Source organism: Streptomyces monomycini (assembly GCF_022271435.1).
GTDB lineage: Bacteria > Actinomycetota > Actinomycetes > Streptomycetales > Streptomycetaceae > Streptomyces > Streptomyces monomycini.
The window spans coordinates 56,158-112,153 of sequence record NZ_JAFIQY010000006.1 but is presented as its reverse complement, the minus strand read 5'-3'; the positions used below and the strand labels follow the sequence as shown (position 1 = coordinate 112,153).

Genomic DNA, 55,996 nt, shown 5'->3' with positions numbered 1-55,996 from the left:
CCGTCTTGGGGCCAACTGCGTGCTCAGGCAGCGCGCTTGGTGAGCGACTGTAGGGGCAATCAGCCCTAGGACCCACATCCCCGGGAATATATTCCCCGTACGGGTGAAGGTCGTCGACGGGACCGTCCGGCGCGCGCCAGACTGACCTGGTGAACCGTTCAGAGCAGGGAAACCGGGTCTCGACCGTGCTGGGGCGGCGGCTCGGAGGGCAGCTCTTGCAGCTCCGCGACGCGGCGGGCAAGACGCAGCAGGAAGCCGCCCAAGTCCTCAGCGCGACAGCCACGAAGGTCGTCAAGATGGAACGCGGCTGGGTCCCTGTCAGAGACCCTGACATCCAAGCGCTGTGCACGTTTTACGGGCTGGAGGACACGGAAGCGGTGAGTGCGCTTCTGAGCCTTGCTCGGCTGGATCGGGAGCGGCGTAAGGCGAAGGGGTGGTGGAACGACTACCCCGCCCTCCGGGACATGATGGAGTGCGTGGCGTTGGAGGACGTTGCCAGTAGCGTGCGCACTTGGCAGCAGGCCGTTGTGCCGGGCGTCTTGCAGACGGCTGATTACGCGCGGGCCGTCGCCATGGGCAATGGGGCGTGGGAGGACCCGGCGGAGGTGGAACCGTTCGTAGAGTCTCGAATGGCACGACAGGGCCGGCTCGTCGGCGAATCGCCGCTGCAATTGCGGGCAGTACTCCACGAAAGCGTACTGCGACAACTCGTCGGTGACCGGACGGTGATGCGGGCCCAGCTCGGGCACTTGCTGGAGCAGGCGGAGCGGCCGAACATCAGGTTGCAGGTACTCCCCAGCTCGGCTGGTGCCCACCCGGGCATGAACTGCTCTTTCTCGATCGTCTCGTTCGACGGTCCGGGGGCCGTGGACGTGGTGCACATGGATACGAGCTCGGCTAATGTCTGGCTGGAAAGCGAGTCCGACGCCATGCATCACCGAGTCATCTTCGACCGCATCACGCGCTGCGGCCTCGCCCAGCACAGTTCGGCAGCGCTGATCGCCAGCATCCGCAAGGAGATGTAGCTCTCGTGTCCGACTTCGCCTTCGTAAAGTCCAGTCACAGCGGCGGCAACCCGGGACAGGATTGTGTCGAGGTCGCGACCAACGTGCCCGCCGTCGTAGCCGTCCGCGACTCGAAGAACCCGTCGGGACGCACCTTGCTCTTCGCCGACCGCGAATGGCTCGCCTTCCGTTCCGCCGTGGTCGACGGGCAGATACGCGCGGCCTCGCTCACCGCGTAACCCCTTCCTCCCCGCCGCGCAGCGTCACCGCTGCCGCGCCGAGCAGGGCCAGGAGCAGGATGACGGCCATGGAGAGCTGGCCGTGCATGCCGAGGACGAAGACGGTGCGGTCGGTGAACTCCGGGTCGTACGTGGCGGTGCCGCTTCGCCTCGATGACGGTCGCCCACTTGAGCTGGAAGCCCTTGATGGGCTCGAACGACCCTGCCTCCGTGGCCCTGGTGAACTGCACGTCGCGGTCGGCCGGCATCTCGGGCACCTGGGCGGGGGCGACCCGGGAAAGCGCAGTGCGCAGGCTGGGGAAGGACAGGTCCGGGCGGGGAACCAGTTCCTCGGGCTGTTCTCCGGGTCGGGCACTCATGCCGCTGCCCTCTCCTTCGTACCGGGTACCGGCCGGGGGCGCCGTGCTCGCGCATCCTGGGGCGGCAGGCGGGTGCGTGCTGCTGAAGCGAGTCGACGGAGCTCACAGTCGACGGGCACGGCTCTCCGGGCAGGCGTCGGGAGAGAGCCCCACCGCGTCGGCCAGTGCCCCGATTTCGAGGGCGAGGAGCGTCGCGGAATCATGGCCCATGCCCTGGAAGCTGCCCTGGACTTCGAGGCTGACGATGCCGTGCATACGGGACCAGGCGAGCACGGAGGCCGCGAGCGCGGGGACCGGGTCGTCGGCGGCGGGGGCGTGGGTGGCGACCCACTCGGCGACCGCGGGGATGCTCTCCACCCAGGCGCGCACCTCGGCGTACAGCGGCTCGGCGGCCGGCCACGGCGTGCCCTCGACCAGAACGGCCAGGAACGGGCCCATGACGGCGCGGGCGCTGTCCGTGGTGCGGGCGGGGGCCTCGTACGTTGCCGCGGGGGTGCCCGCGAGCAGCAGGTAGCGGTGCGGCTGGGCGAGGGCCCAGTCGCGGTACGCGTGGGCGAGGGCGAGCAGCCGGTCGCGCGGTGACCGGTCGGCGGCCCGGTGCGCGGCCGTGCGGATGGCCTCGGCGGCGTCCTCGTACCCGTCACTGATCAGTGCGGTGAGCAGGTCGTCGCGGTTGCGGAAGTACTTGTAGAGGGCGGGCCCCGACATGCCGAGGGTCTTGGCGATGGCGTTGATGCTCAGCGCCTCGATGCCGCCTTCCGCGATCTGCGCCAGCGCGGCCTGCTTGATCTCCTGCTGGAGCTGGGCCCGGTAGCGCTGGCGCGGGGTTCGGGGGGTGTCGGGTGTGGTCGGCGGCATGGGGCGGCTCCAGAAGGCGGGCAGGACGGCAGGGTCTTCGGTGTGTACGGAGGCAGGGTATCGAGTCTAGTTTTGGTTAGAGGTTATAGCTATAGTGAGTAGGGAAAGCGCGTGACGCCGTGGTGCGGCGTTCCGTGTTCCTTCGCGCTTCTTCATGCTTCTTCGAGGTCAGGGGTCTCTCATGTCCGCAGCCACGCCGTCCGCCCCGCTGCACGTCGTCCTCGGCACCGGTCCGGCCGGCACCACACTGGCCGAGGAACTGCTCCGGCAGGGCTGCCGCGTACGGACCGTCGACCGCTCGGGCCGGGGCGGACTGCCAGGTGCGGAGAACGTCGCCGCCGACCTGGGGTCACCGGCCGCCGCACGGGAGGCGGTGTCCGGGGCCGCGGTGGTCTATCACTGCGTCAACGTGGGCTACGAGCTTCAGGTGGAGGTGATGCCCGCCCTCCAGAAGGTCATCGTGGACGCCACGGCGGCGGCCGGTGCCCGGCTGGTGGTGATGGACACCCTCTACCCGTACGGTCCGTCCGGCGGCGCGCCGCTGACCGAGGACTCCCCGTGGCGGGCCACCTCCCGCAAGGGACGGATGCGGGCCGAGCTGGACAGGGCGTACCTGGCGGCCCACGACGCGGGCCGGCTGCCGGTCGTCCTGGGCCGCGCCGCCGACTTCTACGGGCCGCGCGTCCTCAATTCGACGCTGGGCGCCACGGCCTTCCCGGCGGCTCTGACCGGCGGCACGGTCCTGGCCTTCGGCGACCTGGACCTGCCGCACAGCTTCACGTACATCGCGGACGTCGCCCGCGGCCTGGCCCGCCTCGGCCAGGAGCCGGACGCGTACGGGCGGGCCTGGCACCTGCCGACGGCCCCGGCCCCCACGGTGCGCGAGGTACTGGCGCTCGTCCGGGAGCGCGCCGGAGTCCCGTTCGAGACGGAGGTACTGGCGGAAGCGCGACCCTGGGGGCCGTTCGACGAGGTGTTCATGGCGGAGTACGCCGAGCTGTTCTACCAGCACACCGAGGCGCAGGCGATGGTCTCGGACGCGTTCGAGCGCCGCTTCGGCATGACACCGACCCCGCTGCCCGACGGGATCGGCGCGACGGTGGACTGGTACCGGGGCCGGCTCGCGGAGCAGCAGGGGGCGGGGGCGGAGGGCGGTACGGCCTGAGGGCCGGGCCCACGCCTTTTCGCCGGGCAGTGTGCTGCTCGGCCCCGTGAGAAATTTCAGCGGATACCTCAACTCCCGCTGTGGGACAATGATCAAGTGCCCGCGCGGAAATACGCCGGGCCGGTCGTCCGCGTGATTGGCGCGGGTGAGTTTCATTGCGTACGCCCGGCACCACCGGGCGGAAACGGGGTTCACGGGGAATGCGGGTTTCAGGAAAGCGCGGCCGGGCGGCCGGAATTGCGGCCACCGCGGTGTTCGTCGGCGGCATGCTGCTCGGTACGGCCTCGCCCGCCAGTGCCAAGTCCAACGACTACGCGTGCGGCAACTGGAAGAGCGGCAAGCACAAGTGGACCGCGAGCTGCATCGTCTGGAGCGGCAAGGCGCGCGCCGAGACCGAGTGCTGGAACAAGAAGCGGAAGACCTACGCCAAGAACGGCGCCTGGGTCGGCCGTGGCTCGTGGTCGTTCGGCGGCGACTGCGGCAAGGACAAGCTGGTGTCGGTCGGCACGAACTGGAAGCGCTGAAACGAAGCGCTGACCCGAAGCGCTGAAACGAAGCGCTGAAACGAGAGGGCGTCCGGGGCGGTTCCACCGCCGCCCCGGGCGCCCTTTCCGCTACGGAGGCGGGCTCCGACTGCGCCTTCGCACCGCACCCCGCACACTGGCAGCAATTGCCTCGTCGCGCGGCAATAATCCGCCGTTCCGGGGGCGCGGCGAATCAAATCAGCAGGACCGAAGGGGCTGATTTGTGATGCGAGTAGCGGTCGTAGGACAGGGATATGTGGGCTTGACCGGCGCGGTCGCCCTCGCCCACCAGGGTCATCACGTCACCGGGGTCGAGCAGGACCCGGACCGGCTGCGCGTCCTGGACGCCGGCCGGGCGCCGGTCTTCGAGCCCGGACTGCCGGAGCAGCTGGCGGCCGCCCAGGCCACCGGGCGGCTCCACTTCTCCGGCTCCGTCACCGAAAGCCACCGGCGGGCACCGTTCGACATCGTGCTCGTCACGGTCGGCACGCCGCCCGCCTCCGACGGGTCCGCCGACCTGACACAGGTCACCTCCGTACTGGACGAGGTCCTGCAACTGCTGCCCGCGCCCTGCGTGGTGCTGAAGTCCACCGTGCCGCCCGGCACCAGCGCCGTGCTCGCCGAGACGTACCCCGGACTGCGGGAACGCTTCGCGTACAACCCCGAGTTCCTGAACCAGGGCAGCGCGCTGGAGGACTGGTCGGTGCCCGCCCGTATCGTGGCCGGCACCTGGGGCGAGGCCGGCCTGCGGGCGCTGCGCGAGCTGTACGAGGGGATCGCGGCGCCGTGGGTCGAGACCACGCCGTCCGGCGCCGAAATGATCAAGTACGCCAGCAACGCCTTCCTCGCCACGAAGATCAGCTTCGCGAACGAGGTGGCCGGCATGTGCTGCGGCCCGGACATCGACGTCGACCACGTGATGCAGGGCGTCGGCTTCGACCCCCGGATCGGCCACGCCTTCCTCCAGCCCGGCCTCGGCTACGGCGACTCCTGCCTGCCCAAGGACACCAACGCGCTGGCCCACTGGGCGAGCACCGCGGGCCTGCCGACCCCGCTGCTGCGCGCCACCATCGCCGTCAACGACGCCCAGTTCGGGCTGGCCGTCCAGCTGCTGCGCACCGAACTCGGCGACGGACCCGCCGGCGGCCTGGCGGACGCGGAGATCGCGGTGCTCGGCGTACGGTACGAGCCCTGGAGCGACGACCTGCGCGCGGCGCCCAGCCGTACGGTGGTCCCGGCGCTGCTCGGCCAGGGCGCGCGCGTACGGGTGTGGGACCCGGGCACCGACACGGACGCCATCGGGGCGCTCTTCCCCGGCGCCCGCCCGGCGGCCGGCCTGACGGAGGCGGTCGAGGGCGCGCACGCCGTCGTGGTGCTCACCGAGTGGCCGCAGGCGATCGAGGCGGACTGGCGGGCCCTGGCCGCCCTGCTGTACGAACCGCGGCTGGTCATCGACGGGAAGAACTGCCTGAGCCCCGAGCAGATGGCCGCCCTGCCCGTCCGTTACCGCAGCATCGGCACCCGGCTGCCCGCCTCGGCCGGCAACGGCAGATCCGGCCCGGCGGCCGGTGCCCGCGGCGCGGAACCGGCACCGGGGGTCGCGGTCCGCGGCCGCCCTCCGGAGCCGCCGCCTCCTTCCCCGGAACCGCCCTCCCTTCCGTAACCACCCTTCCTCCCGGAACCGCCCCCTCTCCCAGACCGGTGAATCTCGGGACGTAAGGGACCGTTCCAGAACGTCGCGGGTACGGACACAGGGACACAGCGGTCGGTGCCCACGGCGAGGAGAGCGTTTCCGGTGAATCAGCCACCCGTGCTGGACGAGCCGCCCCCGGACGAAGCGCCGCCGGAGGCGGCCCGTCCGGAACCGTCGGCGTGGGCCCCGATGCGCCGCCGGATGTTCCGGGCGCTGTGGATCGCCCAGCTCGCCGCCAACATGGGCACCTGGATGCAGACCGTCGGCGCCCAGTGGCTGATGGGCGACCTCGGCGGCGGCCCGCTGGAGGTCGCCCTCGTCCAGACCGCCACCACCCTGCCGGTCTTCGCGCTGGTGGTGCCCGCCGGAGCGCTCGGCGACATCCTCGACCAGCGGCGGCTGCTCCTCGGCGGGCAGCTGCTGATGTTCATCGGGGCGGCCGGCCTGTCCGCCGTCACCGCCGCCGACGAGGCGACCCCGGCCTCGCTGCTCTGGCTCACCGCCCTGATGGGCGTCGGCGAGGCCTTCTGCATCTCCTCCTTCCAGTCCATCCAGCCCGAACTGGTCACCAAGGACGAGATCCCCCAGGCGGCCCTCCTCAACAGCGCCAACGGCAACGTCGCGCGCGCCGCCGGACCGGCCCTCGGCGGCCTGCTCATCTCCGCCGCGGGCCCGGCCGCCACCTTCGGGATCAACGCCCTGTCCTTCCTGGGCGTCATGGTCGTCCTGTACGCCTGGCGACGGCCCGCCACCCACCGGCCGCTGGGCTCGGAACACGTACGCGGCGCGATCCGCGCGGGCGCCCGGTACGTCCGCAGGGCTCCGGAGTTCGGTGCCGTACTCGGCCGCTCCGGGCTGTTCATGCTCTTCGCGGGCGGGCTGTGGGCGCTGCTCCCGGCCATCGCCCGCGGCCCGCTGGGCATGAGCGCGGGCGGCTACGGGCTGCTGCTCGGCTGTGTCGGGGTGGGCGCGGTGGGCGGCGCGCTGGCGCTGCCCGCGGTACGGCCCCGTACGACGACGAACGGCCTGGTCACCGTCGCGATGATCCTCTACGCGGTCACCATGGCCGTGATCGGACTGGTGACCTCGTCGCTCGTCGCCGCCGTCGCGCTGATCATCTCGGGGCTGGCCTGGGTGGCGGTGCTGTCCACCCTCTCCGCCTCCGCCCAGATCCTGCTGCCCGTCTGGGCGCGCACCCGCGCGCTCGCCTACTACCAGCTGGTCTTCATGGGCGGCCAGGCGGTGGGCGGGGTGGGCTGGGGGCTGGTGGCCGACTGGTTCGGCGTACAGAGCGCGTTCGTGATCGCGGGCGTCGGGCTGGCGCTGACCACGGTGGTCGGCATGCGGACGATGCCGATGCCCGCGGGCCACATCGACATGGAACACGTCCAGCACTGGCCCGAGACGGAGAGCATGCAGACGCCGGGCCGCAACATCGGGCCCGTCATGGTCATCGTGGAGTGGCGGGTGGACCGGCCGGACGCGGAGGCTTTTATCCGAGCCATGCGGCCGGTCGGCCAGGCCCGGCGGCGGACCGGCGCCACGATGTGGGGCCTGTACGAGGACATGGACGATCCGACGCTGTTCCTCGAAACGTTCACCGTCGTCTCCGAGCGGGAACACCTGCGCCAGCACCTGGAACGCGGGACCAAGGAGGACCAGGAGCTGGAGCTCCGGGCGCGCGGCCTGACCCGCCCTGGGAGCGCTCCCCGCGTACGGCACCTGATCTGGGCGTACGCCCTGGACCGCGACGAGGAGCTGACGGCGCACGAGCACTGAGCGCCCTCTGCGCCCCCACCCGGCCCTCTGCGCCCCAGCCCCGCTCCCTGCGCCCCGGCCCGGCCCCCTGCGCCCCCACCCCGCTCCCTCCCCGCCCCCTGCGCCCTCGCCCTGCTCCCGCTCCGCCCCCGCCCCGCTCCCGTCCGCATCCTGGACCGCCCTCCCTGACGCATACGTGTTGTATCTATGCTGTGCACATGTCCTCAGTCGCCGCTCCGGTCACTTCTGTCCCGGACCCCCCACGCGCCACGAACGCCCCCGCCCCCGCTCCGGCCAAGGCCCCGCCCGCCGCCGAACGCGTCTACGCCTACGTCAAGCAGGCCGTACTGGAGCGCCACTACGAGGGCGGCATGCTGCTCACCGAAGGGGAGCTGGCCGAGGCCGTCGGCGTGTCGCGCACGCCCGTACGGGAAGCGCTGCTGCGCCTGGAGGTCGAAGGGCTGCTGAAGCTCTACCCGAAGAAGGGCGCCATGGTCCTGCCGGTCTCCGCCCAGGAGATCGCCGACGTGGTGGAGACCCGGCTGCTCGTCGAGGAACACGCCGCGCGCAAGGCCGTACCGGCCGCCCCCGCGCTCATCGCCGAACTGGAGGAACAGCTCGCCAAGATGGTGGAGCTGGCCGCCTCCGGCGACCTGGCCGCCGTCTCCGTCGCCGACCGCTGCTTCCACGCCGCGATCGTCCGCAACGCCGGCAACCAGATCCTGGACCGGCTGTACGAGCAGCTGCGGGACCGGCAGCTGCGGATGGGCGTCGCCGTGATGCACGCCAACCCGGACCGGATCGCGAAGAACATCGCGGAGCACGGCGAGATCCTCCAGGCGCTGCGCGCCGGGGACGCGGCCGCGGCCGTGGACGCCGTGCACCGCCACGTCAGCTGGGTGCGGAACCTCGCGCAGGGGGACGTCCGATGAGCGGCGGCACCACCGCGGGCCGGGGCACCCTGCTGCCCGGAGACCCGCCCGGCGGCCGCAGAGCCGTGGCCGTCTGGGGCATCGGCGTCGCCGTCTACTTCGTGGCGATCACCTACCGTACGAGCCTCGGCGTGGCCGGTCTGGACGCGGCGGAACGTTTCCACATCAACGCCTCCGCGCTCTCCACCTTCTCCATCCTCCAGCTGCTCGTCTACGCGGGCATGCAGATACCCGTCGGCCTGATGGTCGACCGGCTCGGCACCAAGAAGGTGCTGATCCTGGGCGTCGTGCTCTACACCGTCGGCCAGTTCGGCTTCGCGCTGTCGCAGTCGTACGCCATGGCGCTGGGCTCGCGGGCCCTGCTCGGCTGCGGCGACGCGCTGACGTTCATCAGCGTGCTGCGGCTGGGCGCGCGCTGGTTCCCGGCCCGCCGGGGCCCGCTGATAGCCCAGATCGCCGCCCTCATCGGCATGGCCGGCAACCTCGTCTCCACCCTGGTCCTGGCCCGCCTCCTGCACACCTTCGGCTGGACGCCGACCTTCGTGGCCAGCGCGGCCGGCGGCTTCGTCGTCCTCGCCCTGGTGCTGGCCTTCCTCAAGGACCACCCCGAGGGCTTCGCACCGGCCCCGGCGCCCGCCCACCACACCGGCGGCGCGTACGTCCGGCGCCAGATAGCCGACGCCTGGCGCGAGCCGGGCACCCGGCTGGGCATGTGGGTGCACTTCACCACCCAGTTCCCGGCGATGGTCTTCCTGCTGCTGTGGGGCCTGCCGTTCCTCGTCGAGGCCCAGAACCTGACGCGCGGCGAGGCGGGCGAACTGCTCACCCTCGTGGTGCTGTCCAACATGGCCGTCGGCCTGGTCTACGGGCAGGTCATCGCCCGCCACCACAACGCCCGTGCGCCACTGGCGCTCGGCACCGTCGCCGCCACCGCGCTGCTGTGGGCGGCCACCCTGGCCTGGCCGGCCGACCACGCGCCCGTATGGCTGCTGATCGTCCTGTGCGTGGTGCTCGGCGCCTGCGGCCCCGCCTCGATGATCGGCTTCGACTTCGCCCGCCCGGCCAACCCGCCGGAGCGCCAGGGCACCGCCTCCGGCGTCGTCAACATGGGCGGCTTCACCGCGTCGATGACGACGCTGCTGGCGATCGGCGTCCTGCTGGACGCCACCGGCGACAACTACCGGATCGCGTTCGTCTCCGTCTTCGTCCTGGAGGCGCTGGGCGTCGCGCAGATCCTGCGGCTGCGCGGCCAGGCGCACCGGCGGGAGCGGGAGCGGCTGGTGACCAGCCGGGTGGAGGCGGTGCACGTACCGGTGTGAGGGACCGGGCGGGGGCGTTCCCGGCCGTACGCCCGTGAGCGCTCGCGCCCTACGGCGTACCCGTACCTACGACGTCCACGGCGTCCTTCTCACGGCGTGATCGCGAAATGCTCCAGCACCGCTTCCGCCAGCGGCCGGTCGCCGTCGATCTTCACCTGTCCGGCGACGGCGGCGGGCCGCACCCGGCCGCAGGCCAGCCGGAAGTACGTCTCCCAGTCCATCGAGAGCGTCACGGCCGGGCCGAGCGAGACACTCTCGTCGACCGTGCCGTTGCCCTGCGCGTCCACCCGGACCGTCCGCATGAACTCCAGCGCGCCGCCCACGTCGAAGACCACCGCCGAATCGGCGGGCGCGCCCGCGTCCTTGGCGACCACCTTCGGCAGCGCGAGCAGCAGCAGGTCCCGGGTGAGCTGCGCGCCGGGGGAGTCGAGGTTGCCGGGCAGGTTCAGCGCGTGGCGCAGATCCTGCTCATGCACCCACACGTCGAACGCCCGCTGCCGCAGGGCGTACGCGAGCGTGCGGTCCTCACCGAGCGGGGTACGCAGCACCGTCTCGGGGTCGCGGGTCTCGTTGCGCAGCGACCGCGCGCGGCGGATGACCATGTACTCCAGTTCGGCGGTCATCTCCGGCCCGGTGTGGTGCCGCCGGACGTCCACCTGGAGCTCCATCCGGCGGGCGAATTCCGTGCGTACGTGGTAGAGGTCGCGCGGCAGGGAATGGATGGGCCGGGGGTCCCCGAGCATCTCGCTCTCCAGGCCGATGATGTGCGAGACGACGTCGCGCACGGACCACCCCGGAAGGTCCGTCGCCCGGTTCCACTCGCCTTCCACAAGTGGCTTGACCAGCTCGGATATCGCCTCGATGGAGTGCGACCAGGCATCGATGGAGGGCTGCAGGCTGGGATGGACGGTCACGGGACCCCTCGGACGGTTCGTACGCGGGCTGCGGTCTGTTCAGTTAAGTTACGCTGCGCACGGGCACCCCGGCAGCGCTTTCGGGTGACCATCGTAGGCTGATTTTTGACGGCGGACCGGTTCGAATGCTTAGGCGGTGGTACTGTGCGCGCTTCACTGATCCAGATGCACGTGGACCCGGCGGAACCCGTCAATTCACGATATGAACGTGCCGGTTCACTGGTCCGCGAGCGAGCCGCCGCCGACCTGGTCGTCCTCCCCGAGCTGTGGCCGGTCGGCGCGTTCGCCTTCGAGACGTTCGCCGATGAGGCGGAACCTTTCGAAGGCCCCACCCACCAGGTGATGTCGCAGGCCGCGCGCGACGCCGGCGTCTGGCTGCACGCGGGCTCCTTCGTCGAACGGGCCCCCGACGGCACCCTCTACAACACCTCCCTCGTCTTCTCCCCGGACGGGCAGCTCGCCGCCTCCTACCGCAAGATCCACCGCTTCGGCTTCGACAAGGGCGAGGCCGTCCTGATGGGCGCCGGCGACACCCCCGTCACCGTGCCGCTCCCCGACACCACCCTGGGCCTCGCCACCTGCTACGACCTGCGCTTCCCCGAACTCTTCCGGCAGTTGACGGACGCGGGCGCGCAGACCCTCGTCATCCCCGCGGGCTGGCCCGCCCGCCGCCGCGCGCACTGGTCGCTGCTGGCCCGCGCCCGCGCGGTCGAGAACCAGAGCTACGTACTGGCCTGCGGCACCGCGGGCACCAACGGCGGCGTCGAACAGGCGGGCCACAGCGTCGTCGTCGACCCGTGGGGCGAGGTCCTCGCGGAGGCCGGACCGTACGAGGAAGTGCTGACCGTGGACCTGGACCCGGCCAAGGTCGCCAAGACCCGCGCCGACTTCCCGGCCCTGCGCGACCGAGTACTGGGCCTGCCCACCCCGTGAACCCGGCTCACCCCGCCTGCCCACCCCGTGAACTCGGCTCACCCCGCCTCCCTCACCCCTCCCTCTCCCGCTCCGCAAGCCGGATCACACACACCGACACGGCGATCAGCAGCGCCGCGTCGGCGTCCTCCCGCACCACGTGCACCGCATAGGTGTCCCGCACGGACAGCCAGCGGCGCGAGATGTCCGCCAGCAGTTCGCCGTCGTACTCGACGGCGAACTCGCGGTCCAGGATCTTGCCGCTGACGTCCAGCTCGGTGCCGTCCACCAGCTCCACCCGGTAGTGGTTGCGCAGCAGCGACAGCCGTTTGCGCCGGACGGTGGCCAGCGGCCGGTCGTCCCGCTCGATCGTCATGGTGTCCCGCAGGGCGAGCCACTTCTTGCGGATGGTCACCAGCACCCGCCGCTCGGTGTCCTTCAGCTCGAAGGTCTCCCTCAGCCGCAGCGCCTTGCCGTCGACGAGATAGGCATGCCGTCCGTGCTCGTCGTCGATCCAGTAATCGTCACCGATGCCGAAGATCCGGTCGTGCACGAGAAACTTCATGCCGCCCATGTTCCCGGCCGCCCCGCTCCCACGCGCCCGTACGCCCCGGGACACGCCGCCACCCGGTCCGCCCGCGCACCCAGGTGACCTTCCCCGCCCCCGCGCGGGTCCTTCACCCCCACAGGCCACCGCACCCGGACCATGACCCCATGGCAGACACGGCGACGACACGGCGGTTCACCCCGCAGCCGGGCTGCACCCGGTGCACCCACCTGAACACGGCACGCCACCACGCGGCAGCCACCCGCGACCACAGCGCCGAGACGGACGCCCGGGTCCTGATCAGACAGCACATGCGCGGGGCGCACGGGACGGAGCTGGAGGAGGGGTGGACGTGAGGCGCGGCCTGCCCAGGCCAGTGATCGCTCCTGCCCTGGGAAGTGACCGGCCTGCCCCGGGAAGCGATCCGCGTCGTACTCCCGTGACCTCCCCTTCACGCCCAAGTGGCACCCTTGAACCATGAACGACGCCGCCCCCGCCTCGAACACCCCGCGCCGTGCCCGTGTCCGTGCCCCCGAACTGATCGGCAAGGGCGGCTGGCTGAATACCGGCGGTAAGGACTACACCCTCACCGACCTGCGGGGACGCATCGTCATCCTCGATTTCTGGACCTTCTGCTGCGTGAACTGCCTGCACGTCCTGGACGAGCTGCGGGAGCTGGAGGAGCGGCACCGGGACACCGTGGTGATCATCGGGGTGCACTCGCCGAAGTTCGTGCACGAGGCCGAGCACCAGGCCGTCGTGGACGCCGTCGAGCGGTACGAGGTCGAGCACCCGGTGCTGGACGACCCCGAGCTGGCCACCTGGAAGCAGTACGCGGTGCGGGCCTGGCCGACGCTCGTCGTCATCGACCCCGAGGGGTACGTCGTCGCCCAGCACGCCGGCGAGGGGCACGCGCACGCCATCGAGACGCTGGTGGCGGAGCTGGAAGCCGAGCACGAGGCGAGGGGCACGCTGCGGCGCGGGGACGGGCCGTACGTGCCGCCGGAGCCGGTCGCCACCGACCTGCGCTTCCCCGGCAAGGCACTGCGCCTGCCCGGCGGCACGTTCCTGGTCTCCGACACCACCCGGCACCAGCTCGTGGAGCTGGCCGCGGACGGCGAGACCGTACTGCGCCGGGTCGGCAGCGGCGAGCGCGGCTTCGGCCCGGGCTCCTTCAGCGAACCGCAGGGCCTGGCGCTGCTCCCGGACGGCAAGGTCGCGGTCGCCGACACCGTCAACCACGCCATCCGCACGTTCGACCCGGAGACCGGCGAGATCGCGACCGTGGCCGGCACCGGCAAGCAGTGGTGGCAGGGCTCGGCGACCTCCGGGCCCGCCCGCGAGGTGGACCTGTCCTCGCCGTGGGATGTGGCCTGGTGGCAGGACCGGCTGTGGATCGCGATGGCCGGCGTGCACCAGCTGTGGACGTACGACCCGGCCACGGGGACCGTCGAAGCGGTCGCCGGTACGACGAACGAGGGCCTGGTGGACGGTCCGGCGGCCGAGGCGTGGTTCGCGCAGCCGTCCGGGCTGGCGGCGGGCGGCGACCGGCTGTGGGTCGCCGACTCCGAGACCAGCGCGGTCCGCTGGCTGGACACCGATCTGGTCGTGCACACGGCGGTCGGTACCGGCCTGTTCGACTTCGGGCACCGCGACGGCGACGCGGCCCAGGCGCTGCTCCAGCACCCGCTCGGCGTCACCGCGCTGCCCGACGGCTCGGTGGCCGTCTCCGACACGTACAACCACGCGCTGCGCCGCTACGACCCGGCGACCGGCGAGGTCACCACGCTCGCCACCGACCTGCGCGAGCCGTCGGACGCGGTGCTGGTGGGCGGCGAGGGCTCCGGCGACCCGGAGATCGTGGTGGTCGAGTCGGCGCGGCACCGCCTGACCCGGCTGCGGCTGCCCGAGGAGGCCGTACGGGTCGAGTCGGTCGCGCACCGCACCCAGCGCGCGGCGACCGAGGTCGGCCCCGGCAAGCTCAGCCTCGACGTCATCTTCCAGGCCCCGGCAGGCCAGAAGCTGGATCTCCGCTACGGCCCGTCCACCCGCCTCCTGGTCAGCTCGACCCCGCCCGAACTGCTGGCCTCCGGCGACGGCGCGGACACCGACCTCAGCCGGGACCTGGTCCTCGCGGACGGCGTGACGGAAGGCGTGCTGCACGTCTCCGCGATGGCGGCGTCCTGCGACGACGACCCGGCGATCGAGTACCCGGCCTGCCATGTGCACCAGCAGGACTGGGGCGTCCCGGTACGGGTCGTCGAGGGCGGCACGGGCCGGCTGGCGCTGGTGCTGGCGGGGATGGACGAGGCGAGTGCGGAGTGACGCAAGGCGGTCCGGGCCGCGCGCCCGGACCGCTGCCCCTCAGCCCTTCGGCTTCGTGTAGCTCTCCGCCCGGTTCAGCGTGCTCTGCCAGTACGTGACCTGAGAGGCGCCCACCGCCACCGGCGCCGTCGGGAAGGAGACCCGCTGCGGCGGCCCCTTCGGGGCACCGTTCAGGTCGCTGCCGCTGAACTCGATCGTCGCGTACGTCTTCTTGCCGCTGCCCTTCTGGGCGGCGGTCGCGGTCGGGATGCTCGCCCAGACCGCGCCCTTGGGCCGGACGGTCTCCACGTCCCCACCCATGGTGTTGCTGCCCTTGAGCAGCGGCAACGGGTCCTTGGCACCGCCGAAGCGGATCAGCGGGTGGTGGTAGACCAGGCAGGAACGGGTGCTGCTGGTGTTCACGGCCTTGATCACAACATGATCGTTCGGCGTATGCGAATACACCTCGAAGCGGAACATTCCCGGACCGCACGCCCGCGCACTCCGCGACCCGGCCGCCGCCCCGGCGCCCGCGCCCGCCGCCGCGCCACCGCCGATGATCTTTTTCTTCTTGCTCTTCGACGAGGACTTCGAGGACTTCGAGGACTTCGAAGACGACTTCTTCGCGCTCTTCTTGCTCTTCGAATTCCCGGAACAGCCGGTCAGAGCGAGCGACCCGGCCATCGCGACGGCGAGCGCCGCATATGCGGCGGAGCGGCGGGAGCGGCGTGCGGTCATGGGTCCCCCAGTGGTGTCACTGTGATCAGTGGTACGGGTGCGGCGGTGGTGCGTGTGACGGTGTCATGGCACGGACACCATAGCGAGTGGAGCGCGGGACGCCAGGGGCGTCATAGGGGCGTGCATGTGCCTTAAGGGATATTTGCGGGTCGGCGGTCGGCGGAAAATGACGAGGCGAGCGCGGTATTGGTGCGTGCATCTCTTGATCATTCCTTGTCGAACGCGCCCGCCTTCACGTCGACGAGCAACGCACGGAGGGCGCTCCGGGCGAGCGTCATGACCTGCTTCGGGGAGTTGCCTTCACGCAGGGCCAGCACTGGCCAGGTCGACCTGACCTCAACGCAGTTGTTGCCCCCGGCGTCGGAGTACGAGGACTTGGTCCAGCTCGCATCGCCCATGGCGTCTCCTCTCACAGGCCGCTCAGTCCTATCGAGTGCCGACTACGTCAGTCTTTATGCCGATGAGTAGGTCCCGGAACACGCTGGGCCCAGTCATTATGGTGCGTGTGAGGTCGTCGCTCTCACGTAGGACTACCCGAGCGCTGGTCGAGGCGATTTCGACGCAGTTGTTGCCAGAGTCTTCGGAAAACGACGACTTGTGCCACTGCAACTCGGTCAAGAAGATCCCTCCTACAGGTCTCGGACGATGCCAAGAATGAAGTCCTGTGACTTCTTCGAATTCAACGCCACCTGTTCGACCAAGTCCAGGCGCCGCCGAAAGTTGGCCAACTGCGTTGGTGAGTCAAAGAACACCGCACCGACAGGTGAGTCCATCTCCACGGTGTCCAGATGGGCGTTGACCGCTGTCGCGTACATCATCGATCCTTCGGCCATGGGGAATCCTCCGGCCGCGAAGGGGATGACCAGCAACTGGACGTTGGTCCGTTCGCTCTCTTCGAGCAGTCGCTCCAGCTGGGCTTTGGCGGCACCACGACCGCCGATCCGCATTCGGAGAGCGGCCTCGTGGACGATTCCTACGTAAGCTGTGCCCGCGCCGGAAACCAGCGCACGGTGCCTTTCCATGCGGTGGGCAACCCGCAGCTCGACCTCAAGTCGTGGCAGAGCGGGAACGACCAGGTCAAACAGGGCGCGAGCGTGTTCTTCCGTCTGAAACAAGCCAGGAATACGGACCGTTTGCAGCGTCCGCAAGCTCGTCGCGTGATGCTCCAGCTCCGCGACGTCCAGGAAGTCCGGCGGGATCTTGCCCCGGTACTCGTCCCACCAGCCCTTCGACCGGCCGCCGGTCATCGTGGCGAGGGCGTCGACCAGCTCGGGATCGTCACATTCGTAGATGCTGGCCAGGCGGCGCAGACGCTCCTCGCTGATACCGAACCGGCCCGCTTCGATGTTGGAGATCATCGTCCGGTCCGCGCCCAGCCGTTCGCCGGCCACCGGGGCGGTCATGCCGACGGCTTCGCGCAGGCGACGGAGTTCGGTGCCGAAGCGGCGCTGGCGGACGGTGGGGACTTGGCGTGGGGCCATGGGCAACTCCTTGCTCGGGTGCCACAGCGTCTCGGTCTCGGGAGCCGGCTGTCCGTCGATTACGAAGGAAACACTCGTTGGAGTGGCAGAGGTAGCACCTGTGCAAAACGCGGCGCTACGGTGTGACCCACGTCACCGCGGCGCCAGGCCGCTTGGTGCCGCCCCGTACGGCACGCACGTCCCGTACCCCTTCGCGCCCCGCATGGAGGTGCCCCGTGAACTTCGAACCGTGGCTTCCGGGCCCCGAACCACTCGCTTTCACCGATCCGTGGGAGTACGAACTTGCCTTCCCCGGAGATCCGCGCGGCCCCGGCATCGCCCGGCTGACCTTGCGCGCGGTGCTGGCCGCCCACGGCGTGCCTGAACTCATCGAGCGGGCCGAGCTGTTGACCTCGGAGCTGGCCACCAACTCCGTACAGCACGCCAAGGGTTCCGCCAGTGTCCGTCTGCGCTGGGCACATCCCGTCCTGCGGATCAGCGTCTCGGACACAGCTCCGTTCCTGCCTGCCACGCTGCGGTCGCCCGCGCCGGAAGCAGGCAGTGGGCGCGGCCTGTTCATCCTCGACCGCGTGGCAGACCGGTGGGGTGGTTGCGCGCTCGGGGACTCGTTGCTCGGGCCAGGCGGCAAGAGCATCTGGTTCGAACTGGCGGTGCGTACTGGCCCACCACCACCGGCAACGTCGTCCGCGCTGGCGGCTTGAGTCATGGCGAAAGGGCTGGGGCCCGTGAACGTTTGGCAGGAAGACATGAGCCGCCCACCCGAGCCCGCCCCGGGCTGCGAGACGTGCGCGGCACTCGCCGCGCAGCGCGCCGAGGCACGGGCCCGGTTCGACGCCAGCGCACAGACCGACGCCAATGTCCTGATGCGTCAGCATCAGCGATCGGAGCACGCCTGATGCCCCGGCGGACGTTCCGGTACGTGCCGTTCACGATTACGCAGGACATGTCGGCGGAGCCGGAGTACGAGGCGCGGTGCGTGGCCGGCGACGAAGCCGAGTGTGGTGCGGCGTCCGGGACGCACCACGACCCGGGCCCGGTCGAGGAATGGCAGCGCAAGCACACGCAGAACACCGGGCACCGGCGCTACCGCCGGACCTTCGGTGACTACGCGGAGCTACAGCCTTCGCCGTACCTCACCGAACTCAACTAGCCGACGGGTAAGTCAAAGTGAGCGCCTGCCGGGAAGAACCCTGGCGTGCTCCACCGCGAGAAGCGACCAAGGAGGAAACGTGAAGACGGAACCTGTAGGTACGGAGACCGCCGTACCCGTCCCGGCCCCGTGGGGCATGCGTCGTCTGGCACCACTGCGCAACGGTTCTCCCTCGCCGTGGCGGTACGAGGGCATCGACCCCGTCACGCAGACCGGACGATGGAGTGGGATGGACGGAACGATCACGCCGGCCGAACTCGGCAAGCACGGCACGAGCGTGAACACCTACCCTCCCACCCAGATCGGCAAGGACGGCAAGATGGACGCCGACACCGGCTACGACGCCACACAGGACCAGGCGGCGGCGCGATGGATGGACGACCGGTGCTGGTCTGTACGGAGTATGACGACGCGACCGCTGACCTGGTCATCGCGGAGTTGAACCGGCGTCGCGTGCCCGTTCTCCGCTTCGATCCGGGGCGCGACTTCCCGGCGTCCGTCTCGCTCGCCGCGCGCATCAGTGCGGGGGACGCCTCCCGCAGGCAGCTCGGTGGAGGTTGGGGCGGTTACCTGACCGTCGGAGAGCGGACAGCCGACCTTTCCGCCGTACGGGCCCTGTACCACCGGCGGCCGAGTCCCTACCCGACGGGCAGCAGCGAGCAGGCGGCCCGCTTTGCCGCCCAGGAGAATCGTCGCGGCCTGGGCGGTGTGCTGGGAGCACTACCGGAGTGCCTGTACCTGAGCCACCCGCAGGTCATTGCCCGGGCCGAGTACAAGCCCGCGCAACTGGCCGTCGCGACGCACGTAGGGCTTACGGTGCCGGCCACTCTCATCACCAACGACCCGCAAGCGGCCGAGCAGTTCTGTGCCGAACGACCCGCGATCTACAAGCCGCTGCACGCCGGGCCTTACGAAGTCGGGGGCGAGTCCGCCGGGATCTGGGCTGCTCCGGTCGAAGCGGGCGAAATCGACAGAGCGGTGAGCCGTAGCGCGCACCTGTTCCAAGCGCGGGTGCCCAAGGAAGCGGACGTGCGGGCGGTCGTCGTCGGCGAGCAGGTCTTCAGCGCGCGGATCACCGCCCCGCCCGGGGTGGTGGACTGGCGGTCCGAGTACCAGAACCTCACCTATGAACCGGTCGCCTTCCCGAAGGAGACCGGTGGTGCGCTGCTGCGGTTCCTCGCCGCCTTCGGGCTGAACTTCGGGGCCTTCGACTTCGCCGTGTCCGCGGACGGCACATGGTGGTTCCTGGAGTTTACCGACCTGCTTTCTGGGTGTTCGTGATGTTCGTGGTGCCCGTGTCCTGATACGTGGCGTACTCGTTGACCGGCCATGTACGTGATGTGCGGTATGTGGTCCAGGAGGCGTGTGTGAGCGGGCAGTTGGTGATCGGGTACCTGCGGGTGCAGGTGTTGGAGCGGGGTGACGGTACGCGGGCGTTCACGATCGTGTGGCCCGAGGGTGCGGTCCATGCCGAGGCGGATCGGTTCTTGCGGACTCGGGAGCCGGGGACGGACCGGACGTACGCGTATCTGCTGGTGGATCACTTGCGGTGGCTGGAGCGGGAGTGCTTGGCGCCGGGGCCGGTGACGCTGGCGGATCTGCAGCGGTACATGGGGGCGGTCGGGGCAAAGGCGGCCGGTCCGTTCGGGCAGCCGTGGCGGGAGGGCAAGAAGCCGTACGGGCAGGCGACGCTGACGTTGGCGGCCGCGTGTCTGAAGGGCTTCTACCTGCACCAAGCCGCGCTCGGCGTGAGCGAAGAACTCGGCAGGCAGCTGGACCGGACTCGGCTGCCGAGTCGCGCGGACCGCAACCGGGCCCTGCTGGGGCATGTGAAGACGGCGATGCCGGTCAACCCGCTGGCGCCGCGGCGGGTGCGGCGGCGGCATCCGAAGATGGCACCGGAGGGTGCGAAGGAGACGCTGCTGGCGACCATGAACTCGGCCCGGGACCGGCTGGTGGTGACCTGGCTGGCCGACGGCGGATTCCGCATTGGCGAGTTGTGCGGGCTGTACCTGGTGGACCTGCATCTACGGGAGGAGGCCGGGTGCGGGCAGTGCCGTTCGCCGCATGTGCACGTCTGCCATCGACCGGCGAACCCGAACCGGGCGGCGGCCAAGTCCAAGCCCGAGTGGTACGTCGAGGACGGCACAGTCCACGGCGGGCTGATCAGACGGGCCAGCCCGGCGATGGTCCACACCTACTTCGAGTACATGACCACCGAATACCCCCGGTCGGCTGGGCACGGCATGCTGTTGGTCCAGCTGCACGGCGAGCGGGTCGGACAGCCATGGGCGACGGACGCCGCTCGGCGCATGCTGCGGCGAGCCGGGGACCGCGCTGAGCTGGGCCGGGTCAAACCCCATGGATTCCGGCACTCCTTCGCCACCGCGGTCTTGGACGCCTCCGGCGGCGACCTGGTGGTGACCCGGGAGGCGGGCGGCTGGGCGTCGGCGACCACAGTTGATGAGATTTACGCGCACGCCGACGTTCATGACCCGGACTTCGTGCGGGCCCTCCAAAAGGCATGGGGAGAGGGCGAATGAGCCTGCTCTCACTGGCCAGCTGCACGCCCGACCCGCATCGGCGTGAAGCCCGGGACCGGCTGGAGGTGCTGGCCGCCCTGATCGCCGGCCCCAGCTTCGACCCCGCCTTCCGGGACGAGGTGATCCGTGTCCCGGCTCTGCATCCGGTCTATCCCTGGCATTGCACGGTCGTGGACTGCGAGCGCCCGCGCTGGGCGAAGAAGGACCTGTGCGCCATCCATGCCGAGCAGTGGCAGCAAGCCAAGGCCGACGGAGGCCGCAAGAGCGACTTCGTCCACGCTGCGGAGCCCTTGAAGGCCAGCCAGACACCCGACGCGGTGCGGTGCCGCATCTGTCCGGGGCGACCGGCGTTCAACCGGGAGTTGTCCCTATGCCACCGGCACCGCAACCGGTGGCGCGACCATCGCCGCAAGTGCGGCGATGACGCCGATTTCGAGGCGTGGATCACGAGTCAGACGCCGTGCAAGAGCTACGGCGAGTGCCGGACTCGGGCCTGCGATGAGTTGGCGGAGTCCCCGCTGGGGTTGTGCACACTGCATCTGGGCCGCTATCGCGCTGCGGGCAAGCCGGGCGGCGCGTCGCTGCCGGGCAAGTGGTTCAACAGCTACGAGAAGTGCGGCCTTCCCGCGCCCGTCAGCTACCAGGACGAGACGGTCTTCCAGCACTGGTGCGCAACTCAACCGCCGGTGATGCGAGTCGGCGAGATCAGCCTACGCGGTCTCCGGCCGCTGCTGAGGGCCGAGATACAGTGGGGACTCCACACCCACGGCCAAGGAGATCAGCGGCGGGCCTGGGAGCTGCCCTGGACCCAGGGACTGGTGGACATCTGCCACCAGCAGGAGCTGAACTCTCTGACCGACATCGATCTCTCGCAGGTCGACAACTGCTACTACCGGCTGATTGCGAAGGAAGTCCTTGCCGAACTGCGGCTGGTCTATCTCACCCCGGCCGACACCCGGGAGGCCGGGTTTCTTCAGACCCAGCTGTTCGGCGTCCTGCTCACAGCCCGATCCGGGTACTACCCGCTGACCGACGTGCCGCAGCTGTGGCTGCGCGACCTGCTCTGGGACCACCTCGCCGCCATCCTGCGTTCCCCGCAGTGCCCCCGGACCGCCAACTTCATGGACGTCGCACGCAAAGCATGCGTGGAGCTCGGCTCCTTCCTGGAGATCCATGCCCCCGGCGGCGGCCACGACCCCACCCAGCTCACCGCCGAACACGCCCAGCGCTACGTCGCCGAGATCCGGCGCAAGGAGCGGATGAAGCTGCCCACCCTGACGCTGTCCTCCCGTGACCGCACCAGCAAGGTCATCGTCACACCGGCCCTGCGGCAGACCCTGTTCAACGGGGCTCGCCAGGTGCTCCGGGCAGCCTTGGAGACCGGAGCCTGCGAACAGCTGGGCCTGTCAAGGGGGTTCGTCGTCACCATGCCTCCAGGCGGACGAGCCATGACTCGCCGCCGCAAACCCTTCCCCGACGAGGTGGCCCGCGCGCTCGCCGACCAGGCCAACCTGGAACTGCTCGCCACGGCCCATGACCCCGGCGACCAGGGCATGCGCGACATCTGGGAGGCGATCGTCTACACAGGACGTCGTGCCGGGGAGATCATCAAGTTGAAGCTGGAATGCCTCGGCCGCTACAACGGCCTACCCATGCTCTGGCACGACCAGACCAAGGTCGGCAACTACGACCAGGCCATCCGCATCCCCGAACCCCTCTACGACCGGCTCGCCGAGCGACAGTGCACAACCTTGGCCCGCTTCGCCGACCGACACGGCGGACGCCAGGCCACACCGCGTGAACGCACCGCGATGGCCCTGTTTCCCTCCACCCAACGCAGCCGCGACGGTCAGCGGGCACTGTCCTACAACTGGTTCCAAAGCCACTTCCGACCCTGGGTAGACGACCTCGACCTCGGTCGCATCGTTCCCCACCAGGCCCGTCACACCCTGGCCACCAAACTCCTGCGGCATGGAGCGTCCCTCTCACATATCCGCCGCTACCTCGGCCAGGTCTCGGACCGGATGGCCGAGCACTACGCCCAAGTCGCCGTCTCCGAGATCGAGGACGTGCTCCAGCATGTCTGGGTCGCCGGCCCCGGGGCCGCCCGCCCAGGCGAACTACTCTCCAGTCATCTCACCCCGCTCGACCGGCTCCAGGCCGAGGCCCTCGCCATCGACCTGTCGCGCCGCAGCACCCCGACCGAAGGCGGCTTCTGCACCTTCCAGCCCGTCGTCGAGGGCGGTGCCTGCCCCTTCAACCTCGACTGCGAGAACTGCGACAAGTTCGTCATGTCCGGCGCCGACCTGCTCTACTGGCGCCGCAAGCGTGAGCAGTGGCATTCCATCGCTGAACGCGCCCCCGCCGACGCCACCGCCGACTATCTCCACGAGGTCTTCGCCCCCACCGCCCGCGCCATCGAGGGCCTGGAGAAGGCCCTGGCCGGCCTCGGGCTACTCGAAGACGCCCTCGCACTGGATCTGCGACGCCCCCAGGACTACTTCCAACGCCTGTGGAGCATCGGCTTCCGCGCTCAAGAACTTGCCCGCGCCGCTGACGACGGCGACCTCGACAACGAGCAGGAGATCCCGGCGTGAGCGAGCAGATCCCCCCACCCCGCACGGCCGCTGCCCTCGAAGCACGCCGCCAGCGCACCCAAACGAAGTTGTCCCAAGTGCGTTCGGCCATCGCAGAGTTGAAGCGCCAGAAGGCTCCTGTCTCCGTCGCCGCCATTGTCCGACGGGCAGTTGTCTCTCGCACTTTTCTCTACGAGAATCCCGCCGCCCGCGCCCTGATCACCGAGGCCGTCGACCGCGGCTCCACCACACCGGGCCCGACAAACCAGCATCTCGGCACCCAGGGAGAAACCCCGTGGCGGGAGCGAGCGCTGAACGCCGAGGAGGCCCTGAAGGCCGCCCACGATGAGGTCCGCTCCCACAGGAGCCGGATCGCCCAGCTCATGGGACAGGTCCGTGACCTGGAAACGCAGTGGACCGACGAGTCCATCGAACGCATCACCGGCGAGAACACCAACCTCAAGCAGCGAGTACGCCAGCTCACCCAGGACAAGCGCACCCTCGAAGAACGCCTCCAGGCAGCACGTTCCAACAGCCGTTTCCAAGACCGGCGGATTGCCGATCTTGAGTCGAAGCTGCTCGACGCAGGAGGGATTCTTCCGTCATGAGCAGTGTCAGGAGGCCGGGGCAGCGTGGAGCTCGAACTCTGGGACAGCCGACCAGCTCAGCTTCTCGCCGAGGTGGCCGGCGACGACTCCCGCGAGGTGCTCGGCTGCCGTTCGATAGATGCGAGCGCACGTGATGGCGCCATGCAGCGCAAGTGAGTGCTTGCCATCCTTCATCGGGCGCAGCACGGAGGAGGCTGGCAGCACATCCTTCCTGACCGGACCAGGCCATACTTCACTGCTCCAGCCGCTGGCCAGCCCATGAGCAAGGCAATGACGGACCTGCATCCATCCCTGCGCGTCACGCTTCACATCCGGCCAAGTGAGTTCCCGTTCCTGCCAGAAGGTCTTTCCGATCACCGGAGGAGCCCAGACACTCAGTGTGAAACCGGTACCGATCTGCGGCTTCAGAGTCGGGAACTCCCGGCAGGCGAGCGCCTCGATGTCGGCCACATCCGGGTTCGTGAGGTTCATCTTCTTCGCGATCTGAGCGAAGCTCTGGCCCTGCAAATACAGCACCGTGGCGAAGTAGTCCTCCGCGAAGCCCTCGAAGGCGGAGAGAACACCCAGGGTGATCGCCGGTGCCAGAGCCGCCGCGTTCCCCGCGTGCCCTTGCTTCCGAGGGTGGAGGGCCAAGAGCCTCGACGGCACGATCAGCGAACGCGCGAATCGATCAATGCTCGACTGAAGGCTCGGCGCCAGTACAGCTGTTGCCATGGCGGTCTCCCTGTGACCTACGACTCCAACCGACGAAGGATCTCATCCAGCGATCTATGCCGAGGGCGGTATCCAACAAGGAGCCACGTCACGGACATGTTCGTGACGTATTGCACCAGTTCAGAGGCGTGATGCTGACGACTGCGGTCGGAAAACTGGAGTGCAACCCTAACGGCCAATGGGCGTGGCTCGAAGCCGCGGCTGAACTCCCGATCACCAAAGCTGTCGCAGACCTGTTGGAGAACGGAGCGATCCCGCATGACTGATCCCCGGCACTCGGAACGTCTACGGGCCGGCCTGGTGAAGCACCTGTGCACATCCGGTGCTCTGCGTAGCCCCGTATGGGAGGCGGCCGTCATGGCGGTGTCCCGTGAGGCGTTTCTCTCTCACGGGTGGTTCGAGTATGAGGAAGGCGGTTGGTATCGGCCTGTGGCGGCGGATTCCCCGGGCGCCCTCGCGCGCGTCTACGAAGACGACACCCTCGTGACGCAGGTCGCCGGAAGTGTCTTCCCCGACCAAGTCGAAGGGCGTATCGCCGCGGCCCCGTCGTCGTCATCCACGATGCCGAGTCTGGTCGTGCGGATGCTCGAAGACCTGCGGGTGTCCGAGGGGGCGCGGGTTCTGGAGATCGGTACGGGGACGGGGTACTCGACCGCGCTGCTCTGCCAGGCCGTCGGCGAGGAGAACGTGACCACGGTCGAGGTCGACGCCGAGGTTTCCGTCCGTGCCGGGATGGCTCTCGCGGGCACTGGGTACCGGCCCGGCCTTGTGGTCGGTGACGGGCTCGCGGGACACAAGGAGGGTGGGCCGTACGACCGCGTGATCGCTACATGCGGCGTGCACACCGTGCCGGCCGACTGGCTCGCACAGACCCGGCCCGGGGGTGAGGTGCTGGTCACGGTCGGCGGGTGGCTGAACGCGTCCGAACTAGTACGGCTGACGGTCTCCGACGATGGCACGGCCAGTGGTCCGGTGCTCGGCGGACAGGTTTCGTTCATGCTGGCCCGCCCGCACCTCCCGCCTCCGCCGGGCCTTCTGCCGGATATCAGCGAGGGGGGGGGCGGTGCCCGCCGAGCTGGGCGCGGATGTGCTCGATGACTGGACGGCTCGGTTCGTCGCACAGTTCGCGGCGCCGCGCGCGCAGCGGATCACGCTGGAACGGGGCGGCCGGACGGAACATGTCGTCATCGATGTGAGTGCCGGGGCGTGGGCGGTCGTCTTTCACGACGGGACGCGGTGGATGGTGCGGCAGGGCGGGCCGGTGCGCCTGTGGGACGAGGTCACCGAGCGCGTGACGCGTTGGCAGGCGGATGGATGCCCGGCGGCCGACGGTATGCGGCTGTACGTCGGGACTGGTGGGCAACGTCTCGGCTGGGGATGAGCGCTACGCCGCCTCACCCAGGCGATAAACCGAAACGTGCGACTTCGACTCGGCCGTGAACCCGGCGCCCTTCCAGCCCGCGCGCCGGGATTCCAGCTCGGAGCCGGCCAAGTGGGCCAAGAGATCGAGTCCGGCCAGGTGGCCGACGGTCGGAGCCAGCTCCTCGGGCGCGAACATGCCGGCGCTGAGCGTGTCGTGGCTCCGGGCGGTTTCCTCGCCCCAGGTCTCGTCCTGTCGCATGGCGTTCACGGTCTTCGCGACGGCCCGTGGAGTCGAAGGGTTTTGCGGTCGCCGGACATGGCGGACGTGTCAGTCGTGTCAGTCCTCGTAGTGCATGCGGTGAGTCTCCTCGACCACCGGGGCCGCCGGGCTCGGCGGCTGCATGCGGCGGCGCTTGAAGATGCTGACGTACGCCGCGATGCCGATGATGCCGACCGCCATCAGGATCAGGCCGACGAGGTGGAGGTTGACTCCGGCCATCTGCCAGTCCACCGCGAAGGTCAGGATGCCTCCCAGCGCGAGCAGACCGATGCACCATCCGATGCCCATGGTTGTTGCCTCCGTACGCAATTGGATGTTCCGGGCCGGTCGTGGACCGGGTACCCGGGGCCGGTGGGGCCAATCGCGTGATTCGGGGGTGGGGCGGTATGGCCGGACTGCGCTGTTCCGGCGGGCGGGGCGGTATGGCCGACTGTGCCGTTCCGGCGGGCGGATCGTTACGGCCGGACCGCGCGGTTCACGTCGTACTGCCAGTAGGTGACCTGCGCGGAGCCGTCGAAGCGGACACCGCCGGGCAGCCGGACGTGCGCGCGGGCCCCTGCCCCGGGTATGCCGTGGCCGTGCTGGTCCGTGAAGCCGACCGAGAGGGTGTGCCGCTCGGGGGCGGAATCGGCGGTGGACGGCGTCAGGGCGGCGTACGCGGTGCTGCCGGGGGCGAGGGTGAGCGGTGAGCGGGGCGCGCTGCGGGCGTTCGGGGCGGTGGCGGGGGACGTGTCGCCGTCCCGCAGCCGCGGGAAGCCGTACAGGTCGCAGGCGGTGGCGGAGGTGTTGGTGACCTGGAGGAGGAGGCGGCCGGGCGGCTGGGGGACGGGCTTGGCCGCGACCACCACCTTCGAGGCGTCGCAGGCCGGGCGGCCGCTGTTGCCGACGGCCTGGCCGGTGCGGGAACTGCTGGGCATGCCCGGACCCAGCGGCTCGTCCGAGCCGCCGGAGTCCTTCCCGAAGGGGTGGAACGGCTTGGCGTCGCTGGTCCTGAGCGCCTCCTGCCCGCCGCAGGCGGTGAGCAGGCCGAGGGCGGCCACCGCCGTGAGTCCGGCGGCGGCGGTCCGCAGCGTACGGGTACGAGCGCGCCTGCCGTCGGCACGGCGGCGGGCGCTGTGGGCGGTGGCGGCCTCCGTAACGGTGTGGCGCGGCATGGGGTCTCCCGGGGTCGCTACGTTCGCTGCATGCTGTACTGCCACCCTGACGTGTTCCCCTGGCGCCTGGCTAACGCTTGCCTAACGGAACCGGCGCGGATCGGCCGCGGACCGGCGCGGTGCTCCCGGGCGCCGCTTCAGCACGGTCCGCCGGCGACGGTGCGGAGCGCGCCGCCCGCGTTCTCGTCGTCGGTGCCGAGCACGCCGTGGCGGGAGTGCGGCAGGCAGGCCAGCGCCTCTATCTTGTGGCCGGCGTAGCGGCCGAGGGGCTTCGGGGACTGCCGTACGGTCAGCCGTATCGTGCCCCGGCCGTCCACGGACACCGTACCCGCGTCGTAGAGGGCGGAGTCGAACGGGCCGTCGTCGCCGTTGTCCGAGGCCGCGGAGACCGTGAGCGCGCCGAACGCGCCGATCTTCAGGTCGCTGACGTGCCGTACGTGCTCGGCGGGGTACGGCGCGCGGAAGGTGGCCGTGACCGGGGCGGAGAACGCGCGGCGGGTGAGGTCGAGGCGGGCGGCGTGCAGGGTGCCGGGGCGGCTGTCCTCGCCGCGGTCGGCCCACACGGCGACGAGCCGGTGTCCCTGGGAGGTGAGCGCGAAGCCCTCGTAGTTGTCGTCCTCCGAGGCGCCGGGGACGGTGAAGGTGCCGAGGACGCGCACGGTGCCCGCCGCCGTGTCCAGGCGCAGGTGGTAGCCGGTGCCGTCGCTGGCCAGGGCGGCGTACTCGCCGGACCGGCCGGGGACCGCGTCGAGCGCTTCCAGGTCGGCGGGTGTGCGGCTGCCCCGCCAGGCCAGCGGACGGACCTGGGGGCGGTCGCCGGGGCGCAGGCGTACGAGGGCCAGCCGGTTCTCGCCGGGTTTCTTGTTGTCGCGGGCGACGAGGAGATCGGTCCGGCCCGGCCGGGAACCCGGTACGACGGCGAGGCCGCTTATCCCTGACGTGATGCCGTCGCCCACCTTCTGCCAGGCCGGGGCGGCAGGGCGGGCTGTGGCGGACTGGGCGGCGAAGAGGGAGGCCGTGCAGGCGAGAGCGGTGGCCGCGGCCGTGTACCGGATTTTGATCATGCGCATCCGGAGACGGTAGGGGGCGGCGGCCGGAAAGGGAACAGTTCGAACGGTGAGCGGGGGCAGGCTTGTTGCGGAAACGTGGGGGTTCGGAGTGTGCTGTCCGTTCCGTCCCTCGGGGCCGGGGTGGAGCGTACGCCGGGTCAGCCCCTGGCACGTGCTGCGATGGCCCGCCCCGGGCGCCGACTGCCACGCCCCGCTCCCACCCCTGCCGCCCGCCCTCCGGACCGTCCCCCGCTCTCCGGCGTCCCCGCCGGCGGTCCGTCGGCCGTGCGTCCGGCCTCGTGCCGGTCGCTGCTCTCAGCTGACGTTCTCAGCTGTTGCCGGAGCCCCCGCCCGGCTTCCCCTCCGGCCCGCCGGAAGACCCTCCGGCCGGCCCCTCGTCGCGCGCGAACAGCTGGGTCAGCGTGCTGATCGTGTAGACGTCGGTGGCCTCCTCGTCGACCAGGTGCATCTCGGTGAGCCGGTCCAGGCCCTCCTGGATGACCTCCGGGTCGGCACCGGCCAGCGCCGCCGCGACGGACGCGTTCAGATGGCCGTCGGCGTTCGCGGCGAGCGCGCTGAGCAGGCGCGCGTCGTCCGCCGAGAGGCGGGCCACGGACATCCGCAGGGCCGCCGCGACCCCGGTGTCCTCGGCGGACAGCAGGGCCAGACGCCGCCGTTCGTCGCGCAGGGCGGCGGCCAGGCGGGCCAGCCGCCAGCGTGGCCTGGCCGTCAGCTGCGCGGCCGCCGCGCGCAGGGCCAGCGGCAGCCCGTCGCACAGCGCGACCAGTTCCTGCGCGGCGTCCGGGTCGTCGGCGACCCGCTCCGCGCCGAGCATCGCCCCGAGCAGCGCGGTGCCTTCCGCCGCGCCGAGCGCCTGGACGGGCACCGGCCGGGCGACGTCGGTGGCGACCAGGCCGTCCAGGCGGCTGCGGCTGGTGACGACCGTCGCGCAGTGCGCGCCGCCGGGCAGCAGCGGGCGTACCTGGGCGGAGCTCTGCGCGTTGTCGAGGACGACCAGCAGCCGGCGTTCGGCCACCAGCGACCTGAACAGCGCGGAGGCCGACTGCGCGGACGTCGGCACGCGGTCCGGGGGCGTGCCGAGCGCGAGCAGGAAGTCGCGCAGGATCTCGACGGGCTCGGCCGCCGCGCCCTCGTTGAAACCGCGCAGGTCCGCGAAGAGCTGGCCGTCGGGGAAGGCCCCGGCGTACGCGTGGGACCACTGGACCGCGCAGGCGGTCTTGCCGACGCCGGCCGGCCCGGTGACGACGGCGAGCGGACTCTCACCGGGTACGGCGGACTGCACCACGGTGGTGAGCGCGGCGAGTTGCTGCTCCCGTCCCAGGAAGCGGGCGGGTGGCCGGGGGAGCAGGCGGGGTACGGCGGGCGGGCCGGTGGTACGACCGGGTGCGCCGCCCGTGGGGCCGCGGCCGCCCTGGGCGGGTACGCGGGGGTCCGCGGCGGTGGTGCGGCGCGGGTCGGCGGCGCCCGCCTCCCGCTCCGCGCCCTGTGCTGCCCGTCCCGCGCCGCCTGCCGCGCCCGCCGCACCGCCGCCTCGGCCGGTGCCGGAATCCGCGCCGCCTCGCCCGGCTCCCGCTTCCTCCGCGCGAAGGATCTCCTCGTAGGCGCCCTTGAGCCGCGCCCCGGGGCCGACGCCCAGTTCCTCGTCGAGCAGCCGCCGGGTCCGGTGGAACCACTCCATTGCGTCCGACTGCCGTCCCGTACGGAACAGCGCGCGCATCAGCTCGGCGACCATCCCCTCGCGCAGCGGGTTGTTGACCGCGGCCGTGTAGAGGATCGCCGCGGCCTGTTCGTGCTCGCCGAGCGCGCCGTGCGCCCGGGCCAGCGCCTCGGTCGCGGCCAGCCGCTGTTCCTCCAGCGCGTGCGCGGCGGCGGCGAACGGCGGGCTGGTGACCGTGCCGGTGAGGGCCGGGCCGCGCCACAGTCCGAGCGCCTCGCGCAGCAGCGGCACCGCGTCGGCGGGCGCCGCCTCGGGGCGGGCCAGCGCGACCAGTTCGGCGAAGCGGTGGGCGTCGATCAGCTCCTCGGGCAGGCGCAGCAGGTACGCCGAGCCGTGGGTGGCCAGTTCGATGCCGTACGCCTCGGCGCCGCCGCGGGCCAGCGTGGCGCGCAGCCGCGAGACGTGGCCCTGGACGACCGTACGGGCGTGTTCGGGTGGTTCCTCCTCCCACAGGGAGTCGATCAACTGCTCCAGGGGAACAGTGGTATTGGGCTGCAACAGCAGCAGCGCGAGCACGCTGCTCCGTTTGGCGGGCCCGAGCGCCAGCTCACCGGCACCGGTGGTGACGGATATCGGGCCCAGCAGGGAGAAGTCCAACTCAGCCCTCCAGGAAGGCCGTCAGGGCGCTCGCCAGCAGGTGCGGGTCCTCGCTGCCGCACAGCTCGCGCGCCGAGTGCATCGACAGGATGGCAACGCCGATGTCGACCGTGGCGATTCCGTGCCGGGCCGCGGTGATCGGCCCGATGGTGGTGCCGCAGGGCATGGCGTTGTTCGAGACGAAGGACTGCCACGGCACGCCGGCCCGCTCGCAGGCGTCCGCGAAGACCGCGCGGCCGCTGCCGTCGGTGGCGTACCGCTGGTTGACGTTGACCTTCAGGATCGGTCCGCCGTTGGGCATCGGGTGGTGGCCCGGGTCGTGCCGCTCGGTGTAGTTGGGGTGCAGGGCGTGGCCGGTGTCGGAGGAGAGACAGACCGTGCCGGCGAAGGCGCGGGCGCGGTCCTCGTACGCGCCGCCGCGGGCGAAGACCGAACGTTCCAGCACCGTACCGAGCAGCGGGCCGTCGGCGCCGGTGTCGGACTGGCTGCCGTTCTCCTCGTGGTCGAAGGCGGCGAGCACCGGGATGTACGGGGGCTCCTCGTCGGACGTCGCGACCGCCACCAGCGCGGCCGTACCGGCGTGCACGGACAGCAGGTTGTCCATCCGCGGCCCGGCCACCAGCTCGCGGTCCCGGCCGAGGTAGGCGGGCGGCTCGATGCTGTGGAGCATCAGGTCCCAGCCGCGTATGTCGCCGGCCGGCACCCCGATCTCCTCCTCCACGAAGGCGACCAGGTCGCCCTCGCGCACCTCGCCCAGGCCCCAGATCGGCGTCATGTGGCGCTGCTTGTCGAGCTTGAGGCCGTCGGCGTTGACCGAGCGGTCCAGGTGCACGGCGAGCTGCGGCACCCGCATCAGGGCGCGGTCGACGTTGACCAGCCGGGCACTGCCGTCGCGCAGCGTGACCCGGCCGCTCAGGCCCAGGTCACGGTCGAGCCAGGTGTTGAGCAGGGTGCCGCCGTAGACCTCGACGGCGACCTGCCGCCAGCCGCGGTGGCCGGTGTCCGGGATGGGTTTGACGCGCAGATTGGGCGAGTCGGTGTGGGCGCCGACGATGCGGTACGGAGTGGCTGCCGTGGCGCTCTCCGGGACGTACCAGGCGATGATCGCCCCGCCGCGCAGGACGTACTTGCCGCCGCTCTCCCCGTCCCAGGCGTCGGTCTCGGCCACCTGCCGGAACCCCGCCTTCTCCAGCCGCTCGGCCGCGTTGGCCACTGCGTGGTACGGCGAGGGGGAGGCGGCGAGGAAGGACATCAGGTCGTCGGTGTGGCCGCGGTCGAAGCGGGCGGAATGGCTCATGGATTCAGCATAAGGACTAGCGGGTGCCCTTCCCCGGTATACGAATCGGCATGCATCACGGTATGGGAACCGGAACGCCCCGACGGCGGCTCGGCGACCGGCGCCGGCGCGGCTCCGGAAGGCCCGTGACCGCTGCCCCCGGGAGGTCCGTACGGGAAGCCGGGCGGCCCGTTCGGGCACTTCCTGGAATCCCGTTCGGAACCCTCGGCCAGGCCCGTCGGGCACGGTCCGCCAGGCCGGTTCGGGCATGGTCCGCCAGGTCCGTACGGCAGCCTCCCGAACGACGATGCCCGCCTCCCCGGGGGATGGGAGGCGGGCAACGCCAGCTTGGCGCGCTTGTCTGAGAACGCTGTGAGAGCGTCCCGTAAACCGGTTTTTTCCGGACGGGTTTTAAGCCGCTCTTAGAAGACCCGCAGAGCGCGCCAGGCCCCTCGGGTCACCTCAGAACGCGGCCTCGTCCAGCTCCATCAGCGACTGGTCGACGGTCTCGGCCAGGCCACGCTGCACGGACACGCCCGGCAGCACGTTGTGCGCGAAGAACTTCGCCGCCGCGATCTTGCCCTCGTAGAACGGCTTGTCCTTGCTGGAGGCACCCGCCAGCTTCTCGCTCGCGACCGCGGCGCCCTTCAGGAGCAGGTAGCCGATGACGACGTCACCGGAGGCCATCAGCAGGCGGGTGGTGTTCAGCCCCACCTTGTAGATGGACTTCACGTCCTTCTCGGTGCCGGCCAGGTCGGTCAGCATCGCGCCGACGATCGCCTCCAGGTCGGCGGCGGCCTTGGCCAGCTCGCCGCGGGCCGCCTCCAGCGCCTCGCCGCCGACGGCCTCCGCGAGGAACTTCTTGATCTCCTCGGAGAGCGCGGTCATGGCCTGGCCCTGGTCCCGGACGATCTTCCGGAAGAAGAAGTCCTGGCCCTGGATGGCGGTGGTGCCCTCGTAGAGGGTGTCGATCTTGGCGTCCCGGATGTACTGCTCGATCGGGTACTCCTGGAGGTACCCGGAGCCGCCGAAGGTCTGGAGCGACTGGGCCAGCTGCTCGTAGGACTTCTCCGAGCCGTAGCCCTTGACGATCGGCAGCAGCAGGTCGTTCAGGCGGGTCGCGGCGGAGGCGTCCTCGCCCGCGGCCTCCTTGGCGATGATCTCGTCCTGGACGGTCGCGGTGTAGAGCACCAGGGCGCGCATGCCCTCGGCGTACGCCTTCTGCGTCATCAGCGCGCGGCGCACGTCGGGGTGGTGGGTGATGGTGACGCGCGGCGCGGTCTTGTCGGTGAAGGCGGCCAGGTCCGGGCCCTGCACGCGCTCCTTGGCGTACTCCAGGGCGTTGAGGTAGCCGGTGGAGAGGGTGGCGATGGCCTTCGTGCCGACCATCATCCGCGCGAACTCGATGATCTTGAACATCTGGCGGATGCCGTCGTGCTTCTCGCCCAGCAGCCAGCCCTTGGCCGGGTGGTTGGCGCCGAAGGTCATCTCGCAGGTGTTGGAGGCCTTCAGGCCCATCTTGTGCTCGACGTTGGTGGCGTAGGCGCCGTTGCGCTCGCCCAGCTCGCCGGTCTCCCAGTCGAAGTCGTACTTCGGCACGATGAACAGCGACAGGCCCTTGGTGCCCGGACCGGCACCCTCGGGGCGGGCCAGCACGAAGTGCACGATGTTCTCGGACATGTCGTGCTCACCGGAGGTGATGAAGCGCTTGACGCCCTCGATGTGCCAGGTGCCGTCCGCCTGCTGCGTGGCCTTGGTGCGGCCGGCGCCGACGTCCGAACCCGCGTCGGGCTCGGTCAGCACCATGGTGGAGCCCCACTGCTTGTCCACCATCAGCTGGGCGATCCTGTGCTGCTCCTCGGTGCCCTCCTCGTGGAGCACGCCCGCGAAGGCCGGGCCGGAGGCGTACATCCAGATGGCCGGGTTGGCGCCCAGGATGGTCTCGGCGAAGGCCCACAGCAGGGAGCGCGGCGCGGTGGTGCCGCCGATCTCCTCCGGGATGCCCAGCCGCCACCACTCGGCGTCCATGTACGCCTGGTAGCTCTTCTTGAAGGTGTCGGGTACCGGCGCGGTGTTGGTGTCCGGGTCGAAGACCGGCGGGTTGCGGTCGGTGTCCGCGAAGGAGTCCGCCAGCTCGTTCTCGGAGAGCCGGGCGATCTCGCTCAGCACGCTCTTGGCGGTGTCGACGTCCATCTCCGCGAACGGTCCGGTGCCGTACACGCTGTCGCGCCCGAGCACCTCGAAGAGGTTGAACTCGATGTCGCGGAGATTCGACTTGTAGTGGCCCATGGGTACGGCTCCGTAAGGTTCGGGAGGAGACCCAGCGCTTGGAAGCGAGGGACCTCAAACGCAATACCAGCAAGTAGCTACGATGATGCTACCCGTCGGTAATAAGAAGCAACCCCTGACCGCCCATCTGTGACGAGCGTCAATGAGCGGCGCCAGGGCCCCTGCCGTACGCCTCAGGGGGCCGTGATGCCCTGTTTGTGCAGCTCCGGAGGGGCCGGGCGGCCCTGCCGTACGCCCTTGTACGTCCTCCTATGTACGTCCTCCTGTGTCCTACCGCCACTGCTGCGACGTGCCACTGGTGGTCACCCGGCACACGGCGGGCTCGCCCGGCCCCGGCGACTTCCCCGAGGCGACCTGGCGCTCGCCGTCGAGCAGAATCCGGCAGGAGGCCGTGCCGTTCCCGGCCGGCCGCACCTCCAGCCACGCCTCCTCGCCGGCGTCCACGACCACCGTCTTGCGCCAGGGCAGGCGCGTCCCGCCGGTCTTCTCCTCGCGCTCGTCGCCGCTGTCGGAGTGCCGGTAGCGCACCTCGGCGGCCCGCGGCTGCCCGCCCGTGGAGGTGGCCTCGTACGTCAGGGACCAGGCCGCCTGCGCGTTCCTGAGCTGGACGGCGCCGAAGAGCATCAGCCCGCAGGCGGTCACGGCGCTGACGGTGAGCAGCACGCCGCCACGGGTGATGCGCGGCTTCGGTCGATCGCGATCGGTCATCGGTGCGGGCCTCGGTCGGTCGGGCGGACTCGGAGCTCTTCCAACGTAGCGGCGTACGTGCCGCGCCGACTCAGTACGCTGTGCCGCATGTACGGCTACGACCAGAACGCGGGCGCCGGGCAGCAACAGTACGGTGCGCCCCCGCCGCAGCACCCGGCCCCCGGCGGCTACGGCGAGCAGCCGCTCTACCCCGAGCCGTCCCCGCCCTCCCTCGCCGACGCGGTACGGGCCTTCACCACCGGCTCGATGTCGGCGGAGGACTTCCAGGGCATCTTCTCCACCTCCAAGGTCTACTGCCCGCGCGGCGACAACCCCGGGTTCCTGGCGCTGCACAACACGCAGCAGCCGGTCATCCCGATGTTCACCTCGCTCAAGGAGCTGCGCCGGTACGCGGGCAAGGAGTCCAAGTACTTCGTGATCACCGGCGCCGAGGTCCTGGACCTGCTCCCCACCGGCTACGGCTTCGTCCTGGACATGGAGGGCGACCACCGCATGGTCTTCGACGCCAAGTCGGTGGAGCAGATGGTCGACTTCGCGATGCGCCGGATGTACGGCTGACCCCGTCCCTGACGGCGGCACCCGGTGGCGGCCCGACGGCGGCACCCGGCGGCGGCACCCGGCGGCGGAGCCTGACGGCGGCACCTGAGGGTGCCGCCGCACACTTTCCGGCCCCTGCCCCCGCCCCTGTGTCTGCGCCTGCCCGCGCCCGTCACTCCAGCCCGGCCTGCGCCTTCGCCACCAGCTTCCCGTCGGCGAAGGTGAGCGAGGCGCTGCCCAGCCCGTCGGCGGCGGTGCAGGTGTAGCCCGTCGCCGAGCTGCCCGCGAGGTCGGTGTCGGAGTTCTTCTCGCACGCCCCCGCGACGGCCAGGGCTTCCTTCTCGGTCATCCCGGTCCGCAGCCGGTCGTACTTCTCCTTGGTCATCGACCCCTTCCGCGCCCGGTCGCCGCCGAGGCCCACCTGTCCCTTGGCGGCCAGCCGCCCGTTGCTGAAGGTGAACGTCGCCGCGCTGAAGGTCTCGGCGCCCTGGCAGGTCAGCACCTTGCCGCGGACCCCCGCCACCTCGTCCTCCGCCGAGGACTCGCACGGGCCGGTGATCGCGGTGACCTCGCGCTCGGTCATGCCCGTACGGACCCGGTCGTACATCTCCTTCGTGATCCTGCCCTTCCCGGCGGACGCGGACGACGTCCCGGAAGGGCCGGAGCCGCCGCTCTCGTCCTTGCCGCCGCCGGAGCCGCCGACGGAGACGACCGTGACGATGATGACGACCAGCACGATCACGGCCCCGACGGCTGCGGCGATGCCGCAGGTCAGACAGCCCTTGCGGCGTTTGCGCGGGGGCGGCGGTGGTGGTGCCGCGTACGGCGAGCCGGGCGGTGCCGGCTGTCCTTGATCCGAGGCCGCCGGGGGACCCTGGCCCGGCTGCCTCCACCCTTGTCCTTGGCCCGCTGGGTCCTGAGCGGATGTGCCCATGCGTTCAGAGTGCTCCGGCCGGGCGTCCGGCGCGAGAGGCGTGCGTGTGCCGGAAGTGGTGCACCGCCCACCGCTTCCACGCAACGCTCTGACCAGCCCTTTCATCGGCGCACGTGCCGCGGGAATGGGCGACGCCTTGCAGGTTGTTCAGAGTTCAACTAAGTTGAATGTCGAACGACCGAGGAGGCCGTCATGCCCGCAGTGACCGTAGAGAATCCGCTGACCCTGCCGCGGGTGGCGGCGCCCGCCGACGCCCGGCCGCGGGCCGTGCTCGCGGTCTCCACCGCGCCCGGCGGCTTCGAGGGGGAGGGTTTTCCGGTACGCCGTGCCTTCGCCGGCATCGACTACACGCACCTGGATCCGTTCATCATGATGGATCAGATGGGCGAGGTGGAGTACGCGCCGGGCGAGCCCAAAGGCACCCCCTGGCACCCGCACCGCGGCTTCGAGACCGTCACGTACCTGATCGACGGCAGCTTCATCCACCGTGACTCGCACGGCGGCGGTGGCGTGATCAACGACGGCGACACCCAGTGGATGACGGCGGGCTCCGGTCTGCTGCACATCGAGGCGCCGCCGGAGGAACTGGTCATGACGGGCGGGCTCTTCCACGGCCTCCAGCTGTGGGTGAACCTGCCTAAGAAGGACAAGATGATGGCGCCGCGCTACCAGGACATCGGCGGCGGCCAGGTCAAGCTGCTGACCTCGGCGGACGGCGGCGCGCTGCTGCGGCTGATCGCGGGCGACATCGACGGTCATGAAGGACCCGGGATCACCCACACGCCGATCACGATGATGCACGTCTCGGTCAATCCGGGTGCCGAGGTGACCATCCCGTGGCGGTCGGACTTCAACGCGCTGGCGTACGGGCTGGCCGGACGCGGCAGCGCGGGTCCGCTCGGGCGGCCGTTCCGTACCGGGCAGGCCGTCGTGTTCGGCCCCGGCGGTGACTCGCTCACCCTCCGGGCGGACGCCACGCAGGAGTCCCGCAGCCCCAACCTGGAGGTCGTGCTGCTCGGCGGGCAGCCGATCCGCGAGCCGATGATGCACTACGGCCCGTTCGTCATGAACACCCACGCCGAACTGGCCCAGGCCTTCGAGGACTTCCAGGCGGGGCGGCTGGGGACGGTGCCGGCCGAGGGCCACTGAGCCGGCGCAGGGACAGCGGACGGGGGAACAGCGGACAGCGGGTACGGGCCGACAGTGGTCCGTACCCGTCCGCGGCCGCAACAAGACTGCATCCGCTCGCGGCGGAATGCCGCCCCGTACGGGCGGCCCCGTGATCCACTGGCGGGGTGCGAAACGATCTGAGACCCCCGGACCGTCAGCCACTGCTCCCGGCCGCCGCCCGCCGCGCCGCGGCCTGGTGCGGCGTGGGCCTGCTCGTCGCCGCCGTGGCGGCCGTCGGCGTCTGGCTGTGCGTGACCCTGAGCGCCGCCGTCACCCCCGTACTGCTGGCCCTGCTCGGCAGTGCGCTGCTGGGGCCGGTCTACCGGCGGCTGGTGGCCATGAAGCTGAACCGTTCGCTGGCCGCCGGGCTGACCTGCGCCCTGCTGATCGTGGTGGTCGGCGGCGCCGGTTACATCGTCGTCAGCGCGCTGATCGACACCGGGGACCAGATCATCGCCTCGCTCAAGGACGCCGCCAAGGAGGTGTCCCGGCACTTCGGCGCCGCCGGTACCTCACTGGACGACATCGTCTCCAACGCCAAGCCCTTCATAGGGAAGTTCGGCGGCACCGCGGCCACCGGCGTCCTGGAAGGCGTCGGCGTCGTCGCGGCTACCCTCGCCGCTTCCGTACTCGCCCTGTTCCTGACGTTCTTCTTCCTGCGCGACGCGGACAAGGCCGTCCGCGCTCTGCACGACTGGGCGCCCGGCGACTCCGGGCCGGGGCTGGAACAGATGGCCCGCCGCGGCTACCAGGCCATCGAGGGCTTCATGCGCGGTACGACGCTGATCGCGCTGATCGACGCGGTCGGCATCACCGTCGGTCTGCTGATCCTCCAGGTGCCCGGCGCGTTCGGGCTGGGCGCACTGGTCTTCGTGGGCGCCTACATCCCGTACCTGGGCTCGTTCCTGTCCGGCTCGGTGGCCGTGCTGGTCGCGTTCGCCGACGACCGGGGCCCGGCCATCGCGCTCTGGACGCTGGGCATCGTCCTGGTGGTGTTCTTCCTGGAGGGCCACATCCTCCAGCCGATCGTGCAGAGCCGTACGGTCCAGATGCACCCGGCGATCGTGATGCTGGCGATCACCGCGGGCGCCAGCGTCGCCGGGGTGATGGGGATGCTGCTGTCCGTGCCGCTGACCGCGGCGGCGTTCGGCGTGCTCTCCGAGCTGCGCCGGCACTACGCCGCGGATTCGGGCAGCGGGTCGGCCGACGGGGCCGCCGGCGGGGCGGAGAGGTCCGCCAGCGACGGCTCGGCGCCGCCCGCCGCGTCCTCGTAGAGCTCGAACCACGTCGACTTGCCGTCGCCGCGCGGGTCCACGCCCCACGCGCCCGCCAGCAGCTCCATCAGCACCAGGCCGCGCCCCGAGGACGCCAGCTCGCCCGGGGTGCGGCGGTGCGGCAGCTCGTCGCTGCTGTCGGCGACGTCCACGCGGATCCGGCGGCTGCCCTTCTCGCCGGTGATCTCCGCGACCAGCAGCGCGTCGCCGTCCGTGTGCATCAGCACATTGGTGACCATCTCGGAGACCATCAGGACGGCCGAGTCGACCTGGTCCTCGTCGGTCCAGTCGTGCAGCACGTCGCGGACCTGGTGACGGGCCTCCGCTATCCGCTCGGGCTCGGCCTGCTTGACGGTCAGCACCGTACGGCGGACGGGCCGGTGCGCCGCCGTGCCGCCCGTACCGACCCCGCAGCTGCCGCCCTCGCGGCACAGCAGCAGCATCGCTATGTCGTCCTCGCGGCGGTCCATGAACGGACCGGTGGTGTGGTACGACGGCGGGCCGTGCACCGCCTGGACGAGCGCGTCGGCGAGCTTCTCCAGGCCCGCCGCGTCCTCCAGCGTCGGCGCGACCACGTCCGTGGCGTTGCCGGCCGGGTCCTCGGCCCCGTACGTCTCGATGACGTGGCGCAGCCGCGCCCAGCCCGACTCCAGGTCGTGCCCGCCGGTCTCGATCAGCCCGTCCGTGCAGACCAGCATCGTCTCGCCGGGCTCCAGGACGAGCCGGGTGGTCGGGTAGTCGGTGTCCGGGACGATGCCCAGCGGCAGGCCGCCCGCGGTGGGCCGGACGAGTACCGTCCCGTCGGCCATCCGGATGGTCGGGTCGGGGTGCCCGGCCCGCGCGATGTCCAGCAGGCCGGTCGCCGGGTCCACCTCGATGTAGAGGCAGGTGGCGAAGCGCGGGTCCTCGCCGCCGAACTCGGTGTCGTTGATGCCGGCGAGGAAGCGGGAGGCGCGGGAGAGCACCGCGTCGGGGTGGTGGCCCTCGGAGGCGTAGGCGCGCAGCGCGATCCGCAGCTGTCCCATCAGGCCCGCGGCCCGTACGTCGTGGCCCTGCACGTCGCCGATGACCAGCGCGATCCGGCCGGACGGCAGCGTGATCATGTCGTACCAGTCGCCGCCGACCTCCAGGCCGCCGCCGGTCGGCACGTACCGCGCCGCCACCGTCATGCCGGGAATGTCCGGGTGCACCGTCGGCATCATGCTGCGCTGGAGGCCGTCGGTCAGCTCGCGCCGCGACTCCTGGTCGCCGGCGCGGGCCAGTGCCTGGGCGAGCATCCGGGCGACGGTGGTGAGCACCGAGCGCTCGTCGGGCGTGAAGGCGACCGGTGTGCCGAAGGCCGCCATCCAGGCGCCGATCGTGCGGCCCGCGCTCACCAGGGGCAGGAAGGCCCAGGACTCCCGGTGGAAGGCGGCGGCCAGCGGCCAGGTGGCGGGGTAGCGGCGGCGGTAGTCCTCGGGGGCGGGCAGGTAGACGGCGCGGCCGGTCCGTACCACCTCGGCGGCCGGGTAGTCGGTGTCCAGCGGCATGTCGACGAAGGGGGCGAGGTCGCCCTGCCGGTGCCCGTGGTGGCCGATGACGGAGATCCGGTCGCCCTCGATGCCGAAGACGGCCAGGCCGTCCGGGCTGAAGCCGGGCATGGACAGGCCGGCGGCGACCCGCAGCACCTCGGCGGTGGAGTGCGCCTCGGCGAGCGCGCGGCCGGCGTCCAGCAGGAACGCCTCGCGGGAGCGGCGCCAGTCGCCGGTGACCGGGGTATGCGGGGCGGTGGTGCCGGGCTGGGTCCCGGGGATCTCCTGGACGGTGCCGACCAGCTCGTAGTCCGTGTCGTCGGTGTCGCTGCGCAGGAAGGCGCGGGAGCGGGTGCGGACGGTGCGCAGCACCCGGCCCGCGCTGTCCATGACGCGCAGCCGGGCCTCGGCGATGCTGCTCTCGGTGACGGCGAGGTTGACGATGCCGGTGATCTCGGCGAAGTCGGCGGGGTGGAGGCGGGAGCGCACCGCGGCCTCGGACAGCTCGGCGGGCTCCGCGGGCAGGCCCAGCAGCCGGGCGGTCTCGGCGTCGAGGGTCACTTCCCCCGAGACGTTGTCCCAGCGCCACAGGCCGGTCGCGGTGGCGGCCAGGAGGTCCTTGGTGCGCATTGCATCACTTTATGTGGGTTTGGCGGGAGCCGACCAGCGCGGCGGGCAGGACCATCATCCCATGGCCCTATTGACGCGGATATGACAACCTCCAGCGGTGGCGTGACCGGTAACCTGGAACGGTTACAGCAAACCCACCCTCCAACTTGCGACGACTTGGATGAGCGATGCATCGGTACCGGTCCCATAACTGTGGCGAGCTCCGAGCCGCGGACGTCGACACCGACGTCCGCCTCAGCGGCTGGCTGCACAATCGACGTGACCTGGGCGGCATCCTCTTCATCGATCTGCGCGACCACTACGGCCTGGTCCAGCTCGTCGCCCGTCCCGGCACCCCCGCCAACGAGGCGCTCGGCTCGCTGACCAAGGAGTCCGTCGTCCGTATCGACGGCAAGGTCAGCGCCCGCGGCGCGGACAACGTCAACCCCGACCTGCCCACCGGCGAGATCGAGGTCGAGGTCACGGCCGTCGAGGTGCTGGGCGCCGCCGAGCAGATCCCCTTCACGATCAACGCCGAGGACGGGGTCAACGAGGAGAAGCGCCTCGAATACCGCTTCCTCGACCTGCGCCGCGAGCGGATGCACCGCAACCTGATGCTGCGCACCGCCGTCATCTCCGCCATCCGGCACAAGATGACCGCGCTCGGCTTCAACGAGATGGCGACGCCGATCCTGTCCGCGACCTCCCCCGAGGGCGCCCGCGACTTCCTCGTCCCGTCCCGGCTGCACGCCGGCAAGTTCTACGCGCTGCCGCAGGCCCCGCAGCAGTTCAAGCAGCTGCTGATGATCGCGGGCTTCGACCGCTACTTCCAGATCGCGCCCTGCTTCCGCGACGAGGACGCCCGCGCCGACCGCTCGCCGGGCGAGTTCTACCAGCTCGACGTCGAGATGAGCTTCGTCGAGCAGGAGGACGTCTTCGGCCCGATCGAGCAGCTGATGACCGAGCTGTTCACCGAGTTCGGCGGCGGCCGCACGGTCACCTCGCCGTTCCCGCGCATCCCGTTCCGCGAGTCGATGCTCAAGTACGGCTCCGACAAGCCGGACCTCCGTGCCGAGCTGGAGCTGGTCGACGTCTCGGCCGTCTTCGCCGGCTCCGGCTTCAAGGCCTTCGCCGACAAGCACGTCCGCGCCCTGGCCGTACCGGACACCGCCGACCAGCCGCGCAAGTTCTTCGACCAGATGGGTGACTTCGCCGTCCAGCAGGGCGCGAAGGGCCTGGCCTGGGTCCGCGTGGGCGAGGAGAACGCTCTCTCCGGCCCGATCGCCAAGTTCCTCACCGAGGACGACGTGAAGGCGCTGGTCGAGGCCCTGGACCTGAAGCCCGGCTCGGCCGTCTTCTTCGGCGCCGGCGAGTTCGACGAGGTCTCCAAGATCATGGGCGCGGTCCGCGTCGAGGCGGCCAAGCGCACCGGCCACTTCGTCGAGGGCGAGTTCCGCTTCTGCTGGATCGTCGACTTCCCGATGTTCGAGAAGGACGAGGACACCGGCAAGATCGAGTTCTCCCACAACCCGTTCTCCATGCCGCAGGGCGGCCTCACGGCGCTGGAGACCAAGGACCCGCTGGACATCCTGGCCTGGCAGTACGACATCGTCTGCAACGGCGTCGAGCTGTCCTCCGGCGCCATCCGCAACCACGAGCCGGACGTCATGTACAAGGCGTTCGCCATCGCCGGTTACGACAAGGACACCGTCGAGGCCGAGTTCGGCGGCATGCTCCGCGCCTTCAAGTTCGGCGCCCCGCCCCACGGCGGCATCGCCCCGGGCGTCGACCGCATCGTCATGCTCCTCGCGGACGAGCCCAACATCCGCGAGACCATCGCCTTCCCCCTCAACGGCAACGCCCAGGACCTGCTCATGGGCGCGCCGAGCGAGGTCGAGGAGTCGCGGCTGAAGGAGCTGCACCTGTCGATCCGCAAGCCGCAGGTGAAGTAGTTCGTTCGTACGTGTGAAGGGCCCGCGATCTGATGATCGCGGGCCTTTTCGCGTGCCACGCTTCGGGCATGACGCAGCTCGCGGAGAATCCGGTCGTGGTGTACAGGGAAGACGTACGGTGGAAGGCACCACCGATCCCGGAGGAGACCGACGTGGGCGTCGTCGAAGAGCACGCGAGTGTCCTGAGCCAGGAGCAGTTCGAGGAGCTGGCTCGCCTCGCTGTGCGTGTGGAAGAGGCGCTGCGTCTGGAATTCATCAACGGGAAGATCGGGGAAAAGGCGTTGCCGGACGGCGATCACGGGCGGATCATCCAGTGGCTGACACGCTTGTGTATTCAGGCCAACGCCGATTGGTGGCTGCATGGAGACCAGGGCCTGCGGGTTGAGACGTACCGTAACGGCAATGCCCGCCCCGACGTCTGCCTCGCGCCGAGCGACAACTTCGTCGGCCAGGGCGAGTGGGCGGATGCCGACGGAGTGCTCATGGCCGTCGAGGTCACATCCCGCGACCACGACACCAATCGCCGGGACCGCCAGGACAAGCCGAAGGCGTACGCCGAGACCGGTATCCCGGTGTATCTGCTGATCGACCGGGACACCTGCGAGGTCAAGGTGCACTCGCAGCCCGATGGCGGCCGCTACGAGATGCTCCTGACGGTGCCGTTCGGGAAGACGGTCACCCTGCCGGACCCGGTGGGCATCGACCTGGACACTGAGCCGCTGAAGGACTGGGTGCGCTGAGGCATGGCGAAGCTTCGGCTGGAGGCCGACGACGAGGCGCTGGCGGAAGCCGCGAAGCTCCTCGGCACGAAGACCAAGGAGGACACCGTCAACATGGCTTTGGCGGAGGTGGTCAAGCGGCGTGGTCGAGCCATAGCGCTCGCACAGCTCAGGGAGCGGGGTGCGCGCGGCGACTTCGATTTTCTCCTCGACAAGAGGAACTACCGCGGGTGAAGAGCTCGTACCTGATCGGCACCTCCGCAGGACGGTGTCTTGAAAGGACCTCCGGTGGACAGCAACGCACTCATCAAGAGGTGGCGCGAACTGGACGTGCCGGGCGGTCTGCGTGCCGAACTGCTCGACGGCGAAATTGTCGTGCAGGCGCACCCTGGTCACTTCCACGATCTCCCCGGACGCACCTTCGTACGCCACACCCCGGCGCCTTTCGCGGCATGGAGCGAGCGAGGGCTGCTGGTGGCCGACGACTACCGGCCGCGGGCCGATGCCGTCGTCATCCGGTCTGCTGACTGCCCAGCCGACGACGAGGCCGACTGGCCCGCGCAGATCGTCCTCGCCGTCGTCGAAACGGTCTCCACGACCCGTACGGCCATCAAGCGCGACTGGGAGGACAAGCGCGAGCGCTACGCCGAGGCCGGCATCCCCGTCTACCTGATCGTGGACCCCAACGACGCCACCTGGCATCTGCTCCAGCTCGACGGCCGTCACTACGTCGAGACCGCGAAGGGCATCTTCGGCCAGGACATCCCGATGCCGGAACCCATGGGCTTCACGGTACGGACGGCCGGCTGGCACCCGTACGGCGGTAAGTCCGCCTAGGGCGGTCGTACGACGGCCGAGGGGCCCGGAACCGTTCGCCGGTTCCGGGCCCCTCGCCGTACGTCGTCCGCGTGCTACTCCGCCGCGCCGAACCGCTCCCGGTACGACTCCAGGTCATCCTCCGTGATCTTCGCGAAGAGCACCGGCGGGACCGTGAACGCCGTGCCGGCCGGGACCGAGGCCAGGGCCCGCGCCTCCTCCGCCGTCACCCAGGCCGCCGTGTCGCCGTCCAGCGCGAACGCGCCGCGCATCGCCTTCGCCGCCGCCGGGATGAACGGCTCCGAGACGATCGCGTACAGGTGGATCAGGTTCATCGCCGTACGCAGCGTCAGCGCCGCCGCTTCCTGGTCGGTCTTGATCTCCAGCCAGGGGGCCTTCTCCTCCAGGTAGGAGTTGCCCGCGCTCCAGAGCGCGCGCAGGGCCGCCGCCGCCTTGCGGAACTGGAGGGCCTCCATGTGGCCCTCGTACTCCGCCAGCAGCTCGGCGATCTGCTCGCCCAGCTTCGTCTCGGCCTCCCCGGCCGCCGCGCCCGCCGGTACCTCGTCGCCGAAGCGCTTGCGGGAGAAGGACAGCACCCGGTTGACGAAGTTGCCGAGGGTGTCGGCCAGGTCCTTGTTGACCGAGGAGGAGAACAGCTCCCAGGTGAAGGACGTGTCGTCGGACTCGGGCGCGTTGGCGATCAGGAAGTAGCGCCAGTAGTCGGCGGGCAGCAGCTCCAGCGCCGCGTCGGTGAAGATGCCGCGCCGCTGCGAGGTGGAGAACTTGCCGCCGTAGTACGTCAGCCAGTTGAACGCCTTGAGGAAGTCGACCTTCTTCCACGGCTCGCGGGTGCCCAGCTCGGTGGCCGGGAACATCACCGAGTGGAACGGGACGTTGTCCTTGGCCATGAACTCCGTGTAGCGCACGTCGTCGGCCTCGTACCACCACGACTTCCAGTCGCGGTGCGCCGGGTCGGCGTCCGCCCACTCCTTCGTCGAGGCGATGTACTCGATCGGCGCGTCGAACCAGACGTAGAAGACCTTGCCCTCGGCGGCCAGCTCCGGCCACACGTCGGCCGGCACCGGCACGCCCCAGTCCAGGTCACGGGTGATCGCCCGGTCGTGCAGGCCCTCGGTCAGCCACTTGCGGGCGATGGACGACGCCAGCGTCGGCCACTCCTCGCTGTTGTCGTCGATCCACTGCTCGACCTCGCCCTGGAGCTTGGACTGGAGCAGGAAGAGGTGCTTGGTCTCGCGCACCTCCAGGTCGCTGCTGCCGCTGATCGCCGAGCGGGCGTCGATCAGGTCGGTCGGGTCCAGGACGCGGGTGCAGTTCTCGCACTGGTCGCCGCGCGCCTTGTCGTAGCCGCAGTGCGGGCACGTGCCGACGATGTAGCGGTCCGGGAGGAAGCGCTCGTCGGCGATCGAGTAGACCTGCCGGATGGCGCGCTCCTCGATGAAGCCGTTCTCGTGCAGCTTGCGCGCGAAGTGCTGGGTCAGCTCCACGTTCTGCTGCGAGGAGCTGCGCCCGAAGTGGTCGAACTGCAGGTGGAAGCCGTCGTAGATGGCCTTCTGCGCGTCGTGCTGTTCGCCGCAGTACGCGTCGACGGACTGGCCGGCGTCCTTGGCCGCCAGCTCGGCGGGCGTGCCGTGCTCGTCCGTCGCGCAGATGTAGAGCACCTCGTGGCCGCGCTGGCGCAGATACCGCCCGTACACGTCGGCCGGGAGCATGGACCCCACCATGTTGCCCAGGTGCTTGATCCCGTTGATGTACGGAAGGGCGCTGGTGATGAGGTGTCGAGCCATTGCCGGCTGCTCCCAAGTCGCTACGGTGAGTGAGGTTTTGTTCTACGGAACGTCAATATCGTATCGGACGGGTGCAGGGCCACCGCGCCTGGTTTTCCGCGCTCGGTACGGCCCTTGATCGTCGCTTTCGGGCGATCAGGACCGACGGGCCGCCACGAGCCCCCAGCCGGGGCTGCCGTCGGGGCGGCGGGCCGCCCCTCGCACCGGTACGAGCTCCACGGTGAACCCCGCCGCGCGCAGGTCGGCCCGTATGTCGCGCAGCGCGCACGTCCGGTAGTACATGACGAACGGGGGTCGCCACAGCACGTTCCGTACGCGCATCACCGCGTCGAAGCCGAGCAGGGTCCAGTACAGGACGGAGCGAGGCGACGGCGGCGCGGCGATCGGGAAGGCGAAGATCCCGCCTGGACGCAGCGCCCGGTGCACTCCGGCGAAGACCGCGGCGCGCTCGACGGGCAGGAAGTGGCCGAGGGCGCCGAAGGTGACGGCGAGGTCGAAGGCTGAGGTGAAGGGGAGGGCGCGGGCGTCGGCGCGTACGTACGTGACGGTGGGCTCCGTACGCGGGGGCATGGGCGGGGGCGGGGACACGGCCACGGTCCGGCGCGCCGCCGCGAGCATCCCCGTACTGAAGTCGGCCCCCACGATCCGCTCCCGGCACAGGGACCGCAGCACGCCCATGCCCGCTCCCGTGCCGCAGCAGACGTCGAGCCCGGCCTCGAACGGGCCGAGGCCCCGCAGCGCCTCCGCCGTCGCGTCGAGAATCCGGTCCGGCGTACGGAACGGCGTGTGGTCGAACTTCGGGGCCAGCAGGTCGTAGCCGCGCTCCACGGAGGAGAGCGCCTGCACGGTCAGCTCGCGGAGCGTCGGTCCCTCGGGGGTGAACACGGGGCCAGCGTACTGAGTGCCGGCCTGCCGCGAGGGGGCCCGGCGCGTCCTGTCAGGGGGACCGGCGGGCGTTGAGACGGGCGGCCTGGCGCGTCAGGTGGTCGCGTTCGGCGAGGTTGGACGCCTTCTGGGCAGCCTCCGCGTACAGCCGCGCCGCCGTCGCCGGGTCACCGTCCCGCTCGTACAGATACGCCGCCACCGCGGTGTGCCGGGGCAGCGCCGCGTCCAGCTCCGCGAGCGCCGCCAGCCCGGCCCGCGGCCCGTCGGCCTCACCGACCGCCACCGCGCGGTTGAGCCGGACGACCGGGCTGTCGGTCAGGCGCGCCAGCTCGTCGTACCACTCGACGATCTGCACCCAGTCGGTCTCCGCCGCGGTGGGCGCGTCGGCGTGCAGCGCCGCGACGGCGGCCTGGGCCTGGAACTCGCCCAGCCGGTCGCGGGCGAGCGCCGCCTGCAAGATCCCTACGCCCTCCGCGATCGTCCTGGTGTCCCACCGGCCCCGGTCCTGCTCGGCGAGCGGCGCCAGAGCGCCGTCGGGCGCGGTACGGGCGGCACGGCGCGCGTGGTGGAGCAGCATCAGGGCGAGCAGGCCCGCCACCTCGGGGTGGTCGATCACGGCCGCGAGCTGCCGGGTGAGCCGGACGGCCTCGGCGGCCAGGTCGACGTCGCCGGAGTAGCCCTCGTTGAAGACCAGGTAGAGGACGCGCAGCACGGTGGCGACATCGCCGGGCCGGTCGAGACGTACGCCGGACACGGTCCGTTTCGCCCGGCTGATCCGCTGCGCCATCGTCGCCTCGGGCACCAGGTACGCCCGGGCGACCTGGCGGGTGGTGAGACCGCCGACCGCCCGCAGTGTGAGCGCGACCGCGGACGACGGCGTCAGCGACGGGTGGGCGCACAGGAAGTACAGCCGGAGCGTGTCGTCCACCGCGGGCGCCGGCCCGGGCACCGGCTCCTGGTCGACGAGGTCCTCCCGCCGGCGGCGGGACACGTCCGCCCGGGTCGCGTCGAGGAACCGCCGCCAGGCCACGGCGATCAGCCACCCCTTGGGGTCGCGCGGTTGGTCGGACGGCCAGACCCGGACCGCCTCGACCAGCGCCTCCTGTACGGCGTCCTCGGCCGCCGCGAAGTCGGCTCCGCGGCGGACGAGGACCCCGATCACGCCCGGCGTGAGGCTCCGCAGCAGCGCCTCGTCCAGCCGCGTCACCGGGGAGGTCACTCCGTGACGGTGGGCGGCGCGGCCAGGAACGGGCGCACCTCCAGCCACTCGTGGATCGGCTTCCCGCCCGCCCCGGGAGCGGCCGACAGCTCCCCGGCCAGCTCGACGGCGCGCGCGTAACCGTCGACGTCGATCACCATCCATCCGGCGATCAGGTCCTTGGTCTCCGCGAACGGCCCGTCGGTTACCGGCGGGCGCCCCTCACCGTCGTACCGGACCCACGCCCCCTCGGCGGCGAGCGCCTGACCGTCCACGAACTCGCCGGTCTTCTCCAGCCGGTCCGCGAAATCCTGCATGTACCGCATGTGGGCGGAGATCTCCTCCGGCGTCCACCGGTCCATGGGCACGTCGTTCACCGGGGCCGGCGCGCCGCGGTAGTGCTTCAGCAGCAGGTACTTGGCCATCGTGGGTCTCCTCCGTACGGGTGCGGCCCATTGTGGCCGCGTGCACTACGGGGACGGAGCCGATCGGGAGTTCTCGACATCGGCGGCCGGAGATTTCTGCCGGGGCGCCTTCCCGTTCACCAGCACGCCCGCGACCACCCCCGCCAGCAGCATGATTCCCGCACCCCAACCGATGGCCACCGTGAACCCGTGCACGACCCCGTCCTTCACGACCCCGTCCCGCACCGCGGGGGTCAGGTGTCCTCCCGCCTCCTTCGCCGCCGTGGCCAGGTGACTCCCGATGTACGTCGCACTCGTCGACGTGGCGATGGTGTTCAACAGCGCCGTACCGATCGAACCGCCCACCTGCTGCGCCGTGTTGACGGTCGCGGACGTCACCCCGGAGTCCTGCGGCGCGACGCCCGCCGTGGCCGTGGACATCACCGGCATGAAGATCAGGCCCATCCCGAGGCCGACCAGCAGCTCGGACGGCAGTACGTGCGAGACGTACGCGGGCTCGGCGGTCAGCGTCGTCAGCCAGGCCAGCCCCGCCGCCGCGGACACCGCGCCCGGCACCATCAGCACGCGGGGCGGCAGGTGGTGCAGCAGCCGGGCCGATATCTGCGTCGACCCCACGATGATCGCCGCCGTCAGCGGCAGGAACGCCAGTCCCGTCTTCACCGGCGAATATCCCAGCACCACCTGCAAGTAGTACGTCATGAAAAGGAACATCCCGAACATGGCGATGACCGCCAACGCCATGGTCAGAAACGCGCCCGCGCGATTCCGGTCCCGCACGATGTGCAACGGCAGCAACGGATGGCGCGCCCGCCCCTGCCACCACGCGAAAACCACCAGCATGAGGGCTCCGCCGGCCAACAACCCGATGACCAGACCATCGCTCCATCCCCGCGGCTGCGCCTCACTGCACCCGTAGACGATGGCGACCAGCCCACCGCACCCCAGCACCACACCGGGGACATCCAGCCGAGCCCCGCCGTGCCCCCGCCGGTCGTGCAGAAAGACCCAGGCTCCCGCGATGGCCACCATCGCGATCGGCACATTCACGTAAAGACACCAACGCCAGTCCAGGTACTCCGTCAGCAATCCGCCGGCCATCAGCCCGATGGCGGAGCCGCCGCCCGCGATGGCGCCGTAAATTCCGAACGCCTTGCTCCGCTCTTTCCCGTCCGTGAAAGTCGTCGTCAGCAACGACAATGCGGACGGTGCCAGCACGGCAGCGAACGCGCCCTGCAATGCCCGGGCCCCGAACAGCAATCCCTGCCCGGACGCCGCCCCGCCCAGCGCGGAAGCGATCGCGAACCCCACCAGCCCGATGATGAACGCCCGCTTCCGTCCCACCAGGTCGGCGATCCGCCCGCCCAGCAGCAACAATCCGCCAAAGGCGAGGGTGTACGCCGTGATGACCCACTGCCGGTTGGCGTCCGACATGTGCAGCTCCCGCTGCGCGGACGGCAACGCGATATTCACGATCGTCGCGTCCAGCACCACCATCAACTGGGCCACGGCGATGACGACGAGCCCCCACCATCGCCGCGGATCGGACTCCCCCGCCGAATCCGTCCGTTCCCGCGTCCGACTCTGGCCCTGGCTCATGGACATCCGCCTCCGCCGTTGGACAACGGACAGCGGTCACCCGCCGGGCGAGCACCGCAGCCCGGAACCAGCGTAGGCGCTGCCGTGGCCCCTCGCCTGTCGGCCGGACCGGCTCCGGTTACTGCCCGATCGGCACCTTGATCTCGCTGCGTATCCTGTCCGTCTTCTCCGCGAGCGCCTCCAGATCCACCGAGAAGGGGTCGGCGTCGATCCGCTCCGCGTCCGTCTCCATCACATTCCCGGTCGTACTCGAATCCGCCCAGGTGCAGAACGGCGCGGTGAATTTCTGGCCCATCTGCCGCTTCACGAAGACACCGCAGTACACCGGTTCCTTGGTGCCGTGCGGCCGTTCTTCCTGCTTCGGTACGACCATTTCCCCGCCGCTGCTCTCCATACCGTGAATCGTCTGCTCGACGGCTCGCAGCGGATCGCTCACGGAGCCGTACATCGACAGCAGCACCAGCGATTTGGCACCGGACTGGTACTGCCCGCCCACCGTGGTCATGTTGTGAGCGTACGAGCCGTCGCGCGGAACCTGGGGGCTCACCGTGTCACTCAGATCCTTCGCGAGGGTGTACTTCCCGTCGACAAGGGTCTTCGGCACCACCGTCTTGTACTTCGGACCACCGGCACCGCTCAGCGCCACCACCGCCACGATCCCGCCCACCACCACGAGCGCGACCGCACCCCCGACGATGCCCAGCACTTTCCCGGTGTTGCTCTTGCGCGGGGGCTGCGCCATCGGCGGCATGCCGTTCCAGCCTCCGCTGTATCCGGGCGGGGGCGGCTGCTGGCCGGGCGGGGGCGGCTGCTGCCCGTAGGGGCCGCTGACGGGAGGCGCGGGGGGTATGCCGTACGGGGGCTGCGCCTGACCGTAGGGGCCCTGGGGCGCACTTCCGTACCCGTTCCCGGGTGGTGGCGGCTGGGGCGGCATGCTCATGGCTTTCTCTCCATTGTCTCTCCACTCACTTTTGCGGTGAAAGTGTCGGTTGGTTTCCCGATTGGCTCCTGCCGGGGAATGCTGACCCATGGGTTCGCCGGACTCGTCATGAGGGTGCGGTAGACGTACACCGTCTCGGTGAACTACTTGCCAAAGCGCCCCTCGTCGAAATGCAGGCAGCACCCGAGGACGAACCCCAGGCCGAAATCCGCCCAGGAGGTGTAAGCGGTGTGACCGAGGCGGCGCGCCACCCTGCCGCAGCACGGCCGCGGCGCCCGGTCGCCATCTGGACGCCTCTGGCGGGTGACCCGCCCTCCGGGTGACCTCGCGGCGAATCTCCAGGACGAACTCCCCGTACGTCTTCCGAACGTCCGCGACGAGCAAGCGGACTGCTGACTCAGCCAGTCATCGACACTTTTGATCCCCCACAACGTCTTGCGGGGCTGACGGCTTCCCTCGTACCCGGTGCCGTGCCAGCCGACCATGTTTCACGGAAATCCGGTGTTAACGGCCAGTTGTGCCCACAGGACAGACCATGAGCCAAGGCTCCCCGACCCGGGCCGCTACGTCGGCCCGGAGTCGCTTTGATTTTCCGGGGCAGGTACGCGTTTCTTGTGCGTACGCCAGACAGGAAGGTTCGGTGGGAAGAAGCCCTCGCAGGGTATTCCCGGATTGACTGCGAGCCACCAGCCTCCGTCTTGCGTATCTTTCGCCCTGCTGGCGCTTTTAAGCTGTTCCGCAAGGGGAAGGTTTTGTCGATAAGTCTAAGTCGAGGCGCGGGCCTTCGTGGACTTCCTAATTAGTGCCTCGAAGGGGGCCGAAGTGCGAAGGGGAGCGGTGGTCGCCATCGTCTTCGTGCCATGCGCAATCGGAAGCCCAAACGCACCCTTCGCCTCCATTCAGGAGGAACAAGCGGCTACTTTGGTGGAGCGAAAAATCAGGACGAGTGTGCCGGTGCCACTCGTCTGAGTCTGCTTCGTGGATCTCCAATGTCTCGTAATCCGGCAGCAAGTGCATCATGGATACGGCTGAGAAGGCGATGTCGATCCTTGTCGGGTATTCGTCAGGGTTCACGCTCCTGAGCAACAGAGTCGAGTGGCTGACTGAATACTGCCATACTTGAAACTGTCGATCCCATGAATGAATAATTTTCATTTCCGTTACCTCCCGGGCATTGGCCATGATTCTGGTTTGGCCACAGTGATCTTTTTTCCGTCCTTGTAGAACGTTATACTGTCCCAAGGTCTGTCTTCCAGTCGTACCGACTTTCCGACGTGGTACATCTCTCTTTCTGTTGCATACCAGTCGTTCCCCATTCCGCTCTCGTACGCCTTCATGAATTTATCGAACGGGGTGGCTCCGGAAAAGCCGTCAAGTGGTATGTGCAGGTGTACGTCAGGATTATGGGCTGCCGCTCGGACCTCGGCTTCCCAAGTTTGCCAATCATCCAGGTAATGGGTGAAGTTGTTGTTGTCGGCGAACTCTCTCAGTCCGTGTTTACGGAGGCCCAAGGCGACGTTGTTGGGGCAGGGGGAGAGGCCGAATGGGTCGAACGAAGTGTGGGGATTGTATACGTAAGTTCGGGGATTCGGCCCTGGGGACAAGCCGAGGGGGTCTGTGGAGAGGTAGCGGGATGAGCTTGGATCGTAGTAGCGGTGAAAATTGAAGTGAAGCTGAGTCTCCGGGTCGAAGTACTGCCCCGGAAACCGCAGCGGTGTGTACGCCGTGGCGCCCGCGTTCCAGGTGGTGGTGCCCCAGAGGGTGGGGCGCGACTGCCAAGCCACTTCGCCCGTCTCGGAAACCAGCTCCGTAGGAGTGCCCACCAGATCCGTGACGATGCTGAAGAAGCGCTCGTCGATTACCTGCTGTGGCGCGGAGGACAGTCCGGACGTAGAAAGCTTTCGTTCGGTTTGGGTCAGGGGGGTCAGGCCCTGGTGGTCCCAGGTGAGGGTGACGGACTGGGGGGAGGCCGGGGTGGTGGTGGATTGTTCGGTGAGGGTGGGGCCGTCCCAGGTGAAGTGGGTGGATTCGAGGAGTGCGGTGCCGTCGGGGGACAGGCGGTGTTTGGCGGTGCGGCGGCCCAGGGGGTCGTAGGTGTAGCGCCAGGGGGTGCCGTCGGGGGTGGTGACGGTGGTGAGGCGGTCTTCCGCGTTCCAGGTGTAGTGCCAGGTGTCCGGCTTGCGGGAGAGGCGGGTTTTCTGGCGGAGGGTTACGCGGCCGAGGGCGTCGTGTTCGTAGCGGATGGAGCCGGCCTGGTTGATGCGGGTGCCGGTGTAGGAGCGGGACCCCTGTGCGGCGGCGCCGGGGTGGTCGGTGGGCCAGGTGGCGTGGGTCTGATTGCCGGACTCGTCGTAGGCGTAGGTCTCCGACCAGTTCGCGGCGTTGACCGCCGTGACGCGGCCCGCGCGGTCGAGGTCGAAGGTGCGGTGGCCGCGGGCGGAGTCGTGGATGCCGGTGAGGCTGCCGTCGGGGCGGTAGGTGTAGGTGCGGGAGAGGAGAGATGCCGAGGGCTGGGGTGTCGTGCTGGTGGTCGTGGCGCCGAGGGTCTGGGAGGTGAGGCGGCCCGTGGGGTCCCAGGACTGGGTGAGGGTGAGGGCGTCGGAGAGGTGGCGGGCGGTTTCGCGGCCGGCAGGGTCGTGGTCGAAGGCGATCGGGTGGCCGGAGGCCGACATGTGGGTGCGGTTGCCGGCGGCGTCGTAGGTGTAGGTGGTGGTGGCACCGGTGGGTGTCGTACGGGAGGTGCGGCGGCCGAGGGCGTCGTAGGTAAAGGAGAGCGTGCGGTCGTCGACGGTTTCGGAGGTGACGCGGCCGAGGGCGTCTCGGGTGCAGGTGATCGACGCGTCGGGGTTGCCGGTGCGGAGGAGGCGGCCGGCCGCGTCGTACGCGTAGGTGGTGATGCGGCCCGCGGCGTCCTTCTCGGCGAGGTGGCCGAGGCGGGTGTAGGTGTAGGTGGTGGTCTGGGACAGGGCGTCCGTGCGGGTGGCCAGTTGGCCCGCCGCGTCGTGGGTGTAGGTGAGGACCCGGTCGTCGAAGTCGGTCTCGCAGGACAGGCGGCCGGCGCTGTCGTAGGCGTAGTTCCAGGTCAGCCCCTGGGGGTTGGTGACCTGGGTCAGGCGTAGCTCGGTGTCGTGGGTGAAGGTGTGGCGGGTGCCGTCCGGGTCGGTGCGGGCGGCGAGCAGGTCGAAGTGGGTGTAGGCGAAGCGGGTGACCTGACCGATGGCGTCGGTGTGGGAGGTGCGGTTGCCCTCGCCGTCGTACGTCCAGTGTTCGGCGGCGCCGGTGGGGTCGATGCGGGTGGCGAGCTGTCCTTCGACGGTCCATACGAGGTGGGTGGTCTCGCCGAGCGGGTCCGTGACGGAGGTGATGCGGCCGAAGGCGTCGCGGCGGTAGTGGGTGCGGGCGCCGCGCGGGTCGGTGGTGGAGAGCGGCAGCCCTGCCTCGTCGCAGTAGAGGCGGATGGTGTTGCCGAGTGCGTCGGTGACGGAGGAGAGGTGGCCCCGGGAGTCGTAGGCGTAGTGCGTGGTCGCGCCTGCGGGGTCCGTGGAGGAGGTGCGGTTGCCGCCGAGGTCGTAGGTGTGGGACCAGGTGGTGCCGTCCGGTCCCGTGGTGGTCAGCGGCAGGCCGAGGTCGTTGTACGTGGACGTGGTGCGGCTGCCGTCGGGAAGGGTGGTCTCCGTGGGGCGGCCTGCGTCGTCGTACGTGAAACGGGTCGTGCGTCCGAGCGGGTCGGTCACGGACAGCACGCGGTGCCGGGCGTCGCGGACCGTACGGGTCGTGGCGCCGGTGGGGTCGGTGGTGGCGACGATCTGATGGCGGTCGTTGACCAGGTGGCGGGTCACCTGGCCGTGGGAGTTGTGGTGGAGGTTGCTCCGCAGCCCGGTGTCGGGATCGGGGGCGCCCCAGTCGAAGTGCGCGCGCAGGTGCCCTTCGGTGCCGCTCTGCCAGATGCAGCGGTGCTGGTCGTCGTACGCGTAGCTGTACGAGCTGTTGTTGGTGTCCGTCCACGAGGTGATGCGGTCGTCGGTGTCGTAGGTGAAGTGCAGGGGCCGGGCGGAGGAGTCGGTGACGGTGGTGAGGTTGCCGGATTCGTCGTAGCCGTAGCGGCGGAGGAGTTGGTCACCGCCTCCGGAGGCCGCTCCTGCCAGGTGCAGGGCGGTGATGCGGCCCGCCTCGGTCGTGAACAGCAGGCGGTAACCGGCGCTGTGGGTGATGACGGTCGGTGTACCGGTCTCGTCGTAGTCGAAGGTGTGACGGTTGCCGTGGCGGTCGGAGATCTCGTCGAGGACTGCGGTGTCGTCGGTGTACGTGGTGAAGTACCAGCGGGTGCCGCCGACCGGGTCGGTGACGACGTAGTCGCCGTCCGGGGTGCGCTCCAGCGGGTGGCCCTCACCCTCGACGGGCAGGGTGGGGACGCCGACGGCCGGATGGGGATAGGCGAGCAGGTTGCCTTCCTCGCCGATCAGGACGACCCCTTCGGCGTCGATCTCCAGGCGCTGGTCGACGGTGCTCATCCAGGTGGGGCCGAACCAGCGGCCGGTCCGGTAGGACGACTCGAAGGTCCGGGTGAAGGCGAGCGGGAGGCTGCCGGGCAGGGTGATGTCCGTCTGCGGCAGGATCATGCGGCCGGTGGCCATGTCGATCGGGTCGCTGCCGAATGTCTTGCACCAGGCGCGGCGGGCGCGGTCGCGAAGGGCGGTCTTGCCGCCGTCCTTGACCGCGGCGCGCGCAGAGTCCTTGGCGACCCCCTTCGCACCGGCTTTCGCGGCGCCCTTGACCAGGCCGCCGGCCCCCTTGCCGCCGAAGAGGTTGCCGATCAGGGCCCCTGTCGCGTCCC

53 protein-coding genes and 1 pseudogene (1 of these 54 cut by a window edge) are annotated in these 55,996 nt (G+C 70.3%); 29 read left to right on the top strand and 25 right to left on the bottom strand.

The features are described from left to right. Positions 1-146: 146 nt before the first annotated feature. Both JXZ78_RS10075 and JXZ78_RS10070 read left to right on the top strand, forming a co-directional pair. The gene (locus tag JXZ78_RS10075) at positions 147-1,025 is read left to right on the top strand and encodes a helix-turn-helix domain-containing protein (protein WP_030017868.1); all 879 of its coding nucleotides are present in this window, start codon (positions 147-149) and stop codon (positions 1,023-1,025) included. Positions 1,026-1,030: 5 nt separating this feature from the next. Further along, positions 1,031-1,243, top strand: a complete 213-nt coding sequence (locus tag JXZ78_RS10070) for a DUF397 domain-containing protein (protein WP_030017867.1) — start codon at positions 1,031-1,033, stop codon at positions 1,241-1,243. A 461-nt stretch (positions 1,244-1,704) separates the two neighbouring features. Here the strand turns inward: JXZ78_RS10070 and JXZ78_RS10065 are convergent, their stop codons facing one another. Beyond that, complete coding sequence (locus JXZ78_RS10065; RefSeq protein ID WP_050502059.1) at positions 1,705-2,460, bottom strand: TetR/AcrR family transcriptional regulator; 756 nt, start codon at positions 2,458-2,460, stop codon at positions 1,705-1,707. A 181-nt stretch (positions 2,461-2,641) separates the two neighbouring features. Between JXZ78_RS10065 and JXZ78_RS10060 the strand changes: the two genes are divergently transcribed. From JXZ78_RS10060 to JXZ78_RS10035, 6 genes are all read left to right on the top strand, one after another. After that, on the top strand, positions 2,642-3,625 hold the full coding sequence (locus JXZ78_RS10060; protein WP_030017865.1) for an NAD-dependent epimerase/dehydratase family protein: 984 nt from the start codon (positions 2,642-2,644) through the stop codon (positions 3,623-3,625). A 200-nt stretch (positions 3,626-3,825) separates the two neighbouring features. Continuing rightward, positions 3,826-4,149 carry a hypothetical protein gene (locus JXZ78_RS10055; RefSeq protein ID WP_030017864.1) on the top strand — a complete coding sequence of 108 codons (324 nt, stop codon included), beginning with the start codon at positions 3,826-3,828 and terminating at the stop codon, positions 4,147-4,149. A gap of 226 nt (positions 4,150-4,375) precedes the next feature. Continuing rightward, a complete protein-coding gene (locus JXZ78_RS10050; protein WP_030017861.1) occupies positions 4,376-5,812 on the top strand; it encodes a UDP-glucose dehydrogenase family protein in 1,437 nt (478 codons plus the stop codon). Between the two features lie 132 nt (positions 5,813-5,944). Beyond that, positions 5,945-7,621, top strand: a complete 1,677-nt coding sequence (locus JXZ78_RS10045) for an MFS transporter (RefSeq protein ID WP_238782803.1) — start codon at positions 5,945-5,947, stop codon at positions 7,619-7,621. A gap of 197 nt (positions 7,622-7,818) precedes the next feature. Next, entirely contained in the window at positions 7,819-8,532 is a 714-nt protein-coding gene (locus JXZ78_RS10040) for a GntR family transcriptional regulator (RefSeq protein ID WP_238782802.1), read from the top strand. Continuing rightward, entirely contained in the window at positions 8,529-9,851 is a 1,323-nt protein-coding gene (locus tag JXZ78_RS10035; RefSeq protein ID WP_208870167.1) for an MFS transporter, read from the top strand. The genes JXZ78_RS10040 and JXZ78_RS10035 overlap by 4 nt, the downstream gene beginning before the upstream one ends. A gap of 89 nt (positions 9,852-9,940) precedes the next feature. Here JXZ78_RS10035 and JXZ78_RS10030 read toward each other — a convergent pair whose 3' ends face one another. Next, on the bottom strand, positions 9,941-10,765 hold the full coding sequence (locus JXZ78_RS10030) for a maleylpyruvate isomerase family mycothiol-dependent enzyme (RefSeq protein ID WP_030021186.1): 825 nt from the start codon (positions 10,763-10,765) through the stop codon (positions 9,941-9,943). Between the two features lie 144 nt (positions 10,766-10,909). On the opposite strand from JXZ78_RS10030, the gene JXZ78_RS10025 reads away from it, so the two are divergent. Further along, a complete protein-coding gene (locus JXZ78_RS10025; protein WP_030021185.1) occupies positions 10,910-11,698 on the top strand; it encodes a carbon-nitrogen family hydrolase in 789 nt (262 codons plus the stop codon). A gap of 52 nt (positions 11,699-11,750) precedes the next feature. On the opposite strand, the gene JXZ78_RS10020 is transcribed toward JXZ78_RS10025, so the two are convergent. Next, a complete protein-coding gene (locus JXZ78_RS10020) occupies positions 11,751-12,242 on the bottom strand; it encodes an LURP-one-related/scramblase family protein (protein WP_030021184.1) in 492 nt (163 codons plus the stop codon). Positions 12,243-12,391: 149 nt separating this feature from the next. On the opposite strand from JXZ78_RS10020, the gene JXZ78_RS10015 reads away from it, so the two are divergent. Next, positions 12,392-12,580, top strand: coding sequence for a hypothetical protein (locus JXZ78_RS10015; protein ID WP_030021183.1), 189 nt, complete (start codon positions 12,392-12,394; stop codon positions 12,578-12,580). A 121-nt stretch (positions 12,581-12,701) separates the two neighbouring features. Next, positions 12,702-14,549, top strand: coding sequence for an NHL domain-containing thioredoxin family protein (locus JXZ78_RS10010; RefSeq protein WP_030021182.1), 1,848 nt, complete (start codon positions 12,702-12,704; stop codon positions 14,547-14,549). Between the two features lie 39 nt (positions 14,550-14,588). On the opposite strand, the gene JXZ78_RS10005 is transcribed toward JXZ78_RS10010, so the two are convergent. Next, positions 14,589-15,008 carry a DUF4232 domain-containing protein gene (locus JXZ78_RS10005; protein WP_275127635.1) on the bottom strand — a complete coding sequence of 140 codons (420 nt, stop codon included), beginning with the start codon at positions 15,006-15,008 and terminating at the stop codon, positions 14,589-14,591. Between the two features lie 76 nt (positions 15,009-15,084). On the opposite strand from JXZ78_RS10005, the gene JXZ78_RS10000 reads away from it, so the two are divergent. Beyond that, positions 15,085-15,291: a hypothetical protein gene (locus JXZ78_RS10000; protein WP_050502622.1), complete on the top strand. Its 207-nt coding sequence runs from the start codon at positions 15,085-15,087 to the stop codon at positions 15,289-15,291. A 181-nt stretch (positions 15,292-15,472) separates the two neighbouring features. Here JXZ78_RS10000 and JXZ78_RS09995 read toward each other — a convergent pair whose 3' ends face one another. Genes JXZ78_RS09995 through JXZ78_RS09985 form a run of 3 tightly spaced genes read right to left on the bottom strand, consistent with a single transcriptional unit; the run spans position 15,473 to position 16,747 of the window. Continuing rightward, positions 15,473-15,664 carry a DUF397 domain-containing protein gene (locus JXZ78_RS09995; protein WP_030021180.1) on the bottom strand — a complete coding sequence of 64 codons (192 nt, stop codon included), beginning with the start codon at positions 15,662-15,664 and terminating at the stop codon, positions 15,473-15,475. Between the two features lie 28 nt (positions 15,665-15,692). After that, a complete protein-coding gene (locus JXZ78_RS09990; RefSeq protein ID WP_238782826.1) occupies positions 15,693-15,875 on the bottom strand; it encodes a DUF397 domain-containing protein in 183 nt (60 codons plus the stop codon). A gap of 20 nt (positions 15,876-15,895) precedes the next feature. Then, positions 15,896-16,747, bottom strand: a complete 852-nt coding sequence (locus JXZ78_RS09985; RefSeq protein ID WP_030021179.1) for a helix-turn-helix domain-containing protein — start codon at positions 16,745-16,747, stop codon at positions 15,896-15,898. A gap of 215 nt (positions 16,748-16,962) precedes the next feature. Between JXZ78_RS09985 and JXZ78_RS09980 the strand changes: the two genes are divergently transcribed. From JXZ78_RS09980 to JXZ78_RS09945, 8 genes are all read left to right on the top strand, one after another. Then, positions 16,963-17,448, top strand: coding sequence for an ATP-binding protein (locus tag JXZ78_RS09980; RefSeq protein ID WP_033038258.1), 486 nt, complete (start codon positions 16,963-16,965; stop codon positions 17,446-17,448). Between the two features lie 45 nt (positions 17,449-17,493). Beyond that, entirely contained in the window at positions 17,494-17,643 is a 150-nt protein-coding gene (locus JXZ78_RS09975) for a hypothetical protein (RefSeq protein ID WP_157851622.1), read from the top strand. Between the two features lie 23 nt (positions 17,644-17,666). Continuing rightward, positions 17,667-17,897, top strand: coding sequence for a DUF7848 domain-containing protein (locus JXZ78_RS09970; RefSeq protein ID WP_238782801.1), 231 nt, complete (start codon positions 17,667-17,669; stop codon positions 17,895-17,897). Positions 17,898-17,976: 79 nt separating this feature from the next. Next, entirely contained in the window at positions 17,977-18,339 is a 363-nt protein-coding gene (tgmA, locus tag JXZ78_RS09965) for a putative ATP-grasp-modified RiPP (protein WP_238782800.1), read from the top strand. An 11-nt stretch (positions 18,340-18,350) separates the two neighbouring features. Then, positions 18,351-19,178: an MvdC/MvdD family ATP grasp protein gene (locus JXZ78_RS09960; RefSeq protein ID WP_238782825.1), complete on the top strand. Its 828-nt coding sequence runs from the start codon at positions 18,351-18,353 to the stop codon at positions 19,176-19,178. An 86-nt stretch (positions 19,179-19,264) separates the two neighbouring features. Further along, positions 19,265-20,440 (top strand): tyrosine-type recombinase/integrase, encoded by a 1,176-nt coding sequence (locus JXZ78_RS09955; protein ID WP_033038255.1) that lies wholly within the window; start codon positions 19,265-19,267, stop codon positions 20,438-20,440. After that, positions 20,437-23,037, top strand: coding sequence for a tyrosine-type recombinase/integrase (locus JXZ78_RS09950; RefSeq protein ID WP_030021172.1), 2,601 nt, complete (start codon positions 20,437-20,439; stop codon positions 23,035-23,037). The genes JXZ78_RS09955 and JXZ78_RS09950 overlap by 4 nt, the downstream gene beginning before the upstream one ends. Then, complete coding sequence (locus JXZ78_RS09945) at positions 23,034-23,624, top strand: DUF6262 family protein (protein WP_030021171.1); 591 nt, start codon at positions 23,034-23,036, stop codon at positions 23,622-23,624. The genes JXZ78_RS09950 and JXZ78_RS09945 overlap by 4 nt, the downstream gene beginning before the upstream one ends. A 6-nt stretch (positions 23,625-23,630) precedes the next feature. Here JXZ78_RS09945 and JXZ78_RS09940 read toward each other — a convergent pair whose 3' ends face one another. Next, positions 23,631-24,338 (bottom strand): hypothetical protein, encoded by a 708-nt coding sequence (locus JXZ78_RS09940; RefSeq protein WP_050502620.1) that lies wholly within the window; start codon positions 24,336-24,338, stop codon positions 23,631-23,633. A gap of 429 nt (positions 24,339-24,767) precedes the next feature. Between JXZ78_RS09940 and JXZ78_RS09935 the strand changes: the two genes are divergently transcribed. Together JXZ78_RS09935 and JXZ78_RS09930 are read left to right on the top strand one after the other, a co-directional pair. Continuing rightward, the gene (locus JXZ78_RS09935) at positions 24,768-25,436 is read left to right on the top strand and encodes a methyltransferase domain-containing protein (RefSeq protein ID WP_238782799.1); all 669 of its coding nucleotides are present in this window, start codon (positions 24,768-24,770) and stop codon (positions 25,434-25,436) included. Further along, complete coding sequence (locus tag JXZ78_RS09930; RefSeq protein ID WP_238782798.1) at positions 25,402-25,719, top strand: methyltransferase domain-containing protein; 318 nt, start codon at positions 25,402-25,404, stop codon at positions 25,717-25,719. Before JXZ78_RS09935 ends, JXZ78_RS09930 begins: the two co-directional genes overlap by 35 nt. A 3-nt stretch (positions 25,720-25,722) precedes the next feature. Here the strand turns inward: JXZ78_RS09930 and JXZ78_RS41025 are convergent. From JXZ78_RS41025 to JXZ78_RS09890, 8 genes and pseudogenes are all read right to left on the bottom strand, one after another. Next, positions 25,723-25,854, bottom strand: a pseudogene (locus JXZ78_RS41025) (SAM-dependent methyltransferase); the annotation flags it as partial. A gap of 183 nt (positions 25,855-26,037) precedes the next feature. Beyond that, positions 26,038-26,268: a DUF6458 family protein gene (locus JXZ78_RS09920; RefSeq protein WP_030021168.1), complete on the bottom strand. Its 231-nt coding sequence runs from the start codon at positions 26,266-26,268 to the stop codon at positions 26,038-26,040. A gap of 167 nt (positions 26,269-26,435) precedes the next feature. Further along, positions 26,436-27,134 (bottom strand): DUF4232 domain-containing protein, encoded by a 699-nt coding sequence (locus JXZ78_RS09915; protein ID WP_030021167.1) that lies wholly within the window; start codon positions 27,132-27,134, stop codon positions 26,436-26,438. Positions 27,135-27,271: 137 nt separating this feature from the next. Beyond that, on the bottom strand, positions 27,272-28,204 hold the full coding sequence (locus JXZ78_RS09910) for a hypothetical protein (RefSeq protein WP_030021166.1): 933 nt from the start codon (positions 28,202-28,204) through the stop codon (positions 27,272-27,274). Positions 28,205-28,511: 307 nt separating this feature from the next. Continuing rightward, positions 28,512-30,518 (bottom strand): AfsR/SARP family transcriptional regulator, encoded by a 2,007-nt coding sequence (locus JXZ78_RS09905; protein ID WP_030021165.1) that lies wholly within the window; start codon positions 30,516-30,518, stop codon positions 28,512-28,514. 1 nt (position 30,519) lies between these two features. Next, positions 30,520-31,815 (bottom strand): M18 family aminopeptidase, encoded by a 1,296-nt coding sequence (locus JXZ78_RS09900; protein WP_030021164.1) that lies wholly within the window; start codon positions 31,813-31,815, stop codon positions 30,520-30,522. 441 nt (positions 31,816-32,256) lie between these two features. After that, positions 32,257-34,083 carry an acyl-CoA dehydrogenase gene (locus JXZ78_RS09895; RefSeq protein ID WP_030021163.1) on the bottom strand — a complete coding sequence of 609 codons (1,827 nt, stop codon included), beginning with the start codon at positions 34,081-34,083 and terminating at the stop codon, positions 32,257-32,259. Positions 34,084-34,353: 270 nt separating this feature from the next. Next, positions 34,354-34,791, bottom strand: a complete 438-nt coding sequence (locus JXZ78_RS09890; RefSeq protein ID WP_030021162.1) for a hypothetical protein — start codon at positions 34,789-34,791, stop codon at positions 34,354-34,356. An 87-nt stretch (positions 34,792-34,878) separates the two neighbouring features. On the opposite strand from JXZ78_RS09890, the gene JXZ78_RS09885 reads away from it, so the two are divergent. Next, on the top strand, positions 34,879-35,349 hold the full coding sequence (locus tag JXZ78_RS09885) for an SseB family protein (protein WP_003980379.1): 471 nt from the start codon (positions 34,879-34,881) through the stop codon (positions 35,347-35,349). Between the two features lie 151 nt (positions 35,350-35,500). Here JXZ78_RS09885 and JXZ78_RS09880 read toward each other — a convergent pair whose 3' ends face one another. After that, a complete protein-coding gene (locus JXZ78_RS09880) occupies positions 35,501-36,262 on the bottom strand; it encodes a hypothetical protein (protein ID WP_157851621.1) in 762 nt (253 codons plus the stop codon). A gap of 192 nt (positions 36,263-36,454) precedes the next feature. Here JXZ78_RS09880 and JXZ78_RS09875 point away from each other — a divergent pair, with 192 nt between their 5' ends. Then, positions 36,455-37,411, top strand: coding sequence for a pirin family protein (locus JXZ78_RS09875; RefSeq protein WP_030021160.1), 957 nt, complete (start codon positions 36,455-36,457; stop codon positions 37,409-37,411). Positions 37,412-37,557: 146 nt separating this feature from the next. After that, positions 37,558-38,706, top strand: a complete 1,149-nt coding sequence (locus JXZ78_RS09870; protein ID WP_030021158.1) for an AI-2E family transporter — start codon at positions 37,558-37,560, stop codon at positions 38,704-38,706. Here JXZ78_RS09870 and JXZ78_RS09865 read toward each other — a convergent pair. Continuing rightward, a complete protein-coding gene (locus tag JXZ78_RS09865; RefSeq protein WP_030021156.1) occupies positions 38,607-40,847 on the bottom strand; it encodes an ATP-binding SpoIIE family protein phosphatase in 2,241 nt (746 codons plus the stop codon). The genes JXZ78_RS09870 and JXZ78_RS09865 overlap by 100 nt on opposite strands. Before the next feature lie 167 nt (positions 40,848-41,014). Here JXZ78_RS09865 and aspS point away from each other — a divergent pair, with 167 nt between their 5' ends. The 4 genes from aspS to JXZ78_RS09845 all read left to right on the top strand — a co-directional run bounded on the left by aspS (position 41,015) and on the right by JXZ78_RS09845 (position 44,334). Then, positions 41,015-42,778: an aspartate--tRNA ligase gene (aspS, locus tag JXZ78_RS09860; RefSeq protein WP_030021155.1), complete on the top strand. Its 1,764-nt coding sequence runs from the start codon at positions 41,015-41,017 to the stop codon at positions 42,776-42,778. Positions 42,779-42,930: 152 nt separating this feature from the next. Further along, positions 42,931-43,518: a Uma2 family endonuclease gene (locus JXZ78_RS09855; RefSeq protein ID WP_030021154.1), complete on the top strand. Its 588-nt coding sequence runs from the start codon at positions 42,931-42,933 to the stop codon at positions 43,516-43,518. Between the two features lie 3 nt (positions 43,519-43,521). Continuing rightward, positions 43,522-43,731: a type II toxin-antitoxin system VapB family antitoxin gene (locus JXZ78_RS09850; RefSeq protein ID WP_030021153.1), complete on the top strand. Its 210-nt coding sequence runs from the start codon at positions 43,522-43,524 to the stop codon at positions 43,729-43,731. Between the two features lie 54 nt (positions 43,732-43,785). Next, positions 43,786-44,334 (top strand): Uma2 family endonuclease, encoded by a 549-nt coding sequence (locus JXZ78_RS09845; protein ID WP_030021152.1) that lies wholly within the window; start codon positions 43,786-43,788, stop codon positions 44,332-44,334. 74 nt (positions 44,335-44,408) lie between these two features. Here the strand turns inward: JXZ78_RS09845 and metG are convergent, their stop codons facing one another. The 7 genes from metG to JXZ78_RS09810 all read right to left on the bottom strand — a co-directional run. Beyond that, entirely contained in the window at positions 44,409-46,118 is a 1,710-nt protein-coding gene (gene metG / locus JXZ78_RS09840) for a methionine--tRNA ligase (protein ID WP_030021151.1), read from the bottom strand. A 135-nt stretch (positions 46,119-46,253) separates the two neighbouring features. Then, a complete protein-coding gene (locus JXZ78_RS09835) occupies positions 46,254-47,003 on the bottom strand; it encodes a class I SAM-dependent methyltransferase (protein ID WP_030021150.1) in 750 nt (249 codons plus the stop codon). Positions 47,004-47,055: 52 nt separating this feature from the next. Then, a complete protein-coding gene (locus tag JXZ78_RS09830) occupies positions 47,056-48,201 on the bottom strand; it encodes an RNA polymerase sigma factor (RefSeq protein ID WP_030021149.1) in 1,146 nt (381 codons plus the stop codon). 17 nt (positions 48,202-48,218) lie between these two features. Beyond that, positions 48,219-48,626, bottom strand: a complete 408-nt coding sequence (locus JXZ78_RS09825) for a YciI family protein (RefSeq protein WP_030021148.1) — start codon at positions 48,624-48,626, stop codon at positions 48,219-48,221. Positions 48,627-48,671: 45 nt separating this feature from the next. Further along, positions 48,672-50,222, bottom strand: coding sequence for an MFS transporter (locus JXZ78_RS09820; RefSeq protein ID WP_078624372.1), 1,551 nt, complete (start codon positions 50,220-50,222; stop codon positions 48,672-48,674). 118 nt (positions 50,223-50,340) lie between these two features. Further along, positions 50,341-51,162 (bottom strand): hypothetical protein, encoded by an 822-nt coding sequence (locus tag JXZ78_RS09815; RefSeq protein ID WP_238782797.1) that lies wholly within the window; start codon positions 51,160-51,162, stop codon positions 50,341-50,343. A gap of 1,160 nt (positions 51,163-52,322) precedes the next feature. After that, positions 52,323-55,996: the 3' portion of a putative T7SS-secreted protein gene (locus JXZ78_RS09810; protein ID WP_033038252.1), read on the bottom strand. 1,075 nt of this gene lie beyond the right edge of the window; the window shows 3,674 of its 4,749 coding nt (coding positions 1,076-4,749); its start codon lies beyond the right edge, outside the window; its stop codon occupies positions 52,323-52,325.

Coding starts and splice junctions, on each gene's coding strand:
- JXZ78_RS10065 (WP_050502059.1), bottom strand. CDS start 2,460: ATGCCGCCGACCACACCCGACACCCCCCGAACCCCGCGCCAGCGCTAC.
- JXZ78_RS10060 (WP_030017865.1), top strand. CDS start 2,642: ATGTCCGCAGCCACGCCGTCCGCCCCGCTGCACGTCGTCCTCGGCACC.
- JXZ78_RS10055 (WP_030017864.1), top strand. CDS start 3,826: ATGCGGGTTTCAGGAAAGCGCGGCCGGGCGGCCGGAATTGCGGCCACC.
- JXZ78_RS10050 (WP_030017861.1), top strand. CDS start 4,376: ATGCGAGTAGCGGTCGTAGGACAGGGATATGTGGGCTTGACCGGCGCG.
- JXZ78_RS10040 (WP_238782802.1), top strand. CDS start 7,819: ATGTCCTCAGTCGCCGCTCCGGTCACTTCTGTCCCGGACCCCCCACGC.
- JXZ78_RS10035 (WP_208870167.1), top strand. CDS start 8,529: ATGAGCGGCGGCACCACCGCGGGCCGGGGCACCCTGCTGCCCGGAGAC.
- JXZ78_RS10020 (WP_030021184.1), bottom strand. CDS start 12,242: ATGAAGTTTCTCGTGCACGACCGGATCTTCGGCATCGGTGACGATTAC.
- JXZ78_RS10015 (WP_030021183.1), top strand. CDS start 12,392: ATGGCAGACACGGCGACGACACGGCGGTTCACCCCGCAGCCGGGCTGC.
- JXZ78_RS10010 (WP_030021182.1), top strand. CDS start 12,702: ATGAACGACGCCGCCCCCGCCTCGAACACCCCGCGCCGTGCCCGTGTC.
- JXZ78_RS10005 (WP_275127635.1), bottom strand. CDS start 15,008: ATGTTCCGCTTCGAGGTGTATTCGCATACGCCGAACGATCATGTTGTG.
- JXZ78_RS10000 (WP_050502622.1), top strand. CDS start 15,085: ATGATCTTTTTCTTCTTGCTCTTCGACGAGGACTTCGAGGACTTCGAG.
- JXZ78_RS09995 (WP_030021180.1), bottom strand. CDS start 15,664: ATGGGCGATGCGAGCTGGACCAAGTCCTCGTACTCCGACGCCGGGGGC.
- JXZ78_RS09985 (WP_030021179.1), bottom strand. CDS start 16,747: ATGGCCCCACGCCAAGTCCCCACCGTCCGCCAGCGCCGCTTCGGCACC.
- JXZ78_RS09975 (WP_157851622.1), top strand. CDS start 17,494: ATGAGCCGCCCACCCGAGCCCGCCCCGGGCTGCGAGACGTGCGCGGCA.
- JXZ78_RS09950 (WP_030021172.1), top strand. CDS start 20,437: ATGAGCCTGCTCTCACTGGCCAGCTGCACGCCCGACCCGCATCGGCGT.
- JXZ78_RS09940 (WP_050502620.1), bottom strand. CDS start 24,338: ATGGCAACAGCTGTACTGGCGCCGAGCCTTCAGTCGAGCATTGATCGA.
- JXZ78_RS09920 (WP_030021168.1), bottom strand. CDS start 26,268: ATGGGCATCGGATGGTGCATCGGTCTGCTCGCGCTGGGAGGCATCCTG.
- JXZ78_RS09915 (WP_030021167.1), bottom strand. CDS start 27,134: ATGCCGCGCCACACCGTTACGGAGGCCGCCACCGCCCACAGCGCCCGC.
- JXZ78_RS09910 (WP_030021166.1), bottom strand. CDS start 28,204: ATGCGCATGATCAAAATCCGGTACACGGCCGCGGCCACCGCTCTCGCC.
- JXZ78_RS09900 (WP_030021164.1), bottom strand. CDS start 31,815: ATGAGCCATTCCGCCCGCTTCGACCGCGGCCACACCGACGACCTGATG.
- JXZ78_RS09895 (WP_030021163.1), bottom strand. CDS start 34,083: ATGGGCCACTACAAGTCGAATCTCCGCGACATCGAGTTCAACCTCTTC.
- JXZ78_RS09890 (WP_030021162.1), bottom strand. CDS start 34,791: ATGACCGATCGCGATCGACCGAAGCCGCGCATCACCCGTGGCGGCGTG.
- JXZ78_RS09885 (WP_003980379.1), top strand. CDS start 34,879: ATGTACGGCTACGACCAGAACGCGGGCGCCGGGCAGCAACAGTACGGT.
- JXZ78_RS09880 (WP_157851621.1), bottom strand. CDS start 36,262: ATGGGCACATCCGCTCAGGACCCAGCGGGCCAAGGACAAGGGTGGAGG.
- JXZ78_RS09875 (WP_030021160.1), top strand. CDS start 36,455: ATGCCCGCAGTGACCGTAGAGAATCCGCTGACCCTGCCGCGGGTGGCG.
- JXZ78_RS09865 (WP_030021156.1), bottom strand. CDS start 40,847: ATGCGCACCAAGGACCTCCTGGCCGCCACCGCGACCGGCCTGTGGCGC.
- aspS (WP_030021155.1), top strand. CDS start 41,015: ATGCATCGGTACCGGTCCCATAACTGTGGCGAGCTCCGAGCCGCGGAC.
- JXZ78_RS09850 (WP_030021153.1), top strand. CDS start 43,522: ATGGCGAAGCTTCGGCTGGAGGCCGACGACGAGGCGCTGGCGGAAGCC.
- metG (WP_030021151.1), bottom strand. CDS start 46,118: ATGGCTCGACACCTCATCACCAGCGCCCTTCCGTACATCAACGGGATC.
- JXZ78_RS09825 (WP_030021148.1), bottom strand. CDS start 48,626: ATGGCCAAGTACCTGCTGCTGAAGCACTACCGCGGCGCGCCGGCCCCG.
- JXZ78_RS09820 (WP_078624372.1), bottom strand. CDS start 50,222: ATGAGCCAGGGCCAGAGTCGGACGCGGGAACGGACGGATTCGGCGGGG.
- JXZ78_RS09815 (WP_238782797.1), bottom strand. CDS start 51,162: ATGAGCATGCCGCCCCAGCCGCCACCACCCGGGAACGGGTACGGAAGT.